Genomic DNA, 57,671 nt, shown 5'->3' with positions numbered 1-57,671 from the left:
TTTTGGCTGACAGCAATATTCATACGCGCGTGAAACGCAAAGGCATCCAGGACGAATTTGTCGAGCACGGGTCTCGCGACGAGGTTTTGAGCCTTTTGGGCCTAGATGTTCCGGGGATTGTTCAGGATGTCTTGGAATTGGTAGGCAGACGGGCGTCTGCGTCGCATATATTGGATGAGGTGGGGATTTGAAACGAGCGGCTGGCCGCGACATGATGTGGCTCTCTACGGACTCACGGTCCCTGCACTAGAAGGGTTGGTAAATGAAATGGCCAAGACGATGGAACAAGGACGTGAACAGCGTAAGATTGAGCACGTGTCGGCCGTGCGTACGCTCGGAGATAATCAGGCGTCGTCAACCTGGTTTGAAGATGTGACACTGTTGCCAAACTGCGCGCCGGAGCTCGCGTGGGACGAGATTTCACTGCAAACTGAATTGTGTGGGTTCTCGCTGCCGTCACCAGTTATCATCAATGCGATGACGGGTGGCGCCGACGAGGTGTACGAGATTAATCGGCGTCTCGCGGCCATCGCGCGTCGGTTCGGGCTTGCGATGGCCGTCGGATCAGAGACGGCCGCCTTGAAAAATCCAGACGTCGCTTACACCTACAGCGTCGTGCGCGAACAGCATCCAAACGGGGTTTTGCTTGCCAACGTCGGCATGGGCACTGCATCTGATGTGGCACAGGCGGCCGTCGATTTAATTGGCGCGCAGCTTCTACAAGTACATTTTAACGTCGCTCAGGAGCTGTTCATGGCGGAAGGTGATAGGGACTTCCGGGGAGCGTTGTCGCGGTTGGCGGAAGTTGTTGAGGCTGTCGATGTCCCGGTGATTGCTAAAGAGGTCGGTCAGGGCATTGCCGCACAAGAGGCACGGCAATTTGTCGATGTCGGCGTGCGCGCCATCGACGTCGGCGGACGGGGTGGCACCAACTTCATTGCTGTGGAAGCTTGGCGTCGCAATATGCAACTGACACAGCAGTGGATGAATTGGGGGATTTCGACGGCTGCGACGCTGTCCGAGGTCGTGCACGTGGTGCCGTCGGATACGCATGTGATTGCGTCTGGTGGAATTCGCGCGGCTGATGAAATTGTCAAAGCGATGGCACTTGGCGCTAAGGCGGTTGGCATTGCAGGTCCACTTGTGCGCCTACTCGGTGAACCGGATGGGGACGAGGCCGTGATTCGTTACTTGGAAGAGTTGCACTGGGGGATGCGTACCTTATTGGCCTTGACCGGATCGAGAACGTGGGGTGATTTGCGGACACGGCCGGTTGTCGTCGGTGGGCGATTGAAACTGTGGCTGGAGTCTCGTGGACATGAAGCGTTTGTTCAAACACTTCATGGTCGTGGGCGTCAGTTTTGAATCTCTGGTAAAAAAGACTACAATTGATTTGTTTCGGTTGCGGACGACGTGCCGACATTTGTGTTGTTTCTGGCTTCACAAGGATCATCTCATGACAGACGATATTGTGTTGGAGGGGATATTTGTGGCAAGACAACCGCTTGGACTGACAATCGATATGGCGAAGTACATCATGAAACAAAAAGTCAAAGGCAACAAGCGTTTCCCCATGGTTCTCATGTTGGAGCCGACGGAGATGTGCAACCTCACTTGCACTGGCTGCGGGAAAATTCGGCAGGCGCCGGAAGTCCTCAAAATGCGCCTGAGTGCCGAAGAGTGCTTTGCGGCGGTTGACGAATGCGGGGCACCTGCTGTCTCCATTGCTGGCGGCGAACCACTCGTCCACCCAGAAATCGTCGACATCGTCAAAGGGATGCTTGCGCGTAAAAAATTGACGATGTTGTGCACAAACGGGATTTTGTTGCACCGCGTGCTCGACAAGCTTGAGCCCGATCCTCGGTTTACGTTCGTTTTTCACCTCGATGGCAAACGGGAACACCACGATAAAATGGTCGAGCGCAAGGGCGTCTACGATATCGTCATTAAGGGTATCAAGGCCGCGAAAGAACGCGGCTTCCGCGTAGCGACCAACACGACTTTATACAAAGGCGCATCCGCCAAAGATACGGCAGAACTGCTGCAAGAGCTGATGGAAATCGGCGTTGACAACAGCATTCTCTCGCCAGCTTTCACCTATGAAGAGGTGGATCCATCTCATAGCGATATCTTCCTGCATCGCAAGGAAGTCAATGCGCTTGTGCAGGAAATCCTCGACAACGCCAAGGGCAAAGTTCGCTTTTATGATACGCCAATGTATTTTGACTTCTTACTCGGCAAGAAGGATTTGCGTTGCACGCCGTGGGGGAACCCGACACGCAATCCGAAGGGGTGGAAGGGTCCCTGCTATCTCTTGACAGACGGGCATTATGACACGTTTGAAGAGATGATGAATCAGACAAACTGGGAAGAATTCGGTTATGGCGAAAATCCGCGTTGTGCGAGCTGCATGATGCACAGTGGCTATGAAGCATCTGCTGTAGGCGCAATGACTCCGAAGGACACGTGGCGTTTGGTCCGCTGGTTCTTCGCCTCATAATTGACCGTGTCTGATGTTGTTCTCGTGTTGGCCGCCATGCGGTTTGAGGCTAGCGCGTTTGCGTCGTTACAACGAGAGGACGCGGGCCGTTGGCGCGTGGAGGTCACGGGCATCGGGCCGGAGTCTGCTCGTAGGCAATCGGAAATTCTGATTCGGAAATATCGCCCGCGCTTCGTGGTTGGTATCGGTTTGTGTGGCGCGTTGGATGCGACGCTGACGCGCCGGACGGTGGTGATTCCAGCTACTTTGTACCGCGGGGGCGGGGCCGAATCGCTAGTCACGCGTGAACTGCCAGAGTCCGTTGTCAGCGAGATTCAGGCGCGTGTGACGGCGCAGTCTCGACTGCTCGCGCCGTATAGCGCGCCAATCAATTCTGGCGGCGCTATGGTCTCTGTTGAAACCGTCGCTGCGTCGCCGGCGGAGAAACAGGCGTTGGCGACGCGGTATGGCGCCAATTCGGTAGATCAAGAAAGCTACGCTTGGTGCGAGGTCGCGCAGTCGTATGGCGTACCCGCGGCCATTGTGCGGGTGGTGCTGGACGAGGCGCGCGATTTGCTTCCGCAGTGGCGCAACCCGCGTGGGTGGCCGCAAGCTGCTCTGTTACCATATCGGGCGCTTACGGCCAGACGCGTATTGCAAGCGATAGGGAGGGGACTTTCGTGCGTGCGTTGGTGACCGGTGCTACGGGATTTGTCGGCTATCATGTCGCGGTTGCGCTGCGGTCATCCGGGCACTCTGTGCGCGCGCTCGTGCGTTCTCCAGAACAGCACGCGGACAGACTTGGCGCACAGGGCATTGAGGTGGCTGTCGGAGATTTGGCCACAGGACAAGGGCTGGAGGCAGCTGTGGCGGGGTGCGACGCGGTTTTTCACGTGGCCGCGCATTACTCGTTGGACAGGCGCGATACGGCCATTATGCATGCGGTCAACGTAGAGGGGACAAAGCGGGTGCTCGATGCCGTTCGTAAAGCAGGGGGGCCACGCCTTGTGTACACGAGCAGCACGGCGGCGGTTGGATTGCGCGACGACGGAAAACCGGCGGATGAGTCGCGTTTTGTCAATCCGGACAAGGTTCATAGTGTGTACAAAAAGACAAAGGTACTGGCCGAATCATTGGTCTTGGATGCCGCACGTGGCGGCATGGACATTGTGATTGTCAATCCGTCGACACCGGTTGGACCGTGGGATGTCAAACCGACGCCGACAGGTCGGATTGTCTTGGATACGATGCTCGGTAAGATGCCTGGCTATGTCGAGACAGGTTTGAATTTGGTGGCCGTGGAGGACGTCGCGGCAGGCCATTTGCTGGCGTACGAGAAGGGCGCCCGAGGGGAACGGTACATATTGGGCAACCAAAATATGCACTTTGGCGATCTCGTCGCCACCGTGGCCCGACTTTCTGGCAGGAAGCCACCATCTTTGAAAATCCCTTTTTGGTTCGCGTATTTGGTGGCCGGGATTGATGAGTATATGTTATCTCCGTTGTTGGCGAAATCGCCGCGGGCCCCGGTAGCTGGTGTGAAGTTGGCAAAAGTTCCGATGTACTTTACGGCGGAGAAGGCCGTTCGGGAATTGGGACTCCCACAAACGCCTGTTGAAGACGCACTGATGCGGGCCATTGAATGGTTTCGGGCGGAGGGGGTAAAGCCCCAGCAACACACTTTAGCGAGTCGGAAAGAATCGTCGGAAAAGGGTGTGTAAACATGACGAAGCAACTCCTAGATACACCTATGGTACAAGCGACGCTGGAAGCAGGCGTCGCACATCTTTTGCGCCGACAGGCACCCGACGGATACTGGTGGGCGCCGCTATTGTCAAATGTCTGCATGGAAGCGGAATATGTGCTTCTATGTCACTGTTTGGGGAAAAAGAACCCCGAGCGCGAGGCGCAAATCCGCAAGTATATCATTAGTCAGCGCCGCGAAGACGGCACCTGGTCCATTTATCCGGGGGGCCCAAGTGACTTGAATGCCACGGTTGAGGCGTATGTGGCGCTTAAGTACTTGGGTGAGCCAGCATCTGACCCGCAAATGGTACAGGCCAAGGAATTCATTCAAAACGAGGGTGGCATCGAATCGACGCGTGTCTTTACACGCTTGTGGTTGGCCATGGTTGGCCAGTATCCGTGGGATAAGTTGCCGGTTGTTCCTCCTGAAATCATGCATTTACCGAAAAGCGTGCCGTTGAACATCTATGATTTTGCATCTTGGGCGAGAGCCACTATCGTCACGCTGACTATCGTGATGAACCGCCGACCGGTGACGCCGCTGCCGGATTATGCACAGGTTCCGGAATTGTTCGAGGCGAAGCGCCCGCCGAAGCAACGTTCGGCCAAGGGTGGAGATTCGAGCTTTTTTGTCGCATTGGATAAGTTTTTGAAGGCGTACAACAAATGGCCGATTCAACCAGGTCGCAAGAGCGGCGAGCAAAAGGCGCTCGAGTGGATACTCGCGCATCAGGAAGCTGACGGCTGCTGGGGCGGAATTCAACCACCATGGTTTTACGCGTTGTTGGCGCTTAAATGTATGAATATGACCGACCATCCTGCGTTTGTAAAAGGTTTTGAAGGGCTTGAGGCCTATGGCGTACACACGAGTGACGGGGGATGGATGTTCCAGGCGAGTATTTCGCCCATTTGGGATACTGGTCTAACTGTCTTGGCCCTGCGTTCGGCTGGATTGCCACCAGATCATCCAGCGCTGATTAAAGCGGGTGAGTGGCTGGTCAGTAAACAAATTCTGAAAGATGGCGACTGGAAGGTTCGTCGACGCAAGGCGAAACCAGGCGGTTGGGCATTTGAATTCCACTGCGAAAACTACCCAGACGTCGATGATACGGCGATGGTTGTCTTGGCGCTCAATGGCATTCAACTGCCGGATGAAGGGAAGCGCCGTGACGCATTGACCCGTGGTTTTCGTTGGTTGCGCGAGATGCAGAGTTCGAACGGGGGTTGGGGCGCATACGATGTGGACAACACGCGCCAGTTGACCAATCGGATTCCATTCTGCGACTTCGGTGAAGTGATTGATCCGCCATCGGAAGACGTCACTGCGCACGTCTTGGAGTGTTTTGGAAGCTTTGGGTACGACGAGGCATGGAAGGTGGTTCGTAAGGCGGTTGAGTACCTCAAGTCGCAACAGCGCCCAGATGGATCATGGTTTGGCCGCTGGGGCGTCAACTACGTGTATGGTATCGGTGCGGTCGTTCCGGGATTGAAGGCCGTCGGTGTCGATATGCGTGAGCCGTGGGTGCAAAAGTCGCTCGATTGGCTTGTCGAGCATCAAAATGAGGATGGCGGTTGGGGTGAAGATTGCCGTTCTTACGATGATCCTCGCCTCGCAGGTCAGGGTGTGAGTACACCGTCGCAGACCGCGTGGGCATTGATGGCGCTCATCGCGGGCGGCCGCGTCGAGTCAGATGCGGTATTGCGCGGGGTGACTTACCTTCACGACACGCAGCGTGCAGATGGTGGCTGGGACGAAGAGGTGTACACGGGAACCGGTTTTCCGGGGGATTTCTATCTTGCGTATACGATGTATCGTGATATTTTCCCTGTGTGGGCGTTGGGCCGCTATCAGGAAGCGATGCAGCGAATCCGGGGGTAAATCGGATCATGTCCACGATACCAGTTGCGTTGCAGGCGGACTTTGCGGCGTGCCAGGCGTTAGCATCTACGCATTATGAAAATTTTTCTGTGCTATCGATGTTTATTCCACGTGCGCTTCGTCCGCATTTCGCGGCAATTTACGCGTATTGTCGCGGTGTCGATGACATCGGTGACGAGTTTGCAGGCGACCGGTTAAAGGCGCTGGACGAGTGGGCGCACCAACTGACATTGTGTTACACGGGTACGCCAGAGATACCGGAGTTTCGGGCCTTGCAACATACCATTCGCCAATTTGACTTGCCGCGGCAGCCGTTTGACGATTTAATTGAAGCAAACCGGCGTGATCAACACCAGTCGACCTACGACACTTGGGAGGATTTGCTGGATTATTGTCGTTATTCTGCGAATCCAGTCGGACGCATGGTCTTAGGGTTGTTTGGGTATCAAGACGAGTACCGCCAAACGCTTTCCGACTGCACTTGTACTGCATTGCAAATTGCCAATCATCTGCAGGATATCAGCCGCGATGTGGTACGTGGGCGCTTCTACGTTCCGATTGAGGATTTGGAGCGCTTTGGTTCGTCGCTTGCAGAATATCGTACAGGGGTGATTACGGAGGCGATTCGTGCCTGTATCCGCCACGAAGTCGAGCGGACGTGGGAACTGTTTCGGCGGGGGGCCGAGTTGGAACCGACCGTACCGAAACGGCTGCGCATGCAGTTGCGGCTGTACCGTTATGGCGGAGAGGCAGTGTTGCGCGCGCTTGAGCAGCAAAATTATGATTCGCTGTCGCACCGACCGGTTGTGTCGACAGGGAAGAAGGTACGTATCGCTTGCAAGACACTTTTTAAGCCGTAGCCAGTCAAGGAGATGAGGGCACATGAATTTGACGCAGGCGTATAAATACTGCGCGAAGTCCACACGCCAGGCTGGAAGTTCGTTTTACTATGGGATGCGTCTCTTGCCTCCGGCAAAGCGTATGGCTATGTACGCCATCTACGCCTGGAGTCGGATTTGCGATGATGCCGTAGACGACTTTCACGGACAAACGGCAGAAGAACACCTGCAACGGGCTGAACGGATTTACTTGGATGCATACGAAGAGGGGTATGCGTCGCATCCAAATCCTGTGGTTCAGGCGCTGGGGGATTCCGTTCGGCGCTTTCACATACCGAAAGAGCCATTTGCCGGACTCCTTGACGGTATGAGAATTGACATGGAAGCGGTGCGCTTTAAGACGTTTGCTGAATTGGAGCGGTACTGCGAGTATGTGGCGGGGACCATCGGGCAAATGTGTGTTCATATTTTTGGCTATCGCGATCCCGCTGCTTTCCAATGGGCCCGCGATATGGGCATCGCCTTGCAGTTGACCAACATCCTGCGCGATTTAAAGGAGGACGCCAAGCGGGGGCGGGTGTATTTGCCGCTCGAAGAGATGGGCCGCGTCGGCTACTCTGTGGAGGATTTGGTGACGTCGCGAACGACACCCGCTTTTTATGCGTTGATGAATGAGCAAACACGGCGTGCGAAAGCTTATTACGAGCGTGCACGTAATTTGTTCCCACTCGTGGAATCGGATAGTTTACGTTGTTTACGCGTCCTTTATCTGATGTATTATGAAATTCTTAATAAGATCCAGTCCACGGGGTTCAACGTGTTTGGAGAACGGATTCATGTGTCGGGATCGAAAAAGCTGCAATTGGTATGGGGTGCTCTATGGAAAGCGTCCGCAACCGTATGACATCCTCGCGCATACTTATTATTGGTGCAGGCTGGGCGGGTATCTCCGCGGCACACTCGCTGATGTTGGCGGGTGTGCCTGGAGAGCAGATTGTGATGTTGGAACGCGCTCCGCGCGCAGGTGGCCGAGCGTTTTCGTTTACGGATAAGGAACAAGGACTGGATTTGGACAACGGACAGCACGTGTTGCTTGGATGCTGTGACCAGTTTGTTCAATTGCTTGGCGACATGAATATCGCCAACGCCTATCGTTTTCAACAGTGCTTGAATATCCCAGTGTATTGTGAAGGGGCTTGGGGGCAGTTGTTTAGCAAACGGCTTGCAGGCGCACTGCACTTGTTGCCGGGACTGTTGTCTTATGCCCATCTTGGTATGTTGGAACGAGTGCGTGCACTACGGGCGGCTCCAGGTTTTCTTCATCCCGACGTGGAAGCGCTCGACGCGATGAGTTTTGGGGACTGGCTGCGGAAAAATGGTCAAACGGAACGCACGATTCGACGCCTTTGGGATTTGGTCGGTACAGCTGTACTCAACGGTCACGTCGACCAAATAAGTGCCGGACTCGCCGCCGAGTCTTTTCGAATGGGCGTTGTTGCCGGTTGGCAGCAGGCGAGGCTCGGTTTGTTCACGCGTCCACTAGGCGACCTTGCGGACGACGCGGTGTCCCATTTACAACGACAAGGGGTTACGGTTCGCTTCCATACAGCCGTAGATTCTTTGTTGTTTGAGGGAAATCGGGTGAAGGGTGCACGTCTGCGCGACGGCCAGAACTGGGTGGCGGATGCCGTGATTTCTGCAGTCCCGCACGATGCGTTATGGCGGATGTTGCCGGATGTATGGCAGCGGCACGCGGACTTTCAGGGACTGCAACAACTCGCTTGGAGCCCGATTCTGAACGCTTTTATCCTGTATGACCGCCGGGTCACGCAACACGATGTTTTTGCCTCCACGCAATTGGGGGGCATGTTTGTTTTCAATCGGGCGGCTTTGGTTGGTGAGGACCGTCTCGATGGTCGGTGGCTCTCGATTTCCATCTCTGCGGCGGACAGGTATCGCGCATTGTCGCACGAAGAGATTGGCGACATGGTAGCAAAGGCAATTGCGGAGGCTTTGCCTGAGGCGCGTGCTGCGAATGTGGAACATTGCAAAGTCGTTTGGCAGCCGCGCGCCACATTTTTGGCGAGTCCAGGCACGGCAGGAAAGCGGCTGAATCCCATCAGCGCTGTGTCGGGTTTGCTCATCGCTGGTGATTGGACAAACACTGGCTGGCCCGCATCGCTCGAAGGGGCGGTTCGGAGTGGTCAGGCGGCGGTCGAGGCGTGGTTGCGCGGAGGTCGCAAGCAGCCTGATTTGCCAATGACGAGTTAAGGCTACGGGAGTTTGTAGGCCTTCGGACGGAATGCGGAATATATATCACCCCTTGGATACATGCACAGAATGCGTCCAAGGGGTGATTTTTCATTTAGACATTTTTTTGTATAGACAATTGAATCTTCGCGAATTTTCCTCTACGCTCATATGCGAATAGATTTGCAGACTGTCTATGGAGTTCCTGAGGTGAGTGCGTGAAATTGAGTCGTGGCAAAAAACGCTTTTTGTGGATTGCGGTAACAATTGTCGCATTATTTATCATGGTCACCATTCTCACCATCATCCTGACCGGTTTTGTTGCTGGATTACAGCAGGCGGGTTCGTGAGAGGGATATCGGATTGCATGAAACTATAGGAACCTTCAAGACAGGTAGGGGGCCCTTGAGTGCGCATTGCTTCGTCTGCTTCGACTGATTCGACCCGTAGGTCGCGCTTCCTGCCGGGGTATGTGGTATTAACGATTGGAATCACACTGATTGGGATAGGGCTGTCTATCACGCGTCCCTACTTGTCGCTGTTCGGAACCGATGTTATTCACATGTCTCCCGCAGGCCTAGGTATCTTCATGTGCATGAATGCACTTGGAGGAATTGTGGCCAGTACCTGGTTGGGGCGGATGTCAGATACGCGTACGCCGAAAAAGGATGTCATGTTGTTTTCCTCTGTGATGGCAGGGCTTGGTTATGCAAGTTTTCTTGTTTTTCACGATTATCTCGTGTTATTGGCCGTTTCCACGGTTTTGCTAGGGTTAGGATCCGCCACCTTCCCGCAGATGTTCGCGTATGCGCGCGAGAGTACGCTGTTGTCGCCCAATGTTGATGCCACCTTCGCCATCACGACGCTTCGCTCGTTTTTCTCCTTGGCGTGGGTCATCGGCCCGATGGCTGGTGTACTTTTATTGAACGCGTTGGGCTATAACGGGTTGTTTACCATGACCAGTGCTATTTTCGCCGCTGTCTTCGTGATTGTTCTGTTTTTCCTCAAGCGTAGATCCGTCGTCGTACCGAATGGCGCTCGACCAGCGGGGGTTTTCACGTATTTAAAGCAAGTGGACGTATTGATGTCCTGTGTGTCGTTTGTGGCGGTGTACACGGCGTCCAGCATCAACGGTTCTTATATGTCTTTGTTTATTACGCAAACGCTCCACGCGCCTGAACACGACGTGGGGTGGGTCTTTAGTTTGAGCGCAGGATTGGAGATTCCTATCATGTTGGGGCTTGGGACCATTGCCAATCGGGTCGGTAAACGGATGTTGTTATTGTTCGGTTCCATCTGCGGCACAGGCTACTATGTCGGCGCGGCATTCGCGCATACTGTGTGGCAAATGCTCGCGTTGCAATTGGTCTGCGCAGTGTTTATTTCCATTAGTGTCAGCATCGGAATGAGTTATATGCAGGATTTTATGCCGGACGCGCCGGGATCGGCTACTACGTTGTATAGCAACACGAATAATATCGGTTCCATGGCCGGCAGTCTGATTGGCGGTGCTATCGCCCAGGCGTTTGGGTTTCGCGCGCTTTACGTATTTTGTGCGGCGCTCGGTGCGATATCGTATTTTTTGCTGTTGCGTCGCAGAACTGAACAATCAAGGGAAGTTGTCGAGCATGTCAAGCGTGGATAGTGCTTAGGAGACGAGGTTGTTCGTTCCGGTCCTCATCCACACGTTTCCCGTTGTCTTCCTGAGTTGACGCCGGGTCGTGGGATGGGAACCGGATGAACTTACTCGTTCATCGCGTATGGGGTGATGCGTTGATTTTTAACTCGTCGAACGCATAAAACGTATCTCGCCAGATGAGACCACCGCGCCGATGCGCTAATACGCCGGCTCGGACAAATCCGTAAATGAATAGCAGCATCGCGATGGGAAGCAGTGCGATTTGGTACTTTGGAAACTTCAAATAGGCGACGTGTACGGTGTACAGAGACAGCATCAACACACAGGCGATACCATACAACCAACGATAGGGTCCCGGTCCAACGACCAAGCCGAGTATCGGGCCGCCGTACAATATGAGCAAAGGAATCATGCTTAGGATAAGCGCGGTTGGTGAGAATCGAAATGCCGCCAACGGCGCTTTTTCCAGTCCGTGTAACATGTCTTTCGTCGTGTCGTACCACTCAATCTCGACAAACGATTCAGCGATACCAAATTGCTGACGATATCCGTGTTTTTTAATGAGCTTTCCAAGATAAATATCGTCGTCCGGTCGTAACATGATGGCGCGGTGCGTGCCAATGGCATCGTAGACGTTGCGGCGAACCAAATTGAATGCACCAATGCCCGCGTGTGCACGCGTGCGCTTGCGATAAGCGGAATGCGGGCGCTTAAACAACAAATAGTTAAACGTGAAAAAAGCAGTCAGAAGTTGTAATGAGGTCGTGCGTGCAATCATTTTTGGTGCAATCGTCAAGTGATCGATTTGGTGTTCGACCGCGTATGCCATCGCGCGATGAATGGCATCTGGATAAAAATAGACATCTGCATCCGCGAACAAGATGTACTCTCCGTTGGCAACCTTTGCCCCTTGATAGAGCGCATGGTTTTTCCCCAGCCAACCAGATGGCAAATAGGTGATGTGGACTGGGCGTATTCGACTGTCCTGGTTTGCTCTGGCATCAATGACGTGACCAGTTGCATCTTCAGATCTGTCATTGACCACCACAATTTCAATGTCGCCGTCATACGCTTGGCTTGTCAGCGAATCCAGCGTTCGGCCAATCCGAGCCGCCTCATTCTTTGCGGCAATGACCACGGAAACCTTCGGCATTCGTCGTTCGTGTTCATTTGGCGCGCTCGCCTCTCTCGCGTGTCGACAGTCGGTATGAAAAAGGCTTGATTCCTGTGACGTAAGATGAGGGATTCGCAAAAGATCTGGCAGATTTCGAAAGAACACGACAAGCCAAGCAACGAGCAGAACTTCTGGTAATACTCCAGACCAAATGCTCATGCAACAGCTCGCTCCTTCATCCAACTGACTGAGATGTATTCTCTTATTTATGGTAATCAACCCAAGCAAGCAGCACAAGCGAAGGCGAAGAAGGCTGGATGTGTATACATCCAATGTTGGAATATATCACCCCACAGACATCCAATCAACATATTTAGACTACGATAAGGCGCCTCCCGCTGTGCAGCTTTGGGCAAAGATTCGTCGCGGTAGCGCTCAGTTACCTTTGCGCAGGTCAGTCCATTCATATTCATCCCGAATCTGTAAATACCCATTGATTGTATGCAGCATTTCGTGTATCAGAGCCATCAGTCCGAAGAATGATGGCCTTCGGTTTATTTTGACCTTCCCAATGCGCCGTTAATCCACCAATGATTTCATTGGAACTTGTGACGAGCGCTTGCCCTAGAACGCTGATTTATTTGTACGCTGTACTTCAGTAAAATGGGACTCACTTGCGGCTACAAAGTGGCTAGATCCCCTTGGTCAACCCTGACATAATTATCTCAAAAGCTGAAGGCGCATGGCGGCGAGTCAAGCGTAAAATTTCTGCAATTGCTGATCCATTGGTAAAATAGTAAAGTTGATTGCTAACTGAGAGATGGATGAACGCGATTTGGGTGTGACAAATATATGTGGAGGCTGTGTATGTTTAAGCAGCGAAAACTTGAGTTTGACGTCGTCGTGGTCGGCGGCGGTTCAGCGGGCGTGGCTGCGGCAGTAGGGGCGGCAAATGTCGGGGCCAAGACGCTCATTGTCGAACGGAATCCTTACTTCGGTGGAGCCGGGACACACAGTTCAGTTTTCTCCTATTGTGGTTTTTTTGCACAAGCGGAACCCTTGCAACAGGTGGTTGGCGGCGTGGGTGCGCAGTTTCTGGAAGAACTCTCGGCGATTGGTCCTGAGATTGAGCCGAGGCGCAACCCGGCGTCCGGGAACGTCATCGTCATCGCAGATGGCGAAAAGAGCAAATACGCGCTTGACCGCCTGCTGTTGCGCGCGGGTGTCGTGCCGCGTTTGCATTGCCAAGTCATCGGCGCGCAAGTGCAGGAGAATCGCGTCGTCGAAATCGAGTGTGTCGATCACGCCGGCCGCCTAACGGTAAGCGCCGACGCCTTTGTCGATGCCAGCGGCGAGGCCGATTTGACGACGCTGGCAGGTGGAGCGGTTCGCTTTGGCGATGACGAGGGGCAGGTGCAAGCTGGAACGTTGGTGATGCGCATCGGCGGTGTTGCACGCGATGTGCCCATTGTCCGGGAGCTCTTTACAGAGGCGATTCAACTGGGCAAACAAGCAGGGATTGATACCTTGTCCAAAGAAAAAGGGATGGTCTTGCGTTTGGCGTCGGGAGACATTTTGGCGCTGTTTGTCGACGAGTCGGTCAACGGGCTCGATGCGGCAAGCCTGACGGCTGCGGAAATGTCTGCGCGTCAGCAGGCATGGTCGTATCTCGATGTCTTTCGTCGCCACGTTCCCGGGTTTGAATCCGCGTATTTGATCCAAACGGGGCCTGCATTAGGCATTCGCGAGACTCGCCACGTCCGTGGACAGTATACGCTCGCGGGAGAGGACGTGCTAAGCGGCGTCCGGCATCTCGATGCTGTGGCGAGAGGTGGTTGGCCAGTGGAGATTCATCAACCAGGGGCACCAGCGGTGTATCAGCAAATTCGGGACAAATCGTATTACGATATCCCCCTTCGGTCACTCGCGGTCGACGGATTTTCCAACCTTTGGTGCGCTGGTCGCATCATCTCCTGTGACGCTATCGCGTTCGCATCCGCGCGCGTGATGGGCACGGCCTTTGCAACAGGTCACGCTGCTGGCGTTGCAGCCGCGCAATCCACCCGGTTCACGCACCCCGATGCAGACCTCGTTCGCGCCGAGTTGTTGCGTCAAGGTGCGCTGGTTTAAGGATTGTACTTCGTTCATTCGTTATGGCCGGGTGTGTTGTGTTACACTTCGTCGGCGAAGCTCGCTTCGAGTTCGTCGACAAGTTGTCCTACATAGGCCACCGCTTCCGAGATAGGCGCTGGCGTCGATAGGTCGACACCGGCCATCCGCATCAGTTCCAGTGGGGATTTTGTACCGCCCGCTTTCAGAACTTCTACCCATCGTGCCGCCGCGCTTGGACCTTCTTCACGAATCCGTTTGGCCACGGCAGTTGCGGCGGTGAGGCCAGCGGAGTACGTGTAGGGATACAATCCCATATAGTAGTGTGGTTGACGCATCCAGGTGAGCCCTGCGCCTTCGTCGATGTCGACGGCATCTCCCCAGAACTGCTTTAACACCTCTGTTTTTTGTTCCGTCAGAATGCTTGCATGAATGGATTGCCCGGCGTCGGCCAGACGGTACACGCGGCGTTGCAGTTCCCCTTCGAGCAAATGTGTTACAAAGTTGTGGTAGTACGTGCCAAGCAGCTGACTGATGACCCAGCGACGCATGCGCGGGTCGGTCGAACGTTCAAGGATGTACTGAGCCAATAGCATCTCGTTCATCGTCGATGGCGCTTCGATGAAATAAGTGGATGGACGCGTGTTAAAGAGGCGCTGGTATTGATTGGCGAGTGCGAAGTGCCCTGCATGACCGAGCTCATGGGCCAATACGAACGCGCTGCGCATGGTATCGCCCCACGTGATGAGAATATACGGATGCACGCCGTACGGGCTCGAACAGAAGGCGCCTGTCGCCTTACCGATGTTATCTGGGTAATCGACCCATCTGTTGGCGAGCCCCGTGCGGATATTTTCTACGTATTCTGGACCCATTACGGCAAGTGCATCGAGTATCATCTGTGACGCTTCTTCAATGGAGGTGCGTGGATTAAATGTGGGGTCAAGCGGGATTCTCAAATCGCAAAATCGCATTTCGTCCAATCCGAACAACCGTTTGCGCAAGTTGGCCAGGCGTCGCATGTGCGGGGCCAATTCCGTTTGAATGACATCCAGTTGGTTGTTGTACATGTCTAGAGTCACTTCTTGCGGCTGCAAAAGCATTTCAGTGGTGGTGGAGAAGCCGCGAAGGCGCGCCAGCGCGACCTGTCGGTTAACTTCGGTGGCATAGGCTGCAGCGAACGTGTTTTTGTACGACTTGAGGGTTTCGACGAATGACTTGTACGCGTTGCGGCGCAATACGGTGTCGGGGGTGAATTCGTACACGTCCTCGAACAGGGCAAATGAGACGGGGTGTTCCTGGCCAGTCGCGTCCTTCGCGGGCGCAAATTGCATATCGGACAATTTGCTTCGCTGGTAAACCAGGTAGGGGCCGTCGAATACCTGTCCGAGCGCGGCGAGCGTGGACTCTGTCTCTGGCGACAATCGGTAGGGCTTGAAGTCCAAAATTTTTTGGAGGGTCCGCTCGTATACGCCAAGCCCTGATTCTTCTTGGAGCCACGCCTTGAGGGTGGATTCATTGAGTGCGGCGACTTCCGCTTCGATGAACGAAAGTGCGGCATGAACTTCCGCCATCGCGGCGGAGGCTTTACCCGCCAGCGCTTGATTGACCGGATTCGTCCCATCCTCCGACTGGCGTAGTGACGCAAACGTTACGACCCGCACCATTCGTTCGTTGATTTGTTCGCCTGCTTCCAGGCATTCGAGAAGCACTTTTGCAGATTCGCCGAGGCGACCTCGATACGTTAAAACGCTATGTAAACTGTCGAGGATGGCTTGAACTTCCCGAGACCACGCCTCGTCAGAGGGGAACAAATCCGCAAGGTTCCATGTGCGTTGCGTGGGGACTTCATTTCTCGTTAACCGATCCGGCATAGCACAGCCTCCTGTTGAATATTTCGAAATGTCCTTCATTGACTATAATACCATGATCCGTCACTTAGCGGGGGCTGATTTGTGTAAATTTGGCTATCTTTGCCGCCATCCTTGAAGCGCGTTCCAGTGAGTCTCTATAATGAATACATCAGGTTTTCCTAACTTCACTTGAATGGAGATAGATACGTGCCAAAGAGGATTGATCTACGCAGCGATACGGTCACCCAACCCACGGAAGAAATGCGTCGCGCGATGGCGGTTGCACCGGTTGGCGACGATGTGTACCGGGAGGATCCGACGATTCGCCAACTGGAGGAACTGGCGGCAGAGCGCACAGGCAAAGAGGCGGCGTTGTTTGTCACTAGCGGCACCCAAGGGAATCTCGTCGCCATTGCCACACACGTGAAGACTGGCGAAGAGGTTATTGCCGAAGCGGAATCGCACATTTTCTATTACGAAGCCGCCGGCATCGCGGCGGTGGCCGGGGCACAAATTCGCCAGGTCACGGGCGTGCGCGGCGTGCTTCAACCGCGCGATGTACAGAGAGCCATCCGTCCCTTGGACATTCATCAACCGCGTACCGCACTGATTTCTCTGGAAAACACACACAACCGCGCAGGGGGCACCGTCACACCTGTTTCGGTACTGCAGGAGATTCGTTCGGTCGCTCATGCAGCCGGTGTTCCGGTTCATATGGACGGCGCGCGGCTATTCAACGCTGCTATCGCTTCGGGCTGTAGTGCGAAAGACATTGCGGATTGCGTTGACACGATTCAATTTTGCCTCTCAAAGGGACTTGGTGCACCTGTCGGATCTGTCCTTGCCGGTCCGAAGTCTTTTATTGAAGCTGCTTTGCAGTGGCGCAAGCGCCTCGGTGGCGGCCTGCGCCAAGCTGGCATTCTCGGTGCAGCCGGCATTGTCGCCTTGACGAAGATGGTCGACCGGTTGGCCGAAGATCACGACAACGCACGCATTCTGGCTGAACGCCTGGCGAACATGCCGGGGGTCATGGTTGATCTTGCGACCGTCCAAACGAACATCGTACTGGCTGACATCGCAGAGACAGGCATGCCGATGGACACATTCCTCACACGACTACGTGAGGCAGGGGTGCTATCGACCGCTTTTGGTCCGACGACTGTCCGCTTCGTCACACATAAGGATGTGACGCGGGAAGATGTGTTGCGGGCCGTGGACATGGTAGCTGAGGTGCTTGCGCACAAGCACTGACAGAACCACAGGTATTCTGTAGCGAGGAATGGAGACCTTTGCAGGTGGCGCTATCTTGGTTGCACGCTGAAAGGGTGATGAGCCTTCGCGTCGTGAATGGGGATTAGCGCCTACCAGCGCCAAGGTGTTCCAAATCTATCCTTCCTTAGCAGACGCACCGCGGCATTTCCAAGAATTCCAGTCTGGTCATCAACGGTACATATCCTCTACAGTCAAAATCATTGAAACAAAAGTTGTGTGGGCGTCGTCTCCTATATGAAGCTACGAAATGAGTTGAAATCGTAGGTTTATACGCCGAAATTTTGTCGAATGATGTCGCGGTTTGTAGGCGCACAAACCTTTGTACATCGCGTTGCCATAGAGATGCACTTGTTGGGAGAGGAGCAGGAGACGATGCAGCAGAATCCGACCGTATCATCCACGATGTCCATTGCTTCACAATTGGCGCACCACCTCACGCGGCGAGGGGGTGAGCGCAATGCCTAAACCCCTGAAGGGAAACAGCCGGTACATGCCGGGACTGGACGGACTACGGGCGTTGGCCGTACTGGCTGTGATTGGCTACCACCTCAATTTGGGATTTGTGCCGGGGGGGCTTTTAGGGGTCGGGGTATTTTTTGTACTGTCCGGGTACCTCATTACCGATTTACTTGTGGCACAGTGGCGAAACCGAGGTCGGTTGAATTTGCGCGATTTTTGGTGGCGGCGTGCGCGCCGCTTACTGCCGGGCATGGTAGTGATGCTCTTGGCGGTGTTGGGATGGGTGACGTTGTTTGATCGGACACAGCTCACAACGGTCCATCAAGACGCATTGGCATCCGTCTTGTATGTGAGCAATTGGTGGTTCATTTTTCACAAGGTCTCCTACTTCGCCAGTTTTGGTCGGCCGTCTCCGCTTGGACATTTGTGGTCATTGGCAGTGGAGGAACAGTTTTACCTCGTCTGGCCGCTTCTGCTCGCGATGGGTCTTGCTTGTCTCAGACGGCGTTGGAGACTGTTAGCCCTGACACTCGTCGTGGCAACTGCGTCGGCTGTTGCGATGGCGGTGATTTATCAGCCGGGTACGGACCCCAGCCGGGTCTATTACGGTACGGATACGCGCGCTTTTGGCCTGCTGATTGGCGCAGCATTGGCACTGGTCTGGCCGAGTGCCAAGCTGACTGCGAAAGTTGGCGTGCTCCGGCGAACCACGTTGGAGTTATCCGGTGCGTTGGCCCTCGCTGTGGTTCTGTATATGATGGTTCGCACAAACGAATATGACCCACTGCTTTACCGCGGGGGACTTGTTTTGCTCTCCGTTGCCAGTGCTGTGGTTGTCGCCGTCCTTGCGCACCCGGCCAGCAGTCTCGGGAAGGTGCTTGGGTGGAGACCGCTGCGCTGGCTTGGTGTCCGATCCTATGGCATTTACCTCTGGCACTATCCGGTCATCGTTCTCACCAGCCCCGCGGTCAATACAGGTGGCGTCAACGTCACCCGGGACGTGCTGCAGGTAGTGGCGAGCATTGGACTTGCGGCGTTGTCGTGGCGCTACCTTGAAGAACCGATTAGACAAGGTGCACTTGCGCGCCTATGGACGGCACTCAAACAGCTTTGGGCAACGCCTGTCTTTCGCTGGAGCGCCGTGACCTCATCGGTCGCCGCGGCGGCTCTATTCACGGTCGGCGTGGCTGAAGCGAGCCCATTTGCCCCTGGCAAGGCAGTCAGCGCTGTAAGCACGTCAGCCGGCACCCCGGTTTCCGACCAAGCGACAACGGGTGCGGAGGCAAAGGATTCGTCTGCGTCGGCGAAGACGACCGGGTTACCGGTGCACTCGGCACCTCAGGCACAACATGCGTCGGACTCCACTGGAACGGACACGGGTTCTGGCACAAACGGCGCAACTGCTTCCGCCAAAACGGGCGCAGGCACCGCTACGACGGGTGCTAGCGGCGCGGGAACAAGTGGCGCTGTGACGTCAGACAATCCGCAGGCGCAGTTAACGCCGATAGGTTCCGGAACCGGTATTACAACGATAGGCGACTCTGTCATGGTGGATGCGACGCCAGATTTGCAAAAATTGCTCCCGGGAATTATTTGCGATGGGCAGATTGGCCGTCAGTTGACGCAGGCAAGTGCGACGGTATCTTCGTTGAAGGCCAACGGGCAGTTGGGGGACCGCATTGTCATCGAACTTGGGACGAACGGGCCATTTACAGCGAATCAACTGACACAATTGCTCCAATCACTGGGGCCTGTGAAGCAGATTGTCCTGGTCAATACACGGGTGCCCCGTCCATGGGAGTCGGTGGTGAACGCGACGTTGGCGCAGGTGGCCAAATCGTTTCCGCACACGACATTGGTGGATTGGTACACGGCAAGCGCAGGGCATTCCGATTACTTTTATCCGGATGGTGTGCACCTGAACCCGACGGGCGCAGAAGCTTATGCGGAACTGCTGGCACACGCCATTGCGCAATGACATTTTGTTGTTGAAGAACGATGTTTACGGAACGGATGCGATTCCTTCTCTCCTTGTAGACTACTGACTACACCATCAACTCTAGGCAATTGCGAAAAAGGCGCTTCCGCCATCGGGAAGCGCTTTTTTCACAACGATTATAGAGGCTTGAGCGATTCAGGCTGTGTAACTCGGCCTGCCGAGAAACAGAAAGTTTTTCACTGTTGAAATCAACCATGGACACACGTTCAGACCTAGTCCGGTGTCTTCTCTTCCTTGAGAAGCTCCCGAACGACTTGCGCTTTGAATGATGTTGTATAGTGTTTTCTCATAGCCATATTGTAGCTTAATCGATCCCGTCTTAGCTGTGGTATTAAGTCAATATGGTGGACACACCAAACCGAGAATGTATGAAAATCCCATTTCGTTTGCTTAGGCTGCAGGTTTGTGTGTCCGTTCGTACGTCGCTTGGTATTGGGCTGGTGTTTTCCGCTCATGACCCTCCGGTTCATTGGACATTCCACAACTCCATCGATGCATGGCTTCGCCCCATAATATGAAGAATACAAAGACCATAAGGGGGGTGATGCGGATGTCTGTAATCAGAATGCACCGCGGTTTTGGGCGACGAGTTTGTCTGTCTTTGTTCGCCTTGGTCGTGGCGGTGATGATGGCGACCGAACCGGTATATGCGGCGGTTTCGAAAACATCGCCATCTGTGGCTGAATCTGAGAACCCGTACACGATTGAGATCGATACAGAGCAGCCAGTGCTAAAACTGTATCGGAACGGTCAACTGTACCGGGCATGGCACGTTGCGCTCGGGAAATCGCAGACGCAAACGCCCGTAGGCGATTGGCAAATTGTCGACAAACAAAAGGACTGGGGCGGTGGATTTGGCACGCGCTGGCTCGGTTTGAATGTGCCTTGGGGAACCTATGGGATTCATGGGACAAATCAACCTACATCGATTGGCCGCTTCGCGAGTCACGGGTGTGTTCGTATGAAGAATCGCGACGTCGAGCAACTGTTTGACATCGTTCCGATTGGTACACGCGTCGTCATTCATGGGAATCCCTTGGCGCATTTGCGGACGCTCGAGTATGGCAACATTGGAGCCGATGTTCGTTTAGTGCAACAGCGTTTGCAGGCAGAGGGATATTATCGCGATGATTGTAAAGGCGTTTTTGACGCGCCCACGCAATTTGCCTTGGTCTACTTCCAAATCACACACGGATTGCCGATGGACGGACAAGTCACGACGGACGACTATCGGGCGTTGCACCTAATCAAATGACGCGCGCGAGTTGAGCGCGAGCGTCGCCCGTGCTTGCCAAGAGGATTGCAAGCGGTACATAATTCGTCTAAATAGAATTTTTGGGTTGCCCGTGTAGCTCGGCACTGTGATACCATGATAGAAATTTCGCACACGCCGGTGCAAAGGATTTCAACGCGTCGTGTGCGCAGGAAGGTTCGATGACAATCCAAGGGCACTACATTTATTGTGAAATCGGGCGGAATCATTGGGTTTCCGCTGTAGAACTGCCATGACGAGATTCCAAATCGCTCGCCTAGTTTCGTTGTTTCGGCAGATTGCCTTGTTTTGTGTGGTTGGGTTTACCAACCTGTTCGTGGATACAGCGGCGTATTATTCCGCATATCACTACGCGCATATGAATTATCTTGCCGCACAACTCATTTCGTATCCGTGCGGCGCAATCAATAGCTATTTTCTCAACCGTCGATTGACCTTTGCCAAACGAGACGCGTTCAACGTGTATGAGATGGTGAAGTTTGGCATGTTGAATGTCCTGTCTATTTTCGGCTCTCTGTTGGCACTGTTTGTAGCAGATCACTCCCTGCATATCTCTTTGTCGTTTAGCAAAGTTGCTGCGAATGGAACGGCGTTGTGTATGAACTACGCAGGCTCCCGATGGTGGGTGTTTCGGAGGAAACGTGTGAAGTTGTTGCCGTTGCCGCCAGAACGCTCGGCGTTGCCGGAAGTTGATAAGGATTAGCATATAGCAAACAGGGATTCCGTGAGGGAGGCTATGGCGTGGCTTTGCAACTGGATGTGGAACGGGTTCGAGCGCAATTCCCAGCCTTAGGGCGTACGTATCGAGGGCAGCAGGTGGTGTACTTCGACGGTCCGGGCGGATCGCAAGTTTGTCAGGCGGCCATTGACGCGGTTTCGCATTATATGTCGTCAGGCGGCGCCAATTTGCATGGCGTATTTCCGACCAGTGTCGAAACAGAGGCGTTGTTGGCGCAAGCCCGGCACAGTGTGGGTTGTCTGCTGAACACCGCTGAGGAAGAAGTGGCGTTTGGGCCGAATATGACCACGTTGACGTTTGCGATTAGCCGCGCGTTGGCACGGGAATGGCAACCTGGTGACGAAATCATTGTCACCGAGTTAGATCACCGAGCGAACGTCGACCCTTGGCGCAGAGCAGCTGAGGATAAGGGCGTCGTCGTCAAGTGGTTAACGGTTCATCCTACGATGTTGACGTTACATGTAGATGAGCTCGACGAACTACTCACGCCCCGAACTCGCCTCGTGGCCGTCGGTTTGGCTTCGAACGCGGTGGGGACGGTGACCGATGTGCGCGCGATTGCTAATAAAGCGCATGCTGTTGGCGCATGGGTGGCTGTGGATGCGGTTCATGCCGCACCGCACATTCCCATCGACAGAGATGCGTTAGGCGCGGATATTCTCTTGTGCTCGGCGTATAAATTTTTTGCACCACATGTAGGCATCGCCGCGATTCGCCGAGATCTCTTTGAAGCCCTCGACGTTTACAAACTAGACCCGGCACCATCGTTCATTCCAGATAAGTTGGAAACAGGTACACAAAATCATGCAGGCATCGCGGGCGTGGGAGCAGCTATCACCTACCTGAGCACGTTGGGGGAAGGGCCAACCCTCCGGGAAAAACTAGTCAGTGCGCTTGAGACAATTGAGGCATATGAGGATACACTGGCCTGGCGGGTGCGGGAAGGCATTCGAGAACTGCCAGGCGTTCATCTGTATGCCGCGCCGCATTCCGTTCGTAAAACGCCTACCATTGCGTTTACCGTGGATGGCGTGTCGTCACGTCAGGTCTGCCGGCGAATGGTCGACGACTACGGCCTGTTTATTGCCGACGGCGACTTCTACGCCACAACACTTGCCCACAAACTCGGTGTTCAGGCCTCTGGCGGATTTGTCCGTGCGGGTCTTGCGCCATACAACACGAACCACGAAGTGGATGCGTTTTTAGACGCGTTGGCGCGCGTTGTGTCGTCGCTCCGCTAAGCTGGTTACATTAGGGACATCGCCTCGGTGTCCCAGACGAAGTCCCCTCTGAACCTGAATTTCATATTCCCCTAAAGATGATTCCCATGAAATTTAGTCAATAAAATATCGCTCGAATAAAATTCCTGACGGTGAAGAACATATCGGGCGTGGCGCCTTGTACCTAATTTGAAGGATGAATGGGCATGATACGGGGAGCAGTTGCGCCGACTGAGATTTCACTTTAGGGGGATTTGGGACGTTATGAACGCTAGACGCATGCTAATCGTGCAGATTGTCGTGATTGTAGTCGTTCTTATCGCGGGCTTCGTGGGTTATTACTACTACAATCAGTCCACCTCATATTTGAAGACCGACGACGCACAAGTCACCGGGCAGCAAATCGTCATTGCGGCTCCGGCAAGCGGAAAATTGACCAGTTGGAACGGGACGGTTGGCACGCAGTTTAACGCAGGTGACACCGTTGGTACGTTAGTGGTACCGGGGGCGCGTGGGACGATGGCGATAACGGATCCACAAAACTCGACTATCGTCCAAAATATGGCCGTGAACAACGAATTTGTATCCGCCGGCACACCCTTGGCATACGCTTACGATTTAAACAACTTGTGGATCACCGCCAATATCAAGGAAACCCAAATCAACGACGTCAAGGTCGGGCAGACGGTGGACGTATACGTTGACGCTTATCCTGGGACGACGTACACCGGTGTGGTCAAACAAGTGGGCCTAGCGACCGCTTCGACGTTTTCGTTGTTGCCAACCGGGAGTTCCGATGCGAACTATACGAAGGTCACACAAGTCATCCCCGTGCAAATCCAAATTCAATCGGGTACAGGCCGTCTAGCGCCCGGCATGAACGCAAGTGTTCGCATCCACAAGTAAGGGGGCGGCGAGATGAATCAGACAGCCACGCCATCTGGGCCGAACGGTTTTGATCCGGCGAACATCCATAAAGCGCCCATCTTAATATCCTTGGTGATTGGAGCATTTGCTGCGATTCTCAACCAAACGTTATTGAACGTCGCGATTCCGAAACTGATGAACGATTTCAATGTCTCCGCGAATACCGTTCAATGGCTAAGCACAGGGTATATGTTGGCAAACGGCATCATCATCCCCCTGACGGCGTTTCTGATGGGAACCTTTACGACGAGGCAACTGTTTCTTGGCGCAATGTCGCTTTTTGGCATCGGTTCTGTTTTTTGCGCGGCTGCACCTGACTTTATGGTCATGATGATTGGACGCGTAATTCAGGCTGCTGGCGCTGGTGTCATGATGCCGTTGATGATGACGGTCATCATGACACTTTATCCTCCCGAGACGCGGGGGCGGGCGATGGGAACCATCGGGATTGCGATGTTCTTTGCACCCGCCGTAGGGCCTACGCTATCAGGATGGATTATCCAGAACTATTCGTGGCGCGTGTTGTTTTATATCGTAATTCCAGTCGCCATTATCGACATTGTGATAGCGGCCATCTTTCTAAAAAACGTGACGCAGCGCACATTTCCGAAGTTTGCTGTGCTGAGTTTCCTCAGTTCGACCATTGGTCTTGGCGCTTTGTTGTACGGGTTTAGTGAAGCAGGGAGCAATGGATGGGGTAGCGCGATTGTGATTGTCAGCCTGATTATCGGCGGGGTGTTCATCATCCTGTTCATTATTCGGGAATTGACCGCACGAACGCCATTGCTCAACCTTCGCGTGTTCAAAGTCGGGGGATTTTCACTGGCGGCGGGGGTGAGTTGCGTCGTCAACATGGCGATGTTTGGGGGGACGCTGCTGACGCCCTTGTACATGCAAAATCTTCGTGGGTACAGTTCACTCGATTCCGGTCTCTTGATGTTGCCGGGTGCGATTTTGATGGGCATCATGTCACCGATTTCCGGGGCGTTGCTCGATAAAATCGGGATTCGGCCGCTGGCCATTGTCGGGCTTCTGATTACGGTAATTACGACCTGGGAATTGGGGCATCTTACCTCCACGACGCCGTTTCGGCACATTGAGTGGGTGTACACATTCCGGATGTTTGGCATGGGCTTTATCGCTATGACTATCATGACCAGTGGTTTGAACTATCTGCCGCGGCAGGTGACGGCACATGGGACGGCGGCGGCGAATACGGTCCGCATGGTGGCTGGTAGTCTGGGAACGTCCCTGTTGACGACCGTTATGACAGATAGGACAAACACGCACTACAACCAGTATATCAATACGGTCACTGCGACGAATCCGCAGTTGGCCAATTCGATGCACACCCTGGTACAGGGGTTCGCTGGGGAACTCGGCGGATCAATACAGACTGCACAGGCGTACGCGACGTATGTCCTGTATGGCCAAACGCAAAAACTGGCTGGGGTTCAGGGGGTGGACGACGCGTATCTGGTTGCTGCCGCACTCGCTTTATTGGCGCTTGTCTTGTCGCTATTCCTGCGGCGAAATAAAAAACTGCAACCTGCGAATGCAAAGCGCGAACCACAACGTGCCCTGCCGGCCCCGGCTGTGGTAGAGACAAGTGAGCGGTAATTGCAGCATTAGACGTGGAGGGGGTACTGGCGATGGAGATTTACGTGGTATATGACAGTGAAGCAGGCCACACCGAGGCTTTGGCCAACGCCATCGCGGAGGGTGCGAAATCCGCTGCCGACGCAAATGTTCACCTGCATCATGTGTCGGAGGCTGATCCTCGAGATCTAGCGGATATGGATGCAATTATTTGGGGCTGTCCGGGCCATTTTGGCACGATTAGTTCCGGATTGAAGGCGTGGATCGACAAACTTGGACCGTTGTGGGCGCGCGGCCAGCTCGTTGGCAAAGTGGGTGCAGCATTTTGCACTACGGCGACAGTTCACGGCGGTATCGAGATGACGTTGTGGAACCTGATTACACCGATGCTGCACAACGGCATGGTGATTGTCGGCCTTCCTGGTAACGTTCCGGAAAATGTACTCTACGGGTCGTATTACGGTGTCGGTGTCACCTGCCCTGTTGAGGTGTCGGAGGATGCGCCGATGAATATGCCAACGGATTCTGATTTGGCTCTAGGTCGCGTTTTGGGGCGACGCGTTGCGGATATCACGCGCAAATTTGTATCGTGAGTCCGTGTTTGGACCCATGAGATGGAGGGAGCGGGGGGAAACTGGTGAAGTATTTTCTCATCTTTGCGGCGGTTGTCATCATACTCGGCGTTATCTTCATTGGCACCAGTATGCGGGCCATCCGGCGTGAGCGAACGGATGAAGCGGGTGACATAGAGGCGGTCGATACGAGTGAGTACGCCGCCGAGCACGCAGTCGTCGATGCAGAGACGACGGCACTGGCGGGGGAAACGAGGGCCTCTTTCGGTACTGAGGATGACGATACGCCTTCTGGAGCTTCACGCGGCCAGGGAGATTTGGCGTATCGGGAGGCCCTGCGCCTGCAGTTACAGGCGCAGGGTGCAGATGGCGCGGACGAGCCGTCAAAGGAGACGGAGGCACAACAGAAACAAGCGCTCAGCGACGACGAGTATCGCAAGGCGTTGCGCGGTGTCATCCATCGCGAGGACGGCGACGGACAATGAGAATGGGGTCCCGCCCCAAAGGGATCCTATTTGTGTTAAAGATCGGCTTGTATGCCCTTCGTGTTACAATGAGGGACAGCATGATTGGACACGAGGTGGGCTACATGAAGCTTGTTTTAATTGATGGGTCGTCACTTTTGACGACCTCGTTTTTTGGTAACGTGCCAAGGGATTATTATCAGCTCAAATCGCAGGAAGAACGGGAAGCGTATCTGCGGAAGAAGGCGTTGTGTACAGAGAGTGGGATTTATACCAATGCGGTATACCCAATGACGCGGATTTTGTTGAACTTGGTGGAGCGTCAGAAGCCAACCCATTTGGCCGTGGCTTGGGATGTGTCACGCAATACGTTTCGGCGCGAATTGTATCCAGATTATAAAGGTCACCGGGAGGATGCGTTGCCGATTCTTGGCCAGCAGTATGGCACGATGCAATCGTTGCTCTCGGCGATGAATATCGCCCAATTCTGGTTTGACGATTACGAGGCGGATGACATCATCGGGACGTTAGCGCGTAAATTTGAAAAGGACATGCCTGTCTACATTTACACCAAAGATCAGGATGCGCTGCAACTTATTTCAGAAGGGACGCGCGTTTGGCTGCTCACCTCAAAGGCAGAGGCGCTGTATAAGAGCCGCGGACTTAACGTCAAGGAACTGGCTGTGCCGGACGGCACGTTCGAGTACACGACCGTGACCTTTGAGGAGGAGTATGGCCTCAAACCTTGGCAGATGGTCGACAAAAAGGCGCTGGAGGGCGATAGCAGCGACAACATTCCAGGCGTCAAAGGCGTTGGGGAGAAAGCGGCTGTGCCGCTGTTGCGCGAGTTTGGGAAAATTGAGGACTTGTATGATTATATTGAGGATATGTGTCCGGAGCACGAGTCTGAGGTCAAACGGCTGTTTAAGGAACTGGGTATTGCCAGGTCTCCGCTTGTCTACTTGACCAAGGAGTCGGACACGGAGCTCGTTGGCAAGCGCGCAGCGGTTTTGAGCAAGGCGCTGGCGACGATTCGGACCGATATCGAAGCTTTGGCAACTGTCGATGCCGCGAGCCTAGAAGTGCGCATTGATTACGCACAGGCCCGCGAGAAGTTTGTCGAGTTGGAGTTCAGCAGTTTGCTGAAGAAACTGCCGACGGTCAAGCCCGATGGGGAGGAACTTGCAGGCTAATCGCCCGCCTGCTGCGGGTCGTCGATTTGGCAACTCGTGAGTAGGTCATAAAACCGGCGACCGCCATCGGCGAGATCTTCCTCGAGCGCTTCGCGTAGGCGTTTGGCGAGTGCAGGGGAATGGCCGGATGTCGAAATCGCAATTTGCACCTTGCCGTGCTGATGTACTGCTGGAACCATGAAGTCGCAAGCCTCTCTATCGTCGGCGACGTTACACCAGATGCCGGACGCCGCAGCGTCACGCGCAACGGAAGCGTTGACGGCGCGATTGTCTGTCGCTGCAAATGCGAGTGTCGCGTGCGCGAGGTCCGTGGGTTGATACGCGCGTGCGAGATGGCGAACGCGCCCGTTTGCAATTAAGCCCTCAAGATTTGGGTGGACGTCAGGACTGATGACCGTCACGTCCGCCTTTGCTTGCAGTAGCTTTTGGACCTTGCGTGTGGCGATGGTACCGCCGCCGACGACGACGCACGCCTTATTCCGAAGGTTTAAAAAAGCCGCGTAGTGCATGGTATCCCTCTTTTATTACGCTCAGTTTGTCGGTTTGAACGAATGAGTGCCAATGTGTGTCTATGATAATGCAGGGGGTCGCGCGGAGTAAAATCACAGTAAACCGCTTAGAGTTATTTGACTTTTTCAGGGCCTCGTATTATAGTCGAGAGAAGATTAATTCCGAACATATCTATCGGATTATGAGGTGAACTTTCATGGCGACGGCGGTAACGGAACACGAGTGGATTGAGCAACTTGCCGAAGAGTTCGAAAATGCAACGCCAGAAGAGATTATTACGGAAGCATTGCGTCGCGTTTCTAATATTACATTTGCTTGTAGTTTTGGGGCCGAAGACATGGTTCTGCTCGACATGCTTATGAAAATTAACCCTGAGGCGAACGTATTCTACTTAGACACCAACGTTTTATTTCAGGAAACGTATGATTTGCGGGATAGGGCGATTGCTAAGTACGGAATCCCGAATCTTCGTCAGGTGTTGCCCAAACTGACGCTGGCTGAACAGGCGGAAAAGCATGGTGACGAATTGTGGAAGCGTGACCCGAATGCTTGCTGCGCAATCCGCAAGGTCGAGCCTCTGACACAAGTATTGACGGAATACGACGGCTGGATTACGGGAATTCGCCGTGAACAGGCGCCGACGCGGGCGAATGCCAAGGTCTTCGAGTGGGATGCTAAGTTTGGGCTCGTGAAAGTGAACCCATTGGTTCGCTGGACGGAAGGCCAAGTTTGGCGCTATATCAAACAGAATGACGTGCCGTATAACCCGTTACATGACCAAAATTATCCAAGTATTGGCTGCTTACATTGCACGCGTCCGGTGAATCCGGGTGAAGATCCACGCAGTGGTCGTTGGGCGGGCTTTAACAAGACGGAATGTGGTTTACACCCAAGCGAACAGTAAGATGGATTCCAGCGTCAGGCAGGCGCGCGAACATAGAGAGTGGATTGAATCGGTGAGGTGAGTTGATTGGAGAAGGAGAAAAAATTGTCTAAGGTGGAGACAATTAAGCAGGAGAGCCGATTTCTCCGCGGTACGATTGCGGAGGCGCTCCAGGAAGATTCGACCCACTTTTCCGAGGAAAACGTTCAGGTGCTCAAGTTCCACGGGATGTATCAGCAGGATGACCGCGACTTGCGCCGTCAATTGAAGCAAGAAGGTAAGGAACGGGCCTACTCGATGATGATTCGGGCGCGAATTCCCGGTGGTATTTTGAGCGCTGAACAGTACCTCCAGTTCGACAAGTTGTCGGAGCAGTACGGCAATCAGACCATGCGGATTACGACGCGGCAGACGTTCCAGTTGCACGGGATTTTGAAGAAAAATATCAAGGCGACGCTAAGAGCCATCAATGACGTACTTATCACTACGCTTGGCGGTTGTGGGGACCAGGTTCGCAATATCGTCTCCTGTGCGGCGCCTCACGAAGGTCCATTCTACGATAAAGTTCGTGCGGATTTGTTGGCTTTGGTCGATGCTGTGTCCGCGAAGACAAACGCATATCACGAGATTTGGCTGGACGGCGAAAAGGTCGAGTTTTCCGAAGGTCAGACTGAAGAACCGTTGTACGGTGAGACCTATCTTCCGCGCAAGTTTAAGATTGCCTTTGCCTATGAAGGGGATAACTGTGCGGACATCTTTTCCAATGATATCGCCATTGTCGCCCACCGCGACGGTGACGATGTAGTCGGTTATACTCTTGCCATCGGTGGCGGTATGGGACGCACGGCGGCTGACAAGAACACGCGGCCATTTTTGGCGCAGCCGTTCTGCTTTGTCAATCCGTCACAGCTCATCGATGTTTGTAAGGCCATCATCACGATTCAACGCGATTATGGCAACCGCTACGAGCGCAAGTTTGCCCGGATGAAATATCTTGTCGCAGAACGTGGACTCGACTGGTTCCGCGAAGAGACACAAGCGCGGTTAGGCTATGATTTGACACCACCGCGTGACATTGTCTGGACGTCGTCGCACGACCACCTCGGGCGGATTGAGGGGCGCGGCGGTAAAATGCACTTGGGGCTGTTCATTGAGAATGGTCGAATCAAGGACACAGAGACGGTGAAACTGAAATCTGTGCTACGTGAGATTATGGAAACTTATCAGCCGACGGTTCGGCTGACGACGCAGCAAAACATGATTCTCTGTGATTTGACCGCAGAGCAGGTGGATGAAATTGAAGCAAAGTTGCACGCAGCTGGCGTGCTCTTGGCGGACGAATATCGCCCTGTGGTGAGCTACTCCATGGCGTGTGTCTCTATGCCGACTTGTGGGCTTGGGATTGCGGAATCGGAACGCGTCATGCCGCAGATTATTCGCGATTTCGAGCGCGCACTCAAGGATTTGGGGCTGCAGGATGACCCGATTATCATCCGGATGACCGGTTGTGCCAATGGTTGTGCGCGTCCCTACATCGCGGAGATTGGCTTTGTGGGTCGGACGATTGGCAAGTACGACGTGTTTCTTGGCGCCAATATTGCAGGAACGCGGTTGAATCAATTATTCAAAGAGCAGGTTCCGGCAGAGGAATTGGTCTCGACGCTGTATCCTGTTCTCCGGGCGTACCGAGATGAACGCCAGGACGGCGAAGGTTTTGGCGACTATTGTGTTCGGGTGGGACTCGACAAGTTACAAGCGCGGCTTGTGACTGTATCGTAAGATATTGTAAGGAGGCTGCTGCATGGCAAGAGGGCTGGTATATCTCGTCGGAGCTGGCCCTGGCGCGCCTGGGCTCCTCACGGTGAAAGGGCGGCGCGTCTTGGAGACGGTCGACGCGATTGTGTATGACCGGCTCGCGTCGCCACGGCTTCTTGGTTATGCAAAGCCTGATGTAGAACTGCACTATGTCGGCAAAGAAGCCGGCGACCACGCAATGTCTCAACAAGACATTGAACAACTCCTCATTTCTTTGGCGCGTGCTGGACGGATTGTCGCCCGTTTAAAGGGCGGCGACCCGTTCGTGTTTGGCCGTGGAGGTGAAGAAGCGGCAGCATTGACGGAGGCGGGGATTCCGTTCGAAGTTGTGCCGGGCATCACCTCTGCGGTCGGCGTTCCAGCGTATGCCGGCATTCCTGTGACGTATCGCAAGTTATCACCCTCATTTACTGTTGTGGCCGGACACCGGATGACCTCTGAAGATGAAGTGGATTGGCACGCATATGCGCAATTGTCGAGTACGCTCGTGATTTTGATGGGTGTGCGGCAATTGCACAAAATTGTCGACGGGCTGCGGGGCGCTGGTCTGTCTGGAGAGACCCCGGTGGCGTTGATTCGCTGGGGGACGCGTGCAGCTCAACGGACGTTGGTCGGATCACTAGAAGACATCGTCTCGAAGGTGGCGGCGGCGAAGTTCGAATCCCCTGCTATCATTGTTGTCGGGGACGTCGTTTCAAAACGCAGTGACTTGTCGTGGTTTGAGTCTTTGCCACTGGCTGGGCGGCGGATTTTTGTCACGGCGGGCACTACGGATGAAGTGATGCGAATGGCGGAGGCGGTGGAATCGTTGGGGGCTGAAACGTTTGCCCTCAGTGCCGAAATGTTGGCCGTGCAAGGCGACGGTGTTCATACACGTCTGCGTACCATGTTGGCAGCCAGTAGCGCAGGCATGTACTTTACGACGACGTTGGGCGTGAAGATTTGGTTTTCCCAGTTGAAAAATTTGGGTGTGGATGTACGCCAGATGACGAACCTGCGCATCGCGGCTGACAGTTTGGCTGTTGCGAGACATTTGGAGCAATACGGCGTTTTTGCTGACGGAATCGGACCGTGTGTGTGGTCGGACTCGACGGTTCGTCCGTGGTTTGTTGAGGCATCTCCGGGTGTGGAAGGCCAAAGCCTTCCGCATCTATCTCAAGAGGTCCACTTGTATTCGCTTGATCTGACGCGTTCGTGGCTAGATGTAGCGCGTATGTGGTTAGAGGATGGGGTAGATGCGGTATGGTCTACGAGTCGACCATCGTGGGGAACGTCATTGTTTTCGCTCGATGACTTCTGGACTGATAAGGCAGTACACGCGTTTGAGTCGGCCGGAGCCGAGGATGATTGGGATGTCTGTGCGCAAATGCAAAAGACGTTCTGGCGCGAAGACGTCGCGGATGCGGTGGTGGTTCGCGGGTGACTAGAGCTTTATTGTTCATCGGCCACGGGACGCGGAGGCAGCACGGCGTTGACGAGTTCAGACGGTTTGTTTCTGCGGTCGAGGAACGAGTTGGCGTACCCGTTCGCGCTGCACACGCGTTTCTTGAATTGCAAGATCCCGATATTGTCGCAGGCGTCACTTCTCTTACGGCAGAGGGCGTTCGTCAGATTGTGTGTATTCCGCTTTTTTTGTTTTCTGCAGGGCATATGTTGCACGATATTCCAAAGCAATTAGAAGCTGCGCAGAACATGTATCCATCGCTTCAACTGACTCTGTCACAAGCTTATGGGACAGAACCCCTACTTCTCGAGGCGCTGGTTCAGCGGATTCGCGAAACAAAGATTTGTTTGACGGATGAATCCGTTGGTTTGCTTTTGCTTGGACGTGGCAATCGGGATGAAAATGCACAGGCGGCGTTTGCTGGCGTGGCGCATCAATTGGCAAAGGTGTTCGGGAAGGAACCGTTTGTTGGATACCTGGCTGGAACGGGCCGGCAATTAGAAGATACATTGACGGAGATGGCACAAGCGGGGTATCAAACGGTTGTCCTTGCACCGTTTTTGTGGTTTAGTGGTTGGTTGACGGATACACTGCCGCGTCGCGTGAAGGATTGGCAGGAGCAGACAGGGTACACACAAATAAACGTTCGAATTGCGGGCCATCTTGGATTGCACCCAGCTGTTGTGGCATGTGTTGCAAAGCGGATACGGGGCTATTTGACGTAAATGTGGCGCAGTGCGAAGGTGTCGCGCCACATTTACACATTGGAGTGGTCGTACGAGTCGTCATTCATTGGACATCAAACATGAGTTCGTCTGTGTGGGGGTCGTACCGAACGAAGACGTCGCCACCGTTAAAGTACCAGGCGTCTTGTTCTTTGATGAAAATTTGAATCCCATCCAGTTCGACAGCCGATGCCACCTCGGACGGACGTTCAACCGACAAGGTCAATGCGAATCCTGGTTGTACGGTGGAATCTCCGTATCTTGTCATAATGCGAATTGCGTCGCCAGTCGTGAGACCGAACTCTTCTTTTAGCCACTTTGTAGCGGAATCGTCGACGTGAATGTCCATGCGAAGACCTCCTCGGCTATGAATGAGACATTTGTCGCTGTCAACGATAGCACAATCGAGTCTCTCATGCACGAACTTTTTGATTGAATATTCGAATTATTTGTGTCGAGACTACAGGCGGTGGCGTGACACCACCGCCCTTGCTTTTACCAGTAATATGGATACCCGTAGCCATAGCCATAGCCGTAACCGTAAGGGCGTGCAGCGAGTGCACCGAGTGTCAATCCGGTCAACGCACCGAAGCCGAAAAAGGCAGCAGGTGCATACACTTGTGTCATTTTGGTGTTGTTTTGCCCGCCAACAAGCGTGCTGAAGTCAGTGTCGTCGGCATTTGCGGACACACCGGCGTAGCCATCCGTGCGAATCAGGTAAATTCCGTCTGGCGTAACGCTTTGCAAATAGCCAGGATAAATTCGTCCGTTCATATGGTATACATGGACGTGTCTGCCCACCAAACGTCGTGCAACAGGGTACAAGGGATGGTGTGCCATGTTGCTTTCCCTCCTTTCATTCTCTATACCGTATGAGTACAGAGGGAGGGCTGAACGGGCGAATGCCCCTCAGGCAAAGACAATTGTCTTGTTTTCGTGCACAATCACTTTGTCTTCGAGATGCCACTTTACCGCGCGGGCGAGTACAGCCCGTTCGACCTGGCGACCGGCGATGCGCAGCGCGTGAGCGTCATAGCGATGGTCTACGCGGGTGACGTCTTGTTCGATAATCGGTCCTTCATCGAGGTCTTCTGTGACGTAATGCGCGGTGGCGCCAATCAGTTTCACACCGCGGTTGTACGCGCGACCATAGGGATTTCGCCCGATGAAGGCCGGCAGAAAAGAATGGTGAATATTCATGATGCGATTTGGGTAGTGTGCCAAAAACGACGGGGACAGGATTTGCATATAACGCGCCAACACTGCGATATCAATTTGTGCGTCGCGTAAAAGCGCCAGTTGTATTGCTTCGGCTTCCGCCTTGTTCTCTGCGTTTACGGGCACGTGGTGGAATGGCAGGCCTAAGGACTCGACCAAATTTCGGGCATCGTCGTGGTTGCTAATAACCAGTGCGATATCTGTGTTGAGTTGCCCGCTTTGCCACTCCCACAGGAGTTCTTGGAGGCAATGGAGTTCCTTGGAGACGAAAATGGCCATCCGTTTGCGCTGGCGCGCTGGCGCGTACTGCCAGGACATGTGAAACTCTGTTGCCAAGGCCGAAAAAGCGTTGCACAGAGATTGTTCGCGGGCTTCGAGGCCGTCCAGATGAAACTCGATTCGCATAAATAGCGTGCCGCCGGCAGCGTCTGTCGAATATTGGTCGGATGCAGTGATATTGGCGCCTTGTTCATACAAAAATTGTGCGACGGCGGCGACGATACCTTGTCGGTCAGGACACGCGATAAGCAAGCGTCCGCGGTTCTCCTCGAGCATGATGATTCCTCCACACCTATCTATATTAGATCAGACGATAGCCAACTTGGCTCCTTTGGTCAATCGTCATTCGCGGCCAATCGGCGCTTCAATGCCCATTTTCGCTTGTTGTTCAGGTGAGAGGACAATCATTTTGGCATTCGACGTCGCCTTTACTTCTCCCTCGGAGTTGACCATACGCGCTTCTACGTAGAGTAGCCGCTTGGTCACTTTTGATGGATGAGCCTCAATATGAACCGTTTCGCCCACTTGGACTGGCGCTTTGAACGAGATATTCAATTCTGCCGTCACGGTGACGAGTCCCATATTTAACGGGACGTACGCTGAGGCCTCATCGAGCAGCGAACTGGTGATGCCGCCATGTTGTACATTCGGCCACCCGATATGTCTTTCCTCACAGTGAAATGTCGCGTGTACCGCGTCACCATCTTGGTGAAACTTGATGTTTAAACCATGGGGATTTTTATCCCCGCACACAAAACAATAGTCAAATCCCATTATCCTAACCACCTTCTGAGCCGATATCTACCTCCCTATTATGAGGATGTTGCCTGATGTTCTCAAATCTAGCGGCAGATAGGTCACAAATAGGTAATCTGTCAACCGAAGTTCGTCAATTCCGGTGAGGTCGGCGGGAATCCTTTATTTTTTGCGTTTGTAACCAGGGAACGGGTTCTCCGTCTATTTGAATGACCATTGTGAAAATCCCCAACAGCAACGGAAAGGGTGTGAAAAGGTGAAATCGGTGAACGTTGAGGAACAAGTAAAGGAACAGTTATCCCCATTTGCAAAAGTGAAACTAAATCCGGGGGCGTTGGTGCAGTCCTCTGACTTTCAGAAATCAAAACTTCTCAAGACTATCGATGGTGGTCATACATGGCAGGCACAATAAATGCAGATGGTACGCCCGCATCCATGTGGATGCGGGTATCTCCTGCGTGCCATCGTCACCATGGGTCGGACAGTGGCTCATGACGATGCAGAAATCGCTGTGCCACCTCCGCGGTGAAGTCGAAGCGGTGGATCAGCGGTGGTTCGTCGGACAGGGCATGCGGTAAGAACGCGGGCAGTAATTCGGCGACGCCACGGTTGTCCTTGTGAAGAACCCAACGGAGTGGCTTGAAATCGAGGATGCCTTCACTACAGGCAACTGGCGTGTTGTAGCGGTGTCCCTCGGGAAGGTTTACCGTGTAGAGGTACATACCGCCTCGTGCGCCATTGAACAGCGTCCAGGCGACAACGCCTCTGTAGTGAAAGTCTGACAGCGAAAACTCGAGTTGCGCTTCTTCCATGACTTCCCGCTGCACGGCTTGTGTGGGGGATTCACCAGGTTCAATCTTGCCGCCGAGCCCGTTCCAAATGCCCATATTCGGGGATTTCAAGCGATTGAGTAAGAGCAGTTCGTCATCCCGTCGGATGATGCAAAGTGTATAAGGCAAAGGCCAATCTAATCTGTGCCGCATGTGCCCCTCCCGCTGCAAAACATCGTCTTTCTACCTTGTTTCGCTCATTTTGTGTATGTCGTTTGACGTCTATATAGTTTGACTTCTATGGTAGTAGTTTGACCTCGGCTCTGGTGTTTCCTTCCGGCCTGCTGGCATAATAGAAGATGATTGAAATATCGAATCCATTCGGATGGAGTGTGAAGGCATGGAGTATCGCGCTTTTGGTCAGACCGATATGAAGGTGAGCGCGTTAGGTTTTGGTGGCGCTGAGATTGGTCAGCAGGTCGATGCCCGCCAAGTGGACGCGCTTCTGGGCAGCGCTTTGGACGCAGGACTCAACTTAATTGATACGGCGGCGTGTTATGGCCGTAGCGAAGAGTTGATTGGACAAGCCGTTTCCCATCGCCGCAACGATTTCTATCTGTTTAGTAAGTGCGGCCACGCAAGCGGATTGTCCACGCCTGATTGGGATGTGCAAACGCTGCGCGATAGTATTGATAGGAGCCTAAAGCGGCTCAAGACAGACTATCTTGACCTGATTCAGCTCCATAGTTGCAGTCTTGAAACGCTTCAACAGGGAGTGGTGATTGAGGTGTTGCAACAAGCGCGCGATGCCGGCAAGGTGCGTTATCTTGGCTATAGCGGGGATAACGAAGCCGCCTTGTACGCCGTGGAAAGCGGTGCATTTGACAGTCTGCAAACGTCCGTCAACGTGGCAGATCAGTCCGTGATTGACCGCATCCTGCCAGCAGCGCAAGCGCGGGGCATGGGCATTATCGCGAAGCGGCCGATTGCCAATGTCGCGTGGCAGTATGCCGAGACGCCCGACAACGCCTACTATGTGACGTATTGGCAACGATTAAAGGCGCTCCAGTACGATTTCACGCGGCGCCCGACGACAGAGGCCGTGTCCGTCGCATTGCGGTTCACCCTGTCAGTACCCGGCGTCACCACGGCTATCGTCGGCACGACGAACCCGGGACGCTGGCAACAAAATGCCGACCTCGCCAACCAAGGCCCACTGGATGCTACTGAGTATGATGCCATCCGCAACCGCTGGCACGAGGTCGCGAAGCCCGACTGGGTAGGCCAGACCTGATGCGGTAGGTGGCGGGCGGAAGGCCCGTGGAGGGCTGGGATGGAGCGGATCCGCCCGCCGTCCCCGTGCCCTTCTCCTCTCCCAATCAAATCTTTACATTCTTCTTGAACACTTAATCTGGAATTCATATCGCCTCTACATTGACTTCTTACACTATGTGTAAAGAAGACTTTGTGGAGGAATGGCAATGCGCGAATCCATTGGCGTCATCGGATTGGGTTATATCGGGCTACCGCTGTCTATGTGTTTGTGTGAGCGCGGGTTCCGGGTGGTTGGCATCGATACGGATTCCGACAAGGTGAGGCGGATTGAGGCAGGTGAGACGGACGTCCAAGAAGACTATCGGGGCGAGACGTTGCAGCAACGTTTACAGCGGCATTTGGCTGCAGGCCATTTCATCGTGTCGAGCAGGACGGCGGTTGCTGCGTGGGAGGCGACGACGTATCTTGTGACGGTCGGCGTTCCTGTCCATCCGGATACGAAGGCGCTTAGTGATGAGCCACTCAGGATGGCTATGGAGAATCTTGGCCGAGTGCTGAAGCCACATGATGTCGTCGTCATTCGGAGCACTGTGGTGCCGGGGACGGTCGAGTCTCGCTACGTGCCGATTCTCGAGGAGACCAGTCGGATGGTGGCGGGCGTGGACTTTCATGTGGCGTATGCCGCAGAGCGTGTCGCCGAAGGGCGCGCAATGGAGGAGTTTCAAACGCTCGATATCGTCGTTGGCGGGTTGACGGACAAATGTGCGGCGCTGGCGGCGCAGACGTTGCAAAAGTTGACCGATGGGCAGATTCACATCACCGATTTGCGCATTGCACAATTGTCGAAGGTGATTGAGAATGCGCAGCGCGATGTCAACTTGGCGATGGTTCAGGAGTTGCAGGCTGTGGCCAAGGCACATCGGGTAAACTTGTTCGAACTCATTCAAATGGTCAATACGCATCCGCGGGTGCAGATGTTGTTGCCAAGTGTCGGCGTGGGTGGATATTGCATTCCGAACGCCTACCACTATCTCTCGGCATCGCTCGATGACACGACGGGTGTGGATTTGCCGCTGTTTCGCACGGCGCGGGAGACCAACGAAGGTGCGCCGCAACGTATCGCGCGAGATGTGGCGCAGTCGCTCGCAGACCGAGGTCGGTCCATGAAGGACGCGGTCGTGGTTGTGCTCGGGTTGGGGATGAAGGACGGATCGAACGATATTCGGCAGTCCCCAGCTATCGCGTGTGCAAAAGCATTTCAGTCGCTGGGCGCCGTGGTTCGCGCGTATGACCCGACGGTCGCACCTTTACTGCCGTATCAATTCGCAAGCGTTGAAGACTGCCTCCGCGGGGCTGACGCCATCGTCGTGGGTGCTTGGCAGCCAGCGTTTGACCAGCTCGACTGGGGACGGCTGTTTGGGCTCGTCAATCCGACGGCGCCGGTGATTCTGGTTGATCCGCGTGGTCGCCTCGAAGCGCGCGTCTTACATCTACCGCATACGACCATTTTACAGCGGGCCTAGACAGGAGGAGGGCGCGGTGGACAGCGAGAAACGGGTTCTGATTGTAGCCTATCTGTTTCCGCCAATCGGTGGGATTGGTGTGCAGCGTGCGCTGAAATTCGCTAAGTACTTGGGGGATCATGGTTGGAAGCCCATCGTCCTCACCACCAGCGAAGCGGTGTCGGCCACGATGGACGAGGCGCTGATGGCTGAGATTCCAGATGATGTCGAGGTTGTGCGGGTGCGGGATCCGATTGCGAAGTGGATGAGACGGATGATGCCTCGCACGCAGGCGTCGCACGCGACGACGAGCGACGGCGCAACGATGGCAACCGGGCGAACCTCCCGCCTCAAACGTTGGTTAAAGCGGTTGAAGGACAAGGTGCTGATGCCTGATGAGCAAGTCGTATGGGCACTGCGCGCGGCGCTCGTTGGGACGCATCTCATTCGCCAGCGTAACATCGCGTGCATTTTTACGACATCTTCTCCCGTGAGTGCGCACCTTACTGGATGGCTGCTCAAGCGCTGGACGCGCGTGCCGTGGATTGCTGACTTTCGCGATCCGTGGACGGACAACATGCACTTTTACGGCAGCGGCCGACGTGCACGTTTGGAAGGGAGAATGGAGCGGTGGGTGATGCGTGATGCCAGCGCAATCACCACGGTGACAGATGGCTTTGCATTGCGGTTTTCGCAAAAGTATCCGTATCTCTCTGATAAACTGACCGTGATTCGCAACGGGGTAGATCCGGCTGATTTTGGGCCGATTCAGGCGGCGCCTTCACCGGGGGTCTTTACGATGTTATACGCGGGCATTCTCTACCCCAAGCGCTCTCCAGAGGTGTTCTTAAAGGCTGTGAGTCAAGCTATCCGATCCGGCCGCATTCATCCGGATCAGATTCGCATTGAGTTTGCGGGGGTGTTTGACTATCCCGGCAAAGCATCGAATCGCGACCTTGTCGAACGCCTGCATCTCGACAAGGTCGTACGCGTGTTAGGTTACTTGAGTCACGACGCAGTCGCCCGGCGAATGGCAAACGCGCATTGTCTGCTCCTCATTGGCGACCAGGATTCGACTGCGAGCATGTATATCCCGGGTAAGTTGTACGAGTACCTGTACACGCGCCGACCAATCTTCGCGTTGCTGCACCAGGGGGAAGCGTCGAGCTTGATTGAGCATTATCAAGCGGGTGTCGTCGTTTCACCGCAGAACGTCCGGGACGTCGAAGACGCATTGGTGGATATGGTTGCGCATTTTCGGACGTACGGGCCGATATCTGGCAATCAGCCGCTACCTGTCGCGCTGACTCGCCCATTTCAAGCCGGCCAGTTGGCTGACGTGATGGAAGAATTGACGCGCGCAGCGCATCCGTGGACGATTGTGGGCAGGGTGCCGCGTACGCGGGACTCGCAGCAGGCGGGCACGGCGACAGGCGGCCAATAACCGCCGGTAACGGCGGTTATTAACGGGAAGCGTCGACAATCAAATGGGGAACGGAACGGATACGAAGGGCCAGCGAATTCAGTTCGCTGGCCCTTCGTTTGGTGCTAGGTAGCCTTAGGTGTGGGCAGCGCCGTTTGGTCGACGCGTGCGTGCAGTAGTGTGACAGGTATTCGTCAGGATGGAGCGAATGTAAACGGGTACCGGTACATGTGCGTGACGCATGCCGCATTTGTATGAACGTTCAGGAAGTCGCTTGAGGAAATGGGGATGTATTGTGGATAAATCTCGCCGCCTATATTACTTTGACAGTCATTTACGGTCGTTTTCTGCATACGTCATCTCGGAGCAGCAGCGAGCGGATGGTCGGTTCGAAATCATTTTGTCGCAGTCGGCGTTTTATCCGACGTCGGGTGGTCAACCCCACGATACCGGTATGCTTAATGACATACCGGTCGTCGATGTGTTTATCCGCGAGGATGAGGTCATTCACGTGGTGGAGCATTCGCTTCCTGTAGGTACGTCAGTGGTTGGGGAAATCGACTGGCAAAGGCGGTTGGACCATATGCAGCACCACTGTGGACAGCACATCTTGTCGGCCGCTTTCGAGCAGTTGTTCGACCTAGACACCGTCGGTTTCCACATGAGTGACGACGCGGTCACGGTCGATATTGCGACGCCCGTGTTATCCGAGGGTGACTTGGCGCGCGCCGAGCAGTTGGCCAATTGCATGATCATGGAAAACCGACCAGTGTCAGCACAGTTTGTTCAGACGTCCGAGTTGTCCCAATTCGCCTTGCGGTATCCGCCAAAGGTGACACAAGACATTCGTATTGTGACCATCGCCGATTTTAACGACAACGCGTGCGGGGGCACCCATCCGAAGTTTACAGGTGAAATTGGGTTGCTCAAGGTTGTCCAGCAAGAAAAGGTGCGTAACGCCACGCGCTTGATGTTTGTGTGCGGAATGCGTGCCCTGCGCGATTACACTGAACGGGTGCGTGTCACGCAGGCGTTGACCAGCCACTTGTCGACCGATTGGCTTGACCTGCCGTCGGTCGTCAAGGCGCAGATTGCAGAGAAGGCGGAACTTCGCCGTACGACGACGCGCTTGCAGACGGCTCTTGCAACGTATCGCGTAGAGACCGAAGTGGAAGCGGGTATGAAAGATATTTTAGAGCATCATTTTATTGTGGCGCGCTTTGTCGACTGTGCGGATATGGCGGAATGCAAAGCGCTATTTCAGGCGTTGCAGAAAGCTGTGTCACGGTTAGTGGAGGATGCGACAGTGGTGTTCGTGGGGCAAGTCAAAGACCGGGTATATGTACAGGGTGAATCGAGCGGCCTCGTCAACATGCAGCAGTTGGTTACGACCTACTTGGCTAGCGTCGGGGGAAAAGGTGGCGGGAAGCCAACCTCTGCCCAGGGTTCTGCCCTGATTTCGCCTGACGACGACATTGGCGTGCACGCGGCCCGCATCCGAGAAATGATTTTCGCGTCCATGCGTGCGTGACGTGTCTATCGGACATTTGCTTCACTTACGGCTAGTTTGACCGATACCAGCCGGATACATGAAAGGCCTGTCCCGTTCGAGGGGACAGGCCTTTTTATCACCCGCCGACTGCCTTCGGTGGGGCGTCGTCGCTCACCGAAGGCAGCACCGTCAACACCCAGTCTCTGTGCGGTTGGGGCGCGACTTAGATGAGTTTTGCGTTCTTCCAAATCAGTACGCCGTTTTGACCGCCAAAGCCGAACGAGCTGCTCAACGCGTACGAGATGTGCTGTTGGCGGCTGTGGTTGGCTACGACATCTTTTGGCGCCTGTTCTTCCTTGTCGTCACAGTTGAGCGTTGGCGGCAAGGTGCTCGTCTCCAAGGCCTTGATACAGGCGATACTTTCAATTGCACCCGCAGTTCCAAGCATGTGCCCAACCGCGCCTTTGATGGAGCTCACCGGAATCTGATCTAAATGCTCGCCAAACATCTCGCGCAGTGCGGCGGATTCGGCGAGGTCACCAGCTGGTGTGGCTGTGGCGTGGGCATTGATATAATCAATCGCATCCGGTGTGAGCGCGGCACTTTTAATGGCGCGCTCCATCGCCAACTTGGCGCCGCCTCCTTTCGGATCCGGCGACGTTTCATGATACGCGTCATTCGACGTCCCATAGCCAACGAGTTCCGCGTAGATGTGGGCGCCGCGGGCGCGGGCGTGATGGAGCGTTTCCAGCACGAGCATCGCCGCACCTTCGCCCATAATCATCCCGTTGCGTGCTTTGTCAAATGGGCGCGACCACTTTCCAAAATCGTCCGGGCCTTCTGTCGCGAGCGCGCCAGCTGCTCGCAAGCCCGCGAGGATGGCGGGGCTGAATAGGCACTCGGCACCGCCAGCCAGAACCATGTCGGCTTCGCCGAGTCGCAACCAATAGGAGGCTTCGCCAATCGAGTTCGCCGACGAGGCGCAGGCGGTGGAATACGTCATGACGGGTCCGCGGATGCCGTATTGCATGGCGATGGCCGCACCCGCCGCATTGGGGATGGACTTAGGAACCAAGCGCGGACCAACACGGCTCGAACGGCCTGTCGATAGGCGGGCCGCACCATCTTCCAGCGTCTGTACGCCGCCAAATGCGCAACCAATGGAAATGCCGACTCGGTCAGCAGGGTATTGGTCGAAGATCTCGGTCGCGTTCTCCCAGCCGGCGTCCCGAAGGGCTTCCATCGCGGCGACCATGCCCATTTGCGTAAATCTATCTGTATTTTGAACCTGTTTTTTATCTAGGTATTGTGTGGCGTCGAAATCCCGAGCGTAGGCCGTAGCTGGCGCCCACTGCCGCAGGTGTTCATCTGGCGTCTCGCGGACGGCAGATTGTCCTGATATAATTCCATTCCAAAATAAAGGCACCCCGACACCGAACGGTGAAACTGCACCGAGTCCGGTGACGACGATGCGAACGCGATCCGTCATGCGTTTTCTCCTCTCAAATCTATGTCAGCGCAAATATATGCTTCAGTCACCTATCACATACGTATGACAGGTTGGTTTGTCGCACGACATACCCATCCTCTATATGATAACAAATCCTCGCCACTGCCGCGATACGTGAAAAACTTGCAAAACCCGCTCTATTTACTATTATGCACCGGATGTGGACAGTTGTATTTCAATCGCATTCCTATAAACTAAATTTGAAGCACGAACCTGATTGATTCGAAATACGGACTTCAACATGGACTTCGATTGAGGAGGAACATCGGTGGGACAACCCCTCGTGAAACGTTATACAGGAAAAGTCGTCTGTGTCACAGGCAGTTCACGTGGCATTGGGCGCACATTGGCGTTGCGCTTCGCGGCGGAAGGCGCGGACGTGGTTATCAATTATTTTCGCAATGGTGACGCAGCGCGTGAGGTCGCGCGCGAAGTGGAGGCGCTAGGCCAAAAAGCGTTGCTCGCGCGGGCCAATATGGCGCAGGAAGAGAAAATCATCGCGATGTTTGATCAGATTCGCGAAGCGTTTGGACGCCTCGACGTGTTTGTTCACAATGCGGCGTCTGGTCGCAATCGCGCCGCGATGGACGTCGACGTCAAAGGCTGGGATTGGACGCTGAACGTCAATACGCGGGCTTTTCTGGTTGGCGCGCAGCAAGCGGCCAAGTTGATGCCTGAAACGGGCGGCGCGATGCTGGCTTTGTCGTCGTTTGGGTCAGATCGGGTGTTTCCGTATTATACGACGGTCGGCCCGAGCAAAGCGGCACTTGAGTCACTCGTGCGCTATTTTGCCATTGAGCTTGCCGAGAAGAAAGTAAATGTTAATGCCATCTCCGCTGGCGCGGTGCTGACGGATGCTTTAGATCACTTTCCAGAGATGGACGACACGCTTGCGGCGGTCGAACAGAAAATGCCGTACCACCGCATGGTGACCCCGGATGACATCGCCAATCTCGCCTTGTTCCTCTGCTCACCCGAGGCGGAGATGATTCGTGGCCAGACCATCCGGCTGGACGGCGGGATTACGCTCTTGGTGCCGTAAGGTCTGTGACGAATCGGTTTGTAATTTTTTGTAATCTATAGATAAGGGGTCTTGAAGTGGACAATTATCGCTTTCATCACGAATTGCGCGTCCGGTTTTCCGAGGTCGATGGGCAAGGCATCGTCTTTAATGCCCATTATCTCTCCTACTTGGATATCGCGTTTGCGGAGTACTTGCGCCGAGAACTGCAACTGTCCAGCGGGATGCCGAGAACCGTGTTGGCGAAATCGACACTTCAGTTTCGCCAACCTGCCAAATTTGATGATGTGCTACAGATCTGGGTGCGCACGCACCGCATCGGAACCAGCAGTATGACCGTGTCGTTTCTCATCACGCGAGAAGATGAGGTGTTGTTTGAAGCAGAGCACATTTACGTCTACGTGAACGAGGACGGGCAACCGCAACCGGTACCCGAATTGTGGCGGCAGACGATTGAAGCATATGAACAGGGGAGATAAGATTCCATGCGTTTTCAAGGACAAGTAGCCATCGTGACGGGTGGCGCAGGCGGTATTGGTCAAGCCAGTGCGCGGCTGTTGGCCAGTCAGGGGGCCCGTGTCATCGTCGCCGATCTCGACGCCACCGCTGGCGAAGCCGTCGCCGCAGAAATCCGCGAGGCTGGCTATGAGGCGACCTTCCATCCGGTTGATGTATCGGTGTACGAACAGGTTGAGGCGCTCGTGCGCTACGCGGTCGATACGTACGGGCAGTTGGACATCATGTTTAACAATGCGGGGATATTCGGTGACGGATTGCAAAATGTTATCGACCTCCCGATAGACGTCTACAAGCGGATGATTTCTATCAACCAGGACGGCGTCTTCTATGGTATCAAGGCCGCCGCGGCCGCCATGAAGGAGCGGGGCGGAGTGATTATCAACACCGCCTCCATTTATGCGTATATCGCGGATAAAAACCAGCTCCCCTACCACGCGAGCAAAGCCGCCGTCGTCGGGATGACCAAGGCCAGCGCCCTTGAACTTGGCCGCTATAATATTCGCGTTGTCGCGATTGCACCGGGCATGATTGACACTGGACTCATCGACGCGTGGCGCGAAGATGAGCGCGTGTGGAACACCATCCAGAAGGCGCACATGCGCCGCAAGCTGGGAACCGCGGAGCAAGTCGCCAACGTCGTGGCGTTTCTCGCGAGCGACGAGGCGTCGTTCCTCAATGGTCACGCCTACTTCGTGGACGACGGAGCCGCTTCGTTCAAACGCTGACACTCTGCGCCACGATTTGGTAGCTAGTGTGGCTTTTCGGGTTGTGGGGGAAGTAAGGCAGTGAGGGCAGGCAGGGATGGACAACGCGTGGGCAAGCGCTGAAAAACAGTTGTTCGCGGGCGAATGCCTTGACCGCCATGATGGATTCTACGTACGCTAAACCATCCTGAGGCTTAGGGAGGTAATGACATGTACGGAACATTTGGCGGTTACACACAATGGGCAGTCGTATTCTTGATCATCTTCGTTCTATTCTTCCTGTTGGTCCCTGCATACGGTGCAGGTGCAGGCTACTAATTCGCCTCAACCAAATCATGAAGTGATTCGTTGCACGCCTGGAGAAGGCCGCCGCTGGCGATTCTCCGGGCGAGGGCCGCTCGCTTGTCGGGTGGCCCTTTTTCGCGTGCAGTGGCGGTGGGGCGGCGTTGGGTGCAGGAATCCGAGGGGTTGCACGCAAATAAGGTACTTTTTCTGCTCTATTGGACCGGTCAGAAAGCAATGTGTCTTTAATAAGTAAGCGTAAAACGTAGCACACCTAAGAAGGCTACACTCTGGGTGGGATAATCTCCTCAAATGAAACTGAGGAGAGTGAGGTACATGTTATACTGGCCCCAGAGTCAACCCAGACAGATGACGTGAGGTAAAATAGACGTAGTGAGGTGTTTGACTCATGCCAGGACGTAAGTGGACTGTGGACGAGAAAATGAACATTGTGTTGGAAGGGATGGTTCCCGGGGCGAATATCAGCGAGGTTTGCCGACAGCATGGTGTGGCCCAAAGTCTGTATTACAAGTGGCGTGACGCATTTCTGGCTGGTGGATGAGCAGGGCTTCAGTCAGGTCCTTCTACCCGGGAGCAGGAGTTGGAGAAGCAGTTGCAGGAAGCCATGAGCAAAATTGGCGAGCAAGCTATGGCTATCAAGTATTGGGTATAGATGTGGAACGCGAGGTCGTTATCTATGATGAACACGGCTCAATTCACTTGGTACGTAGATATCCTAGTCAAGCGCTATGCACGATTCATTATTCCAATGGAGACTTGACTCGAACGAAATTTATATTGAGGATATTTGGAGTAATAGACACGAAAACGAAGGTTATGGGTCTCTTGCTATGAAACATTTAATAGCTCTTGCACGTGCGAGAAAATATAAGAGAATATACGGGGAAATCGAACAAAAGGATTGGGATCATGTTGACCGATTAATACGCTTCTATGAGAAATTTGGTTTTGAGGTCGAACTTAATCTAGAAAAGAAAAAGGGCAAGATATCTCTTTTATTGACGGAATAGGTGTGCGCTACTTTACGCTCACTTTAATAAGACACCCGGCCTCCCCAAGCCACCAACGCATTTAAACCACAAAAGGAAAGAAATGCCAATTAATTTACACTTCCGACAGATTTGTTGCTTGTAATTTTGGTGCCCTTCGTATAAGTAAATAGACAGTATGTATAGTAGGCACTGCGTGTACGGCGTGTAAAAACCTCTGATAGCACAAAACAGAAGAGTACCGCAAGACTTGCGCATCGGTTCGGCACATTCAGTCGTGGAAGCGGGAACGACAAGTGTAAGTTTTGATAAGAAGGTGGAGGACGACGATTTTGGGAAAAGAAGACGCTTTCGAGGAGATAAAATTTCCTTACCTGCAGCTCGCTATCCTCATTATCGGAACTTTCATGGCGGTGCTTGACAATAGTATTGTCAATGTCGCGATTCCAAAAATGGAGACTGCGCTGAACTCCAATACGAACCAGATTCAATGGGTGATTACCGCGTATATGTTGGTGAGTGGGATCACCATCCCGATGACCAGTTGGTTATCAGACAAATTTGGCTCGAAACAGCTATTCACGTACTCCTTGATCTTCTTCACAATTGGTTCCACCTTATGTGGAATGGCCTGGAATCTCCCAAGTATGATCTTGTTTCGCATTATCCAAGCACTTGGGGGTGGCTTCTTAATGCCACTGGCCAATACATTGCTCTATAAAATTTTCCCACCTGAAAAACGCGGGGGCGTCATGGGTATTTTTGGTCTCGCAGTCATGCTCGCGCCAGCATTTGGCCCATTGCTAAGCGGCTATTTTGTCCAATACGCCAGCTGGAGACTGATTTTTTATATGAATCTCCCACTCGGCGTTGTGGGTGCATTCCTGTCCATTTTTGTGTTGCACGATTTTAATGATAAATCGGCATCCAAATTAGACGCTTGGGGTCTGGCTTTGTCATCGATTGGACTGTTTAGTCTTCTGTACGGTTTTACAAATGTCTCATCAAATGGGTGGCGTTCGACCTCGGTATATCCGTATTTGATAGCGGGGTCTCTGTTACTCATTATTTTGGTCGCCGTTGAGTTGAAGGTGGATAAACCGTTAATCGAGTTTCGTGTTCTCAAGGATTATCTGTTGTCCATGAGCGTTGTAATTACATCGCTTGTCCAACTCACTATGTTTGTCAGTCTGTTTTTGCTTCCTTTGTACTTTGAGAACATATTGGAGTATACGCCGGAAAAAACCGGGATTTTCATGACGCCAGCAGCACTCATATCTGCTGTGTTTATGGTAGCAGGAGGATTGTTGTTAAACCGTGTAGGGGCCAGATTGCTTGCAGTTGTTGGCTTAACCATGACGCTCATCACGACTTACGGCTTCGCTTTTCTGGATGTCAACACGCCCTCTAGTCACCTTCAGATACTTTATATTTTTAGAACCATCGGCGTGTCGTTGGCGCTTATGCCGGTCATGGCGGCGGGGATGAACAGATTGCCGAATGACCTAATCAGTCAAGCATCGGGGTTAAGCAATACCATTCGCCAAGTCGCATCGTCTTTAGGAACCGCGATTTTTACGTATTACGAGGCGCATCGCACACTCATTCACGAGAGCGAAATGGCAAGTCAATACAATCCCGGTTCTCCGAAGGGCTTAGAGCTAAATGGATTGGAGTCAAACCTGATGCAACACGGGATGAGTGCAGCACAGGCACATGTCTCCGCGTTGGAAACCGTTCTTGGAATCATCGACCAAAACAGTTTTGTGGCTGCTATTAATGACACGTTCATGGTGGGAACGATATTGACCGCAATCAGTTTGGTTTTGACCTTCTTCTTTAACGATAAACAGTACAGCAAAGCGCGGGAAGGGACTCACATTACGATGATGGAATGACAGATCCGGCTGCGGAGGAATACCAGTGTAGCGGGCCCCAACGGAGCCCGCTATGTCCATGGCTTCAGGGTTTTCGTTATTCGTTCGCAAGCACGGCTTTTGTTACAGCTGTTGCTCCGGCAACAATCCATGTTCCAATTGCTGTGCTTTACCGATTTTTAGTGCATGTGAAATGCTGGCGACGTGTTTACCAAATTCCTCGCCAAGTTCAAGGCCTTTGTCATACAGGGATTGCGTGAGCGGATCCTCTACCTCTTCGATTGGAGATGTGACGCCAAGTCCGTAATAACTCCCGTATAAGGCGTTTTCCGGAATATTGGCCGGTAACCCAACGACAACCATACCTTGGTGTAACATTGGCGTGATTAGATTGAGCATGGTCGCTTCGATTCCACCATGGATGGTTGCTGTGGTACAGAACACAGCGCCAACTTTTCCGACGAGTTCCCCTCTGGACCAGATATGCCCCAATTTGTCGATCCACGTTTTTAACCCGGCACTGATTGTACCGAAGTGCCCTGGGCACCCCCAAATGATTGCATCTGCATCGGCAATGTCGTGGACATTCGTCTTCTCCACGTGGTTGATAAAGACTTCTGCATCCTTGATGCTGCGGGCGCCTTTCCAGATTGCGTTTGCGACCTGTTCTGTGTGTCCGCCTTCGCTATCGTACACAATATATATTTTCATTTGGGGAATCCCTCGTTTCAGTGTTCTTTGCGTTTGGATTTCTGTTTAAAATTTATCAACGTCTCGCGATATCCAACGTCTCCGAGCGGTTCCTTTGGTTCCTTGTGGTTTTGAGCCTTTATGCTTTTTGAAAAACTACGAAGCGCTTTTCGGTAGTTGGTGTCGTCTAAATACGCATCTTGCGTTGTTTGCGATGTCATTTGGAACTCGCGGAGTGCGCGGCGAAAATCTTCGTCTGCATTGCTGTTCGATTGAAAAGACTGGGTCGACACTGTGCTGGGCGCGGGTGTCTGTTGGATAAATCCCTTGTCTGACCCGGTTTCACGTGGGTGCTCTGCCCCTTCATTGGGGGGTTCTTCGTTGTTTGTCGTATCGAAGTACTCTTTACCTTTGAGTTTGATTTCCGGTAAAAAGAACGTGCCGATAAAGCCAAGGACGGCGAACACCAATCCGACTTCAAACAAGTGTTGAATGCCAAACGTCAGAGATGTTTTCACTGCGTCCATCAATTGCAGGTACATCTGGTGTCCAGCCGTGCCAAATTTCGAAAACGACTTGGCCAACGCCTGTTGCGCTTGCGGTGTCAACAGGGTTTGCGGGTTCATGGAGCTCAATTGATTTTTGAATGATCCCAGCGAAGGTGGCATCGTCGCGTTTAATTTATTGGTGAATTCCTTGTCGAGAATCGACCCGAAAATCGGTAGCGCCACAACGCCACCGAGCGATTGCACGAACTGTTGCGTTGAGTTCACAGTCCCCATCATTTTGTATGGGAACGCATTTTGTACCGCCATGTTCATGAGCGGCATCAGTGAACCAATACCAAGCCCCAAAACAACCATATTGAGGACAACGGTTGGCCAGGTTGTGTGCACGTCCATTTGGTTTAGCAAGAATGATCCAACGACGAGGATGGCGCCGCTGAATACGGCGAGTATTTTATATCGTCCCGTTCGCGACATAATTTGCCCGGATACCATACTGCCGACAATAAATCCAATCATCATCGGAGACATGACCCAACCGCTGTTTTGCGCACTCAGCCCAATGACACCCTGCACATAAATGGGCAAAAACATCAGGCTTCCGTACATGGTCATTGCCACCAGTATGCCCAGTATCAGTGACGTGCTGAAGACTCGGTTTTTGAATAATTTGGGGGAGAGCACCGGATCAGCCGCTTTCCGCTCCCATAAAACGAACAGGGCAAGGACAATTGCGCCACCGATGAACAGCGTGAGTTCAATCGGGGAACCCCACGCGTACTTGGTACCTGCCCAGGTAAATCCCAGCAAAATGGGTAGTAGGCCAATAATCATGATGAAGGATCCGAACCAGTCCACTTGCACCCTATCTGCGGCCCGAACTTTCGGCAAGGTCACCATGACTCCAATGATGGCGAGCGCTGCAAACGGTAGGTTAATGTAAAATACCCAGCGCCACGAGAACGAATCGGTGATCCATCCGCCAAGCGCGGGTCCGATGATGCTCGAGATACCAAAGGTGGCCATCATGACGCCCATCCAGCGGCTGCGCTCTTTGGGATCGAAGATGTCGCCAATGGTCGCCCGCGGCATACTTTGCATGGCGCCTGCCCCAATGCCTTGAAAACCACGTGCGATAACGAGTTCCATCATCGTATGGGCTTGCCCGGAGATGGCTGAACCGACCCCGAACAGAATCAGTCCCAATAAATAGAACGGTTTACGTCCAAACACATCGGATAGCTTTCCGTAAATTGGTATTGTTACTGCTGAGCCCATCATATAGGCAGCAGTAACCCACGCATATAAACTAAGCCCCTTTAAGTCGCCAATGATAGTTGGCATGGCCGTTGACACGACTGTAGAATCCATGGACGAGAAAAACATGGTTAGAAGGACAGTCGCAAGTGCCCACCACTTCTTTTGGCCTGTGATTTGGTTGGTTGTTTGTACGGTACCTTGAGCCATTTTTACCTCTCCTTAACGAGTGAACCCTTAACGAGTGAACCTGCAAATTCCCCGATGTTCGTTGCGTTCGCAATCGAGGATAACGACTCCAATGTGCAGACAAACGCCGCAAAATCGTCTGGGTCCAACTGTCGTAGACAGTGTTGCACGATTTGCTGTCGTACATGTAAAACCTGATTGAGTTTCTCTTGACCGGCAACAGTAAGTGCGATGTTCACTACGCGACGGTCTAAAGTGTCCCGTATTCGATGAACGAGTCCTGATTTCTCCATTCGATCCACCATAGCCGTGATCCCGCTGGGGGCTACCTCCATCTTCTCGGCCAATTTTGACACACTGCATTGGCCTTCTTGGTGAATGACATACAACATCACGAATTGACCAGGGGTCAATCCTAACTGTGCGCGATTGATTAATTGTGGGCCGAGGTTTTGCATCAATTCGCGCAGAGATTTTTCGAAGCGCTCTGTGAGTAAATCGAAGCTGTCCGGAAGCATTCTGATTCCCTCCTTTATATTTTCGACTCATAATTATTTTTATCTATAATATTTTAATCGCTTTATCTTTATACAGCGTAAATAAAAAAACGTCAAGAAAAACATTTTAGATACCAAACAATATTAGGGTTAAATTTCCAATTTGTAACGAAATGGTTCGTAGTATCGTCTAAGCAGTGCAAGGCTCTAGGTTCCGGGAAAGATTGGTGACAGCCATTGGGGGAGTATCAAGATCTGCTACTTAGGATAATGGACGAATACGGGCAAGGAATTTGGCGCTATGTGTACTCCATGACGAGGAACACAGCTGTCGCTGACGATTTGTCGCAGGAGGTTTTCATCCAGGCATATCAACATTTGAGCCAATTTCGCGAGACATCGAGCATGAAGACGTGGTTGTTCACCATCGCAAAACATAAATGTATTGATTATTTTCGTTCAGCCTTTGTTCGCCGCGTCACGTTTCACGCTCGAATGGACGACGTGTCCGATGATTCTGTAGAGGAACGCGTGATTGCGTCGGAGCAGCGCAATGCCGTGTGGGCTGCGCTATTTCAATTGAAACCAGATGCGCGGGAAGTGGTTTTGTTACATACCAAGGAGGATATGACGTTTAAGGAAGTCGGGCAGGTGCTCGGCATTTCGGAGACGGCAGCGCGCGTGAAATATCATCGGGCAGTGCAAAAGTTGCAGCGGATGCTTGGGGAAGGGGGGCGACGGAGATGAATCTGGAAGACCAGGTAAAGCGTGGACTTGACGAGATACCAGGAGACGGATTCAGCGAGCGGCTCAAGCAAAAAGTGCTGCAGATAGTCGAACAGCTGCCCCAACAGTCGTTGCCACGTCGGTCGAGGTGGAATGGCAAGCGCAGTGCGCTGGCGGTGGTCGCGGGGGTGGTCCTGGTGGCGGGATCGAGCTGGGCCGTACTTGCTCGCGGCACACAGCCTTCGGTTGGGCCTGCCCGCCACGGCGTTCTGCAAACGTCGGGTACGATGTCGCGTGCAGCGAATGGACCGGCGGTTGGTTCGGTGCAACCTGTGCCCGGGAACCAGACGAACGCACTTAATTCGCCAGTGGCGCAGGGCTTGCCGCCGGCTGGGCTCGGCGGGACATTGCAGGCGCTTGAGCAGCACGCGGGCAAACCGATTCCGGGCGTTACCGTCAACGGGGTGAAATCCTACACGTTTCCAAAGGAACACTTGGTGGTGACCTCTGAGGATGGGCGCATCACGTCCATCCAACTGACGACGCAAGGGAGTGTCGCACAGGCGAGGCAAGTGTTCGCGAAGTGGTTGCCGGAAGACGTCAGCCTTGCGCAACCGGCGCGGACAGGGACAAGTGGGGATGGACCGGCGTATCAGTTGTATCACAGCGCAGCTTTGGCGCGGGCGTTGCCACAGGCGTGTTTTGGGACAGCTGCACCGGGGACGTTCCGTGTAGAAGCTGAACCATGTGCTGGCAACGCGGTGCAGATGTTCGCCATTCTGGGAAGTACCGATAACCAGGCGGCTGGCGGTGTCGCTGTGAGCCTTCATGCGACAGCGACGTTGCCGGATGGTACGTTCATCGACGATGAGATGTCCGCGCACAAGTGGGAAAACTTGTTGCTGCAGGTGCAAGTGTTGGGCGTGGCCCGTGGAACCTATGAAGAGGCCATTGGCAATCACTCGGAAGTGAAATGGCACAAGACGCTACATGTCCATGGGGAACCGGTGTGGTTTGCATTGGCGGAGCAGACACCACCTGCCGCACAGGCGTCTGGGCAGTTGACTTACAGGTACTGGTTGATTGTTTTGCGACCGTATCCTGGGCGTAGCGATATGAATTTGGCCTATGCCTTGACCGGCACTGTGGTGGGGGGGAATCTTCAGGCCGCAGCGCAAGCGATGCAAACCGCCGCTTCGGGATGGGATTTTCCGACGAGATAAACGCTGTCCACACCGCATATCATCACGGCACATCGACGTCGTGCTTTGGAGAACGCGCGCGAGTTACCATTTGGCCACAGTTTTGAGCGTCTTGGCGCTCAAAGCCGGTAACGCTCGAATGCGGTGCAAAGCCAAGGGGGCTTTGTGGAATCCTATCCAACAGGTGCGGTAGTCGCTTGGCAGGCGTATATCCGTTATCATAGTTATCCGCAGCTGTGGCCACTTTTCGCGTTGTGTATGTACGTCGACAGGTTCCGGCAACACTGAATCGGTTCGTCGCAAATTGCTGCCGTATGTTCTGTGTAATGGCGGTATGCGGCATGGCAGAAGGAAGATGCAGATGTTCGATGGCATCGTGAATCGCGCTCGCTTGAGATGGAAGATGGTGTACGGGCGTGATAGGAGGCAGGTTGCAGAACTCGTCTCACGATTGAATCAGGCGGTTGGCTCTGACGCGACACCCGAGCTTTCGATTGACGAGAAAGCGATTGTCGAGCGGATTCGAGCGAAGACGCGCGAACACAATTGCAACAACCTGACGCGCACAGAGGCATACTTGGCATTTTATCGCGACAGGCCAGAGGTCCACTGGGCGCTATTGGCGCATATGGTCTCGCGCAATGGCGGCTGGAGCATGTCTGACGTCAAAGGCGAGTGGTTCGCGCGTATTGCGGAGAAGGTCGAGCAAACTCGTTTTTTTGAGTTTCTGGAGCGAGCGAATTGGCTGATTTTCGGCGACGCATATCCGCAACTGCTCTTGTACGCGGAGGCGGTCACATCGGGGCGCAATTTGTGTCATTTACTACCCGCGCTCGGCGTGTCCCGATTTATGCCGCCCGTTTGGGATTGGTTTATGCAAACCCATGATTCCTCATTATTGACGCACGCGCTCATCATCAACGAACAGAACTTCATCGAGGCGCGCGTCGTGCAGAATGCCAAATATGCGGAGAAGGTCTTGTTTACGCCGGAATTTCAGACGCAATCCATGCTTGGGCTCAATCAAGTGGTCTTTCCGTACCGCGAAGAGGAGACCGGCGCCATCCGCCTCGCAGGTACCGGTGTAGCACAGTTTGCTTCGCTTGACGCGAGAATTGCGACGGGCAAGAAACTGTATCGCATATTGTTTCATAAGCCTGCGCTATGCCAGGCGATTGTGGCGTTTGCGACCGCCATAAAGCACACCGGGTCTCGTGCGGATTACTGGCCAAATGTCTTCACGCCTACGCAGCGGGACAACTTGTTGGATGCAAGCTATCAGCCGTGCTTCATCGAGCGCCCAGGCGCGGCGAGGATTTATAGCCCACACCTTGCAGCCGTGTGGCCGGATGTATCGCATGCGCCAGTGGAGGCGGGGGATTGGTTTCACGACATGTCATCCGTCATTCACCTCTTTACCCCGGACACCACGGAACCCGCCGATTTTACGGACGACTATGTGGCAGCGAGTCAGACGGTGGAGCGCGTTATTTTGGCGAAGGAAAAATTGGAAGCGCTGGCCAAACCGTTTCGCTGAAGGCCTACCTTAGCCCGAAAAGGCGTGCGCTATCTGGCCGCGAATGCCGATATGTGCGCGAAATACGCCGCCGGCGTGCGGTTGTGCCGCTTGCCTATCCGCCCCAATATCGCGGCTGGCGGACGTGATGTACAACTCGTCGAGATTCGATCCGCCAAACGTGCACGCAGTGACGCAGGAGACAGGCAGGGCAAGCTCCATCAAACGTTCGCCGGTGAACGGATTCCAGCGGGAAACTTTCCAGCCTTCCCAGTGCGCCACCCAGATCATCCCTTGTGCGTCGACGGTCATCCCATCGGGGAAACCGTCTTCAATGCGGACGGCGGTGCGGCGGTTGCTGAGTGATCCGGTGGTGAGATCGTAATCGAACATGACGACTTCGCGCGTGGGCGTGTCGATGAAATACATCCGGGTGTTGTCAGGGCTCCAGCCGAGGCCGTTGGCAATCGTCAGGCCATCCAGTACTTTGCGCACGCGCAAGTCGGGTTCCAGGCAGTAGAGCGCACCGGTGGGGCGGTCTTCGCTGAATGGCAGGGTCCCGGCGAAAAAGCGCCCAGCGGCGTCACATTTCCCGTCATTGAAGCGATTGTCTGGAATCTCTGCCTCGACGGCGGCGAGTCGTGTGAGCTGTTTGGTGCTCAAATCCAAATGGTAAAATCCATCACTCAGTACCGCGACTAGCCCGCCGCGTTTGCGGGGCACGACGGCCCCTACGTAGTCACCGACATCGATGATCTCATCCTGCCCGCTTAAGGGGTCATAGACATGTACGTGGTGTCGTACAATATCCACCCAGTAGAGACATTTTTTTGCGGCATCCCAAACGGGGCCTTCCCCGACCACCGCCTTGGCATCCAGTAAGAGTTCCACGGTCTTCACTCCCATTCACAGTCCGTCTTGATTCGACCTTCTGGGCAAATCATAGATGCTTGCGGACGGACTGTCTATCGATTCCATCTATTTCGGATGTTTGCTTGGAGATGACGACAAAAAAATCCCCGACACCGATGTCGACGGTGACGGGGCCATTCGGGTTTGTGCGTCTTACTTAAATAGACGGACATGGGGCCAAAATTGTTTCAAGCGTGCCTAACGCCCTGTCCACAACTCGGGTGTGACGCTGTAAATCCGATGGTCTTCCCAGACGCCGTTGATGTTCAAATAGTATTTCGCCAATCCTTCGTATCGAAATCCAATTTTTTCCACTACGCGCAATGAGGCGATATTGCGTGGCATGATGGCGGCCTGGACGCGGTGGAGCTTAGCATCCTGAAAGGCAAAGTGAACGGCTTGCGTGAGCGCCTGTGTCGCGATACCCCGGTTGTTCGCGTGTTGTGAGACAAAGTAGCCCACTGTGCAGCTATGCCATGAGCCACGTACGACGTTTGAGAGACTGATGCGCCCGATGGGGATAGGTGGCGCATGCTCCCCTGGATGCGCACAAATGGCAAATGTATAGGCGCTATCTTCCTCCCACAACCGGCGCGCATTGTTGAGCAGTTCGATTTGACCTGCGCGGGTGAAGTAGATATCTGGCCGCTTTGGTTCGTAGGGTTCTAGGAAAGTCCGATTCTCCACATATAAATGGACGAGATGGTCCGGTGGAGTTTCAAAAATCGGTTGGAGCATAATCTCTTGGCCAATCAAGCTCGCTCCCCCTCGACGTAAGGGTGTAACACCGCGTAAATGGCACGGATGCATGGCACCGGTATTGCGTATGTCTTCGCCATCTCGAGCACTGATCCTTGTAAACTGTCAATCTCTAACGGCAGTCCTTTCTCCAAGTCGCGGTGAAGCGAAGAAGTCATCGCCGGTGATACGGCTTCGAGTTTGCGCATGACTTCTTCTCTGGCATTCGGTAGTCGTGTTCCTTGTTTTGCTTGCGCCACAGAGACAATTTCAGCAATCATATCGTGAAGGAAATCTTTCGATATCGTATCACTGAGAATCTCGCCGATGGGTTTTCGGGTCGCGGCGGTGATGCCACTAAAGGCAGTGAGAAAAATGAATTTCTTCCACACTTCTTCCATAATAGACGGACTTTGTTGTACATTCACACCGCTTTGTCGAAACGCACGTTCGAGTTCATTGACGAGGGGTTGATTGGTCGCTTGGAGCGTCCCGAAGACGATATCATGCATGGGGCTCGTATGAATAATGGCCCCCTGTGCATCCAGTGTTGCTTCGATATAGCATACGCCACCCAATACGGCTGCTTTTCCAAACTCAGACAGCAGGGTATCCATGTGTTGTATGCCGTTTAAAAGGGGCAAAATTTTAGCACCTTTTTCAACCAAGCGGCGTATTTGGGGGATAGCGTCGTTTAAATGAGCGTTTTGCAGAATGGCGTTTTTGGTTGAAGTGAAAAAAGAATCAGCATCGCAGTACAGCTAAAGCGCCTTACATATAGTGGATATCGGTCGGTCA

Annotated in this window: 55 protein-coding genes (1 of these 55 running past the window's edge); 40 read left to right on the top strand and 15 right to left on the bottom strand. The window is 53.8% G+C overall.

The window, feature by feature from the left end:
• The 11 genes from dxs to J3482_RS08855 all read left to right on the top strand — a co-directional run.
• On the top strand, positions 1-191 hold the 3' end of the coding sequence (gene dxs / locus J3482_RS08900) for a 1-deoxy-D-xylulose-5-phosphate synthase (protein ID WP_236018062.1). 1,654 nt of this gene lie to the left of the window's left edge; the window shows 191 of its 1,845 coding nt (coding positions 1,655-1,845); its start codon lies off the left edge, out of view; the stop codon is at positions 189-191.
• 76 nt (positions 192-267) lie between these two features.
• Positions 268-1,365 (top strand): type 2 isopentenyl-diphosphate Delta-isomerase, encoded by a 1,098-nt coding sequence (fni, locus tag J3482_RS08895; RefSeq protein WP_146822889.1) that lies wholly within the window; start codon positions 268-270, stop codon positions 1,363-1,365.
• A 124-nt stretch (positions 1,366-1,489) separates the two neighbouring features.
• The gene (gene hpnH, locus J3482_RS08890) at positions 1,490-2,500 is read left to right on the top strand and encodes an adenosyl-hopene transferase HpnH (protein WP_146822890.1); all 1,011 of its coding nucleotides are present in this window, start codon (positions 1,490-1,492) and stop codon (positions 2,498-2,500) included.
• 36 nt (positions 2,501-2,536) lie between these two features.
• Positions 2,537-3,175 (top strand): phosphorylase family protein, encoded by a 639-nt coding sequence (locus J3482_RS08885; protein WP_206916844.1) that lies wholly within the window; start codon positions 2,537-2,539, stop codon positions 3,173-3,175.
• Positions 3,160-4,200 (top strand): hopanoid-associated sugar epimerase, encoded by a 1,041-nt coding sequence (gene hpnA, locus J3482_RS08880; RefSeq protein WP_146822894.1) that lies wholly within the window; start codon positions 3,160-3,162, stop codon positions 4,198-4,200. The genes J3482_RS08885 and hpnA overlap by 16 nt, the downstream gene beginning before the upstream one ends.
• Before the next feature lie 2 nt (positions 4,201-4,202).
• On the top strand, positions 4,203-6,104 hold the full coding sequence (gene shc / locus J3482_RS08875; protein WP_206922288.1) for a squalene--hopene cyclase: 1,902 nt from the start codon (positions 4,203-4,205) through the stop codon (positions 6,102-6,104).
• Positions 6,105-6,112: 8 nt separating this feature from the next.
• The gene (gene hpnC, locus J3482_RS08870; protein WP_146822898.1) at positions 6,113-6,964 is read left to right on the top strand and encodes a squalene synthase HpnC; all 852 of its coding nucleotides are present in this window, start codon (positions 6,113-6,115) and stop codon (positions 6,962-6,964) included.
• A 22-nt stretch (positions 6,965-6,986) separates the two neighbouring features.
• Positions 6,987-7,847 carry a presqualene diphosphate synthase HpnD gene (gene hpnD, locus J3482_RS08865; protein WP_146822900.1) on the top strand — a complete coding sequence of 287 codons (861 nt, stop codon included), beginning with the start codon at positions 6,987-6,989 and terminating at the stop codon, positions 7,845-7,847.
• Positions 7,823-9,214: a hydroxysqualene dehydroxylase HpnE gene (gene hpnE / locus J3482_RS08860; protein ID WP_223204134.1), complete on the top strand. Its 1,392-nt coding sequence runs from the start codon at positions 7,823-7,825 to the stop codon at positions 9,212-9,214. The genes hpnD and hpnE overlap by 25 nt, the downstream gene beginning before the upstream one ends.
• A 197-nt stretch (positions 9,215-9,411) precedes the next feature.
• Positions 9,412-9,543: a hypothetical protein gene (locus tag J3482_RS21275; RefSeq protein ID WP_262927007.1), complete on the top strand. Its 132-nt coding sequence runs from the start codon at positions 9,412-9,414 to the stop codon at positions 9,541-9,543.
• 59 nt (positions 9,544-9,602) lie between these two features.
• Positions 9,603-10,838, top strand: a complete 1,236-nt coding sequence (locus tag J3482_RS08855; RefSeq protein ID WP_146822902.1) for a sugar efflux transporter — start codon at positions 9,603-9,605, stop codon at positions 10,836-10,838.
• Between the two features lie 106 nt (positions 10,839-10,944).
• Here the strand turns inward: J3482_RS08855 and J3482_RS08850 are convergent, their stop codons facing one another.
• On the bottom strand, positions 10,945-12,165 hold the full coding sequence (locus tag J3482_RS08850) for a glycosyltransferase family 2 protein (RefSeq protein WP_146822904.1): 1,221 nt from the start codon (positions 12,163-12,165) through the stop codon (positions 10,945-10,947).
• A gap of 648 nt (positions 12,166-12,813) precedes the next feature.
• On the opposite strand from J3482_RS08850, the gene J3482_RS08845 reads away from it, so the two are divergent.
• Positions 12,814-14,076: an FAD-dependent oxidoreductase gene (locus J3482_RS08845; RefSeq protein WP_206916840.1), complete on the top strand. Its 1,263-nt coding sequence runs from the start codon at positions 12,814-12,816 to the stop codon at positions 14,074-14,076.
• A gap of 41 nt (positions 14,077-14,117) precedes the next feature.
• Here the strand turns inward: J3482_RS08845 and pepF are convergent, their stop codons facing one another.
• Complete coding sequence (pepF, locus tag J3482_RS08840; RefSeq protein ID WP_206922287.1) at positions 14,118-15,929, bottom strand: oligoendopeptidase F; 1,812 nt, start codon at positions 15,927-15,929, stop codon at positions 14,118-14,120.
• Between the two features lie 186 nt (positions 15,930-16,115).
• Between pepF and ltaE the strand changes: the two genes are divergently transcribed.
• The 10 genes from ltaE to J3482_RS08790 all read left to right on the top strand — a co-directional run bounded on the left by ltaE (position 16,116) and on the right by J3482_RS08790 (position 27,625).
• Positions 16,116-17,159, top strand: coding sequence for a low-specificity L-threonine aldolase (ltaE, locus tag J3482_RS08835; protein ID WP_146822910.1), 1,044 nt, complete (start codon positions 16,116-16,118; stop codon positions 17,157-17,159).
• Between the two features lie 478 nt (positions 17,160-17,637).
• On the top strand, positions 17,638-19,617 hold the full coding sequence (locus J3482_RS08830; RefSeq protein WP_206916838.1) for an acyltransferase family protein: 1,980 nt from the start codon (positions 17,638-17,640) through the stop codon (positions 19,615-19,617).
• Between the two features lie 571 nt (positions 19,618-20,188).
• Positions 20,189-20,893, top strand: a complete 705-nt coding sequence (locus J3482_RS08825) for a L,D-transpeptidase family protein (protein WP_206922286.1) — start codon at positions 20,189-20,191, stop codon at positions 20,891-20,893.
• A gap of 250 nt (positions 20,894-21,143) precedes the next feature.
• Positions 21,144-21,614, top strand: a complete 471-nt coding sequence (locus J3482_RS08820) for a GtrA family protein (protein ID WP_146822916.1) — start codon at positions 21,144-21,146, stop codon at positions 21,612-21,614.
• A 38-nt stretch (positions 21,615-21,652) separates the two neighbouring features.
• Positions 21,653-22,891: a cysteine desulfurase-like protein gene (locus J3482_RS08815; protein ID WP_146822918.1), complete on the top strand. Its 1,239-nt coding sequence runs from the start codon at positions 21,653-21,655 to the stop codon at positions 22,889-22,891.
• Positions 22,892-23,134: 243 nt separating this feature from the next.
• On the top strand, positions 23,135-23,776 hold the full coding sequence (locus J3482_RS08810) for an HlyD family secretion protein (RefSeq protein ID WP_146822920.1): 642 nt from the start codon (positions 23,135-23,137) through the stop codon (positions 23,774-23,776).
• Positions 23,777-23,788: 12 nt separating this feature from the next.
• Entirely contained in the window at positions 23,789-25,417 is a 1,629-nt protein-coding gene (locus tag J3482_RS08805) for a DHA2 family efflux MFS transporter permease subunit (protein ID WP_146822922.1), read from the top strand.
• 32 nt (positions 25,418-25,449) lie between these two features.
• Complete coding sequence (locus J3482_RS08800) at positions 25,450-25,989, top strand: NAD(P)H-dependent oxidoreductase (protein WP_146822924.1); 540 nt, start codon at positions 25,450-25,452, stop codon at positions 25,987-25,989.
• Between the two features lie 44 nt (positions 25,990-26,033).
• Positions 26,034-26,453, top strand: coding sequence for a hypothetical protein (locus J3482_RS08795; RefSeq protein WP_146822926.1), 420 nt, complete (start codon positions 26,034-26,036; stop codon positions 26,451-26,453).
• Between the two features lie 80 nt (positions 26,454-26,533).
• Positions 26,534-27,625: a 5'-3' exonuclease gene (locus J3482_RS08790; protein ID WP_223204135.1), complete on the top strand. Its 1,092-nt coding sequence runs from the start codon at positions 26,534-26,536 to the stop codon at positions 27,623-27,625.
• Here J3482_RS08790 and J3482_RS08785 read toward each other — a convergent pair.
• A complete protein-coding gene (locus J3482_RS08785) occupies positions 27,622-28,134 on the bottom strand; it encodes a precorrin-2 dehydrogenase/sirohydrochlorin ferrochelatase family protein (protein WP_146822928.1) in 513 nt (170 codons plus the stop codon). The genes J3482_RS08790 and J3482_RS08785 overlap by 4 nt on opposite strands.
• Before the next feature lie 197 nt (positions 28,135-28,331).
• On the opposite strand from J3482_RS08785, the gene J3482_RS08780 reads away from it, so the two are divergent.
• The 4 genes from J3482_RS08780 (at position 28,332) to J3482_RS08765 (ending at position 33,002) form a co-directional block, all read left to right on the top strand.
• Positions 28,332-29,039: a phosphoadenylyl-sulfate reductase gene (locus J3482_RS08780; protein WP_146822930.1), complete on the top strand. Its 708-nt coding sequence runs from the start codon at positions 28,332-28,334 to the stop codon at positions 29,037-29,039.
• Positions 29,040-29,105: 66 nt separating this feature from the next.
• On the top strand, positions 29,106-30,797 hold the full coding sequence (locus J3482_RS08775; RefSeq protein ID WP_146822931.1) for an NADPH-dependent assimilatory sulfite reductase hemoprotein subunit: 1,692 nt from the start codon (positions 29,106-29,108) through the stop codon (positions 30,795-30,797).
• A 22-nt stretch (positions 30,798-30,819) separates the two neighbouring features.
• Positions 30,820-32,256 carry a uroporphyrinogen-III C-methyltransferase gene (gene cobA, locus J3482_RS08770; RefSeq protein WP_206918359.1) on the top strand — a complete coding sequence of 479 codons (1,437 nt, stop codon included), beginning with the start codon at positions 30,820-30,822 and terminating at the stop codon, positions 32,254-32,256.
• On the top strand, positions 32,253-33,002 hold the full coding sequence (locus J3482_RS08765) for a sirohydrochlorin chelatase (RefSeq protein WP_188332233.1): 750 nt from the start codon (positions 32,253-32,255) through the stop codon (positions 33,000-33,002). The genes cobA and J3482_RS08765 overlap by 4 nt, the downstream gene beginning before the upstream one ends.
• Before the next feature lie 64 nt (positions 33,003-33,066).
• Here J3482_RS08765 and J3482_RS08760 read toward each other — a convergent pair whose 3' ends face one another.
• The 4 genes from J3482_RS08760 to J3482_RS08745 all read right to left on the bottom strand — a co-directional run bounded on the left by J3482_RS08760 (position 33,067) and on the right by J3482_RS08745 (position 35,273).
• A complete protein-coding gene (locus tag J3482_RS08760) occupies positions 33,067-33,351 on the bottom strand; it encodes a HesB/YadR/YfhF family protein (protein WP_021295935.1) in 285 nt (94 codons plus the stop codon).
• A 146-nt stretch (positions 33,352-33,497) separates the two neighbouring features.
• Positions 33,498-33,842, bottom strand: a complete 345-nt coding sequence (locus J3482_RS08755; RefSeq protein WP_206918356.1) for a hypothetical protein — start codon at positions 33,840-33,842, stop codon at positions 33,498-33,500.
• A gap of 69 nt (positions 33,843-33,911) precedes the next feature.
• Complete coding sequence (gene purU / locus J3482_RS08750) at positions 33,912-34,775, bottom strand: formyltetrahydrofolate deformylase (protein ID WP_146822939.1); 864 nt, start codon at positions 34,773-34,775, stop codon at positions 33,912-33,914.
• A gap of 66 nt (positions 34,776-34,841) precedes the next feature.
• Complete coding sequence (locus tag J3482_RS08745; RefSeq protein WP_146822941.1) at positions 34,842-35,273, bottom strand: PaaI family thioesterase; 432 nt, start codon at positions 35,271-35,273, stop codon at positions 34,842-34,844.
• A gap of 238 nt (positions 35,274-35,511) precedes the next feature.
• On the opposite strand from J3482_RS08745, the gene J3482_RS08740 reads away from it, so the two are divergent.
• Positions 35,512-35,667: a hypothetical protein gene (locus tag J3482_RS08740; RefSeq protein ID WP_206918355.1), complete on the top strand. Its 156-nt coding sequence runs from the start codon at positions 35,512-35,514 to the stop codon at positions 35,665-35,667.
• A gap of 55 nt (positions 35,668-35,722) precedes the next feature.
• Here J3482_RS08740 and J3482_RS08735 read toward each other — a convergent pair whose 3' ends face one another.
• Entirely contained in the window at positions 35,723-36,238 is a 516-nt protein-coding gene (locus tag J3482_RS08735) for an NUDIX hydrolase (RefSeq protein WP_146822943.1), read from the bottom strand.
• A 187-nt stretch (positions 36,239-36,425) separates the two neighbouring features.
• Between J3482_RS08735 and J3482_RS08730 the strand changes: the two genes are divergently transcribed.
• The 4 genes from J3482_RS08730 to J3482_RS08715 all read left to right on the top strand — a co-directional run bounded on the left by J3482_RS08730 (position 36,426) and on the right by J3482_RS08715 (position 41,756).
• Positions 36,426-37,319, top strand: a complete 894-nt coding sequence (locus J3482_RS08730) for an aldo/keto reductase (RefSeq protein WP_146822945.1) — start codon at positions 36,426-36,428, stop codon at positions 37,317-37,319.
• Between the two features lie 187 nt (positions 37,320-37,506).
• Positions 37,507-38,823 carry a nucleotide sugar dehydrogenase gene (locus J3482_RS08725; protein ID WP_188332235.1) on the top strand — a complete coding sequence of 439 codons (1,317 nt, stop codon included), beginning with the start codon at positions 37,507-37,509 and terminating at the stop codon, positions 38,821-38,823.
• A 16-nt stretch (positions 38,824-38,839) separates the two neighbouring features.
• Complete coding sequence (locus tag J3482_RS08720) at positions 38,840-40,246, top strand: glycosyltransferase family 4 protein (protein ID WP_206918352.1); 1,407 nt, start codon at positions 38,840-38,842, stop codon at positions 40,244-40,246.
• A 274-nt stretch (positions 40,247-40,520) separates the two neighbouring features.
• The gene (locus J3482_RS08715; RefSeq protein ID WP_206918351.1) at positions 40,521-41,756 is read left to right on the top strand and encodes an alanyl-tRNA editing protein; all 1,236 of its coding nucleotides are present in this window, start codon (positions 40,521-40,523) and stop codon (positions 41,754-41,756) included.
• A gap of 184 nt (positions 41,757-41,940) precedes the next feature.
• Here the strand turns inward: J3482_RS08715 and J3482_RS08710 are convergent, their stop codons facing one another.
• Positions 41,941-43,206 carry a beta-ketoacyl-[acyl-carrier-protein] synthase family protein gene (locus J3482_RS08710; RefSeq protein ID WP_146822953.1) on the bottom strand — a complete coding sequence of 422 codons (1,266 nt, stop codon included), beginning with the start codon at positions 43,204-43,206 and terminating at the stop codon, positions 41,941-41,943.
• 289 nt (positions 43,207-43,495) lie between these two features.
• On the opposite strand from J3482_RS08710, the gene fabL reads away from it, so the two are divergent.
• The 6 genes from fabL (at position 43,496) to J3482_RS08680 (ending at position 48,661) form a co-directional block, all read left to right on the top strand.
• Complete coding sequence (gene fabL / locus J3482_RS08705) at positions 43,496-44,269, top strand: enoyl-[acyl-carrier-protein] reductase FabL (protein ID WP_146822955.1); 774 nt, start codon at positions 43,496-43,498, stop codon at positions 44,267-44,269.
• Positions 44,270-44,325: 56 nt separating this feature from the next.
• On the top strand, positions 44,326-44,727 hold the full coding sequence (locus J3482_RS08700) for an acyl-CoA thioesterase (RefSeq protein WP_021295919.1): 402 nt from the start codon (positions 44,326-44,328) through the stop codon (positions 44,725-44,727).
• Positions 44,728-44,733: 6 nt separating this feature from the next.
• On the top strand, positions 44,734-45,492 hold the full coding sequence (locus tag J3482_RS08695) for an SDR family NAD(P)-dependent oxidoreductase (protein WP_146822957.1): 759 nt from the start codon (positions 44,734-44,736) through the stop codon (positions 45,490-45,492).
• Between the two features lie 670 nt (positions 45,493-46,162).
• A complete protein-coding gene (locus J3482_RS08690; protein WP_206918350.1) occupies positions 46,163-46,315 on the top strand; it encodes a transposase in 153 nt (50 codons plus the stop codon).
• A gap of 187 nt (positions 46,316-46,502) precedes the next feature.
• The gene (locus tag J3482_RS21800; protein ID WP_206918349.1) at positions 46,503-46,784 is read left to right on the top strand and encodes a GNAT family N-acetyltransferase; all 282 of its coding nucleotides are present in this window, start codon (positions 46,503-46,505) and stop codon (positions 46,782-46,784) included.
• Positions 46,785-47,095: 311 nt separating this feature from the next.
• The gene (locus J3482_RS08680) at positions 47,096-48,661 is read left to right on the top strand and encodes a DHA2 family efflux MFS transporter permease subunit (RefSeq protein WP_206918347.1); all 1,566 of its coding nucleotides are present in this window, start codon (positions 47,096-47,098) and stop codon (positions 48,659-48,661) included.
• Between the two features lie 102 nt (positions 48,662-48,763).
• Here J3482_RS08680 and J3482_RS08675 read toward each other — a convergent pair whose 3' ends face one another.
• Genes J3482_RS08675 through J3482_RS08665 form a run of 3 tightly spaced genes read right to left on the bottom strand, consistent with a single transcriptional unit; the run spans position 48,764 to position 51,800 of the window.
• A complete protein-coding gene (locus J3482_RS08675; RefSeq protein ID WP_146822963.1) occupies positions 48,764-49,351 on the bottom strand; it encodes an NAD(P)H-dependent oxidoreductase in 588 nt (195 codons plus the stop codon).
• Between the two features lie 17 nt (positions 49,352-49,368).
• Positions 49,369-51,303: an MDR family MFS transporter gene (locus J3482_RS08670; protein ID WP_206918341.1), complete on the bottom strand. Its 1,935-nt coding sequence runs from the start codon at positions 51,301-51,303 to the stop codon at positions 49,369-49,371.
• 2 nt (positions 51,304-51,305) lie between these two features.
• On the bottom strand, positions 51,306-51,800 hold the full coding sequence (locus tag J3482_RS08665) for a MarR family winged helix-turn-helix transcriptional regulator (RefSeq protein ID WP_206918339.1): 495 nt from the start codon (positions 51,798-51,800) through the stop codon (positions 51,306-51,308).
• Positions 51,801-52,049: 249 nt separating this feature from the next.
• On the opposite strand from J3482_RS08665, the gene J3482_RS08660 reads away from it, so the two are divergent.
• The 3 genes from J3482_RS08660 to J3482_RS08650 all read left to right on the top strand — a co-directional run bounded on the left by J3482_RS08660 (position 52,050) and on the right by J3482_RS08650 (position 55,244).
• The gene (locus J3482_RS08660) at positions 52,050-52,526 is read left to right on the top strand and encodes an RNA polymerase sigma factor (RefSeq protein ID WP_223204145.1); all 477 of its coding nucleotides are present in this window, start codon (positions 52,050-52,052) and stop codon (positions 52,524-52,526) included.
• Positions 52,523-53,728 carry a hypothetical protein gene (locus J3482_RS08655; RefSeq protein WP_146822971.1) on the top strand — a complete coding sequence of 402 codons (1,206 nt, stop codon included), beginning with the start codon at positions 52,523-52,525 and terminating at the stop codon, positions 53,726-53,728. The genes J3482_RS08660 and J3482_RS08655 overlap by 4 nt, the downstream gene beginning before the upstream one ends.
• Positions 53,729-54,068: 340 nt before the next feature.
• Complete coding sequence (locus J3482_RS08650) at positions 54,069-55,244, top strand: DUF2515 family protein (protein WP_206918337.1); 1,176 nt, start codon at positions 54,069-54,071, stop codon at positions 55,242-55,244.
• Between the two features lie 9 nt (positions 55,245-55,253).
• Here the strand turns inward: J3482_RS08650 and J3482_RS08645 are convergent, their stop codons facing one another.
• The 3 genes from J3482_RS08645 to J3482_RS08635 all read right to left on the bottom strand — a co-directional run bounded on the left by J3482_RS08645 (position 55,254) and on the right by J3482_RS08635 (position 57,586).
• Positions 55,254-56,129 (bottom strand): SMP-30/gluconolactonase/LRE family protein, encoded by an 876-nt coding sequence (locus J3482_RS08645; protein WP_146822974.1) that lies wholly within the window; start codon positions 56,127-56,129, stop codon positions 55,254-55,256.
• A 204-nt stretch (positions 56,130-56,333) separates the two neighbouring features.
• Complete coding sequence (locus J3482_RS08640; protein WP_206918335.1) at positions 56,334-56,891, bottom strand: GNAT family N-acetyltransferase; 558 nt, start codon at positions 56,889-56,891, stop codon at positions 56,334-56,336.
• The gene (locus J3482_RS08635) at positions 56,888-57,586 is read right to left on the bottom strand and encodes a 2-dehydropantoate 2-reductase (RefSeq protein ID WP_268884485.1); all 699 of its coding nucleotides are present in this window, start codon (positions 57,584-57,586) and stop codon (positions 56,888-56,890) included. Before J3482_RS08635 ends, J3482_RS08640 begins: the two co-directional genes overlap by 4 nt.
• Positions 57,587-57,671 lie beyond the last annotated feature (85 nt).

Origin of the sequence: Alicyclobacillus suci, from assembly GCF_017329615.1 — a bacterium.
Lineage (GTDB): Bacteria > Bacillota > Bacilli > Alicyclobacillales > Alicyclobacillaceae > Alicyclobacillus > Alicyclobacillus suci.
Note: the sequence above shows the minus strand (reverse complement) of the source record. Positions and strands in the feature narration are given on the sequence as shown.

Bases quoted from the DNA above. Each gene is read 5' to 3' on its own strand.
- pepF (WP_206922287.1), bottom strand. From the start codon at position 15,929: ATGCCGGATCGGTTAACGAGAAATGAAGTCCCCACGCAACGCACATGG.
- hpnE (WP_223204134.1), top strand. From the start codon at position 7,823: ATGGAAAGCGTCCGCAACCGTATGACATCCTCGCGCATACTTATTATT.
- J3482_RS08745 (WP_146822941.1), bottom strand. From the start codon at position 35,273: ATGGGATTTGACTATTGTTTTGTGTGCGGGGATAAAAATCCCCATGGT.
- cobA (WP_206918359.1), top strand. From the start codon at position 30,820: ATGGCAAGAGGGCTGGTATATCTCGTCGGAGCTGGCCCTGGCGCGCCT.
- J3482_RS21800 (WP_206918349.1), top strand. From the start codon at position 46,503: ATGCACGATTCATTATTCCAATGGAGACTTGACTCGAACGAAATTTAT.
- J3482_RS08710 (WP_146822953.1), bottom strand. From the start codon at position 43,206: ATGACGGATCGCGTTCGCATCGTCGTCACCGGACTCGGTGCAGTTTCA.
- J3482_RS08785 (WP_146822928.1), bottom strand. From the start codon at position 28,134: ATGCACTACGCGGCTTTTTTAAACCTTCGGAATAAGGCGTGCGTCGTC.
- J3482_RS08650 (WP_206918337.1), top strand. From the start codon at position 54,069: ATGTTCGATGGCATCGTGAATCGCGCTCGCTTGAGATGGAAGATGGTG.
- J3482_RS08845 (WP_206916840.1), top strand. From the start codon at position 12,814: ATGTTTAAGCAGCGAAAACTTGAGTTTGACGTCGTCGTGGTCGGCGGC.
- hpnC (WP_146822898.1), top strand. From the start codon at position 6,113: ATGTCCACGATACCAGTTGCGTTGCAGGCGGACTTTGCGGCGTGCCAG.
- fni (WP_146822889.1), top strand. From the start codon at position 268: ATGGCCAAGACGATGGAACAAGGACGTGAACAGCGTAAGATTGAGCAC.
- J3482_RS08760 (WP_021295935.1), bottom strand. From the start codon at position 33,351: ATGGACATTCACGTCGACGATTCCGCTACAAAGTGGCTAAAAGAAGAG.
- J3482_RS08810 (WP_146822920.1), top strand. From the start codon at position 23,135: ATGAACGCTAGACGCATGCTAATCGTGCAGATTGTCGTGATTGTAGTC.
- J3482_RS08830 (WP_206916838.1), top strand. From the start codon at position 17,638: ATGCCTAAACCCCTGAAGGGAAACAGCCGGTACATGCCGGGACTGGAC.
- hpnD (WP_146822900.1), top strand. From the start codon at position 6,987: ATGAATTTGACGCAGGCGTATAAATACTGCGCGAAGTCCACACGCCAG.
- purU (WP_146822939.1), bottom strand. From the start codon at position 34,775: ATGCTCGAGGAGAACCGCGGACGCTTGCTTATCGCGTGTCCTGACCGA.
- J3482_RS08730 (WP_146822945.1), top strand. From the start codon at position 36,426: ATGGAGTATCGCGCTTTTGGTCAGACCGATATGAAGGTGAGCGCGTTA.
- J3482_RS08805 (WP_146822922.1), top strand. From the start codon at position 23,789: ATGAATCAGACAGCCACGCCATCTGGGCCGAACGGTTTTGATCCGGCG.
- J3482_RS08660 (WP_223204145.1), top strand. From the start codon at position 52,050: ATGGACGAATACGGGCAAGGAATTTGGCGCTATGTGTACTCCATGACG.
- J3482_RS08790 (WP_223204135.1), top strand. From the start codon at position 26,534: ATGATTGGACACGAGGTGGGCTACATGAAGCTTGTTTTAATTGATGGG.
- J3482_RS08780 (WP_146822930.1), top strand. From the start codon at position 28,332: ATGGCGACGGCGGTAACGGAACACGAGTGGATTGAGCAACTTGCCGAA.
- J3482_RS08675 (WP_146822963.1), bottom strand. From the start codon at position 49,351: ATGAAAATATATATTGTGTACGATAGCGAAGGCGGACACACAGAACAG.
- J3482_RS08735 (WP_146822943.1), bottom strand. From the start codon at position 36,238: ATGCGGCACAGATTAGATTGGCCTTTGCCTTATACACTTTGCATCATC.
- J3482_RS08670 (WP_206918341.1), bottom strand. From the start codon at position 51,303: ATGGCTCAAGGTACCGTACAAACAACCAACCAAATCACAGGCCAAAAG.
- J3482_RS08820 (WP_146822916.1), top strand. From the start codon at position 21,144: ATGACGAGATTCCAAATCGCTCGCCTAGTTTCGTTGTTTCGGCAGATT.
- J3482_RS08665 (WP_206918339.1), bottom strand. From the start codon at position 51,800: ATGCTTCCGGACAGCTTCGATTTACTCACAGAGCGCTTCGAAAAATCT.
- J3482_RS08825 (WP_206922286.1), top strand. From the start codon at position 20,189: ATGTCTGTAATCAGAATGCACCGCGGTTTTGGGCGACGAGTTTGTCTG.
- J3482_RS08725 (WP_188332235.1), top strand. From the start codon at position 37,507: ATGCGCGAATCCATTGGCGTCATCGGATTGGGTTATATCGGGCTACCG.
- J3482_RS08755 (WP_206918356.1), bottom strand. From the start codon at position 33,842: ATGGCACACCATCCCTTGTACCCTGTTGCACGACGTTTGGTGGGCAGA.
- J3482_RS08690 (WP_206918350.1), top strand. From the start codon at position 46,163: ATGCCAGGACGTAAGTGGACTGTGGACGAGAAAATGAACATTGTGTTG.
- shc (WP_206922288.1), top strand. From the start codon at position 4,203: ATGACGAAGCAACTCCTAGATACACCTATGGTACAAGCGACGCTGGAA.
- J3482_RS08850 (WP_146822904.1), bottom strand. From the start codon at position 12,165: ATGAGCATTTGGTCTGGAGTATTACCAGAAGTTCTGCTCGTTGCTTGG.
- J3482_RS08800 (WP_146822924.1), top strand. From the start codon at position 25,450: ATGGAGATTTACGTGGTATATGACAGTGAAGCAGGCCACACCGAGGCT.
- J3482_RS08885 (WP_206916844.1), top strand. From the start codon at position 2,537: ATGCGGTTTGAGGCTAGCGCGTTTGCGTCGTTACAACGAGAGGACGCG.
- J3482_RS08645 (WP_146822974.1), bottom strand. From the start codon at position 56,129: ATGGGAGTGAAGACCGTGGAACTCTTACTGGATGCCAAGGCGGTGGTC.
- J3482_RS08655 (WP_146822971.1), top strand. From the start codon at position 52,523: ATGAATCTGGAAGACCAGGTAAAGCGTGGACTTGACGAGATACCAGGA.
- J3482_RS08695 (WP_146822957.1), top strand. From the start codon at position 44,734: ATGCGTTTTCAAGGACAAGTAGCCATCGTGACGGGTGGCGCAGGCGGT.